The 56,674-nt window shown below is 71.8% G+C and carries 50 protein-coding genes and 1 pseudogene (2 of these 51 running past the window's edge); 31 read left to right on the top strand and 20 right to left on the bottom strand.

Going from position 1 to position 56,674, the window contains the following annotated elements; all coding sequences use genetic code 11:
• From C4T78_RS30370 to C4T78_RS30340, 6 genes and pseudogenes are all read right to left on the bottom strand, one after another.
• Positions 1–1,123, bottom strand: partial view of a serine/threonine-protein kinase gene (locus tag C4T78_RS30370; RefSeq protein ID WP_093352460.1) — the 5' portion only. The gene continues 395 nt to the left of window position 1, outside the view; 1,123 of the gene's 1,518 nt are visible here — the first part of the coding sequence; its start codon is at positions 1,121–1,123; its stop codon lies beyond the left edge, outside the window.
• 201 nt (positions 1,124–1,324) lie between these two features.
• Positions 1,325–2,735 (bottom strand): annotated as a pseudogene (locus C4T78_RS30365) (serine/threonine-protein kinase).
• A 479-nt stretch (positions 2,736–3,214) separates the two neighbouring features.
• Positions 3,215–3,967: a hypothetical protein gene (locus C4T78_RS36610; RefSeq protein WP_093352465.1), complete on the bottom strand. Its 753-nt coding sequence runs from the start codon at positions 3,965–3,967 to the stop codon at positions 3,215–3,217.
• A 122-nt stretch (positions 3,968–4,089) separates the two neighbouring features.
• A complete protein-coding gene (locus C4T78_RS30350; RefSeq protein WP_093352468.1) occupies positions 4,090–4,995 on the bottom strand; it encodes a hypothetical protein in 906 nt (301 codons plus the stop codon).
• 21 nt (positions 4,996–5,016) lie between these two features.
• A complete protein-coding gene (locus tag C4T78_RS30345; protein WP_093352470.1) occupies positions 5,017–5,745 on the bottom strand; it encodes a PIG-L deacetylase family protein in 729 nt (242 codons plus the stop codon).
• Positions 5,746–5,867: 122 nt separating this feature from the next.
• Positions 5,868–6,179, bottom strand: coding sequence for a hypothetical protein (locus C4T78_RS30340; protein WP_093352473.1), 312 nt, complete (start codon positions 6,177–6,179; stop codon positions 5,868–5,870).
• A gap of 218 nt (positions 6,180–6,397) precedes the next feature.
• Between C4T78_RS30340 and C4T78_RS30335 the strand changes: the two genes are divergently transcribed.
• Together C4T78_RS30335 and C4T78_RS30330 are read left to right on the top strand one after the other, a co-directional pair.
• A complete protein-coding gene (locus C4T78_RS30335) occupies positions 6,398–7,189 on the top strand; it encodes a 3-hydroxybutyrate dehydrogenase (protein ID WP_093352475.1) in 792 nt (263 codons plus the stop codon).
• 35 nt (positions 7,190–7,224) lie between these two features.
• Entirely contained in the window at positions 7,225–8,541 is a 1,317-nt protein-coding gene (locus tag C4T78_RS30330; protein ID WP_093352479.1) for an MFS transporter, read from the top strand.
• A gap of 155 nt (positions 8,542–8,696) precedes the next feature.
• On the opposite strand, the gene C4T78_RS30325 is transcribed toward C4T78_RS30330, so the two are convergent.
• Positions 8,697–8,984, bottom strand: coding sequence for a chorismate mutase (locus C4T78_RS30325; RefSeq protein ID WP_093155052.1), 288 nt, complete (start codon positions 8,982–8,984; stop codon positions 8,697–8,699).
• A gap of 386 nt (positions 8,985–9,370) precedes the next feature.
• Positions 9,371–10,048: a DedA family protein gene (locus C4T78_RS30320; RefSeq protein WP_093352480.1), complete on the bottom strand. Its 678-nt coding sequence runs from the start codon at positions 10,046–10,048 to the stop codon at positions 9,371–9,373.
• A 427-nt stretch (positions 10,049–10,475) separates the two neighbouring features.
• On the opposite strand from C4T78_RS30320, the gene C4T78_RS30315 reads away from it, so the two are divergent.
• Positions 10,476–12,947 (top strand): UvrD-helicase domain-containing protein, encoded by a 2,472-nt coding sequence (locus tag C4T78_RS30315; RefSeq protein WP_093352482.1) that lies wholly within the window; start codon positions 10,476–10,478, stop codon positions 12,945–12,947.
• 73 nt (positions 12,948–13,020) lie between these two features.
• Here C4T78_RS30315 and C4T78_RS30310 read toward each other — a convergent pair whose 3' ends face one another.
• Positions 13,021–13,899: a LysR family transcriptional regulator gene (locus tag C4T78_RS30310; RefSeq protein ID WP_093352899.1), complete on the bottom strand. Its 879-nt coding sequence runs from the start codon at positions 13,897–13,899 to the stop codon at positions 13,021–13,023.
• Positions 13,900–14,219: 320 nt separating this feature from the next.
• On the opposite strand from C4T78_RS30310, the gene C4T78_RS30305 reads away from it, so the two are divergent.
• Positions 14,220–15,254: a YncE family protein gene (locus C4T78_RS30305; protein WP_093352485.1), complete on the top strand. Its 1,035-nt coding sequence runs from the start codon at positions 14,220–14,222 to the stop codon at positions 15,252–15,254.
• On the opposite strand, the gene C4T78_RS30300 is transcribed toward C4T78_RS30305, so the two are convergent.
• Complete coding sequence (locus C4T78_RS30300) at positions 15,221–15,568, bottom strand: VOC family protein (protein WP_093352486.1); 348 nt, start codon at positions 15,566–15,568, stop codon at positions 15,221–15,223. The two genes, C4T78_RS30305 and C4T78_RS30300, sit on opposite strands and share 34 nt — an antisense overlap.
• Before the next feature lie 108 nt (positions 15,569–15,676).
• A complete protein-coding gene (locus C4T78_RS37185) occupies positions 15,677–16,225 on the bottom strand; it encodes a TetR/AcrR family transcriptional regulator (RefSeq protein WP_093352489.1) in 549 nt (182 codons plus the stop codon).
• A 109-nt stretch (positions 16,226–16,334) separates the two neighbouring features.
• Here C4T78_RS37185 and C4T78_RS30290 point away from each other — a divergent pair, with 109 nt between their 5' ends.
• On the top strand, positions 16,335–17,219 hold the full coding sequence (locus C4T78_RS30290) for an alpha/beta hydrolase (RefSeq protein WP_235863526.1): 885 nt from the start codon (positions 16,335–16,337) through the stop codon (positions 17,217–17,219).
• Positions 17,220–17,273: 54 nt separating this feature from the next.
• On the opposite strand, the gene C4T78_RS37180 is transcribed toward C4T78_RS30290, so the two are convergent.
• Entirely contained in the window at positions 17,274–18,905 is a 1,632-nt protein-coding gene (locus tag C4T78_RS37180) for a class I SAM-dependent methyltransferase (RefSeq protein ID WP_093352491.1), read from the bottom strand.
• Between the two features lie 247 nt (positions 18,906–19,152).
• Here C4T78_RS37180 and C4T78_RS30280 point away from each other — a divergent pair, with 247 nt between their 5' ends.
• On the top strand, positions 19,153–19,626 hold the full coding sequence (locus tag C4T78_RS30280) for a GbsR/MarR family transcriptional regulator (protein ID WP_093352494.1): 474 nt from the start codon (positions 19,153–19,155) through the stop codon (positions 19,624–19,626).
• A gap of 21 nt (positions 19,627–19,647) precedes the next feature.
• Here C4T78_RS30280 and C4T78_RS30275 read toward each other — a convergent pair whose 3' ends face one another.
• Positions 19,648–20,346, bottom strand: coding sequence for a M23 family metallopeptidase (locus C4T78_RS30275; protein ID WP_093352496.1), 699 nt, complete (start codon positions 20,344–20,346; stop codon positions 19,648–19,650).
• A gap of 664 nt (positions 20,347–21,010) precedes the next feature.
• Here C4T78_RS30275 and C4T78_RS30270 point away from each other — a divergent pair.
• The 10 genes from C4T78_RS30270 to C4T78_RS30225 all read left to right on the top strand — a co-directional run bounded on the left by C4T78_RS30270 (position 21,011) and on the right by C4T78_RS30225 (position 36,499).
• Positions 21,011–22,711: a hypothetical protein gene (locus C4T78_RS30270; protein ID WP_177247595.1), complete on the top strand. Its 1,701-nt coding sequence runs from the start codon at positions 21,011–21,013 to the stop codon at positions 22,709–22,711.
• 292 nt (positions 22,712–23,003) lie between these two features.
• Positions 23,004–24,170, top strand: a complete 1,167-nt coding sequence (sucC, locus tag C4T78_RS30265) for an ADP-forming succinate--CoA ligase subunit beta (RefSeq protein ID WP_093352499.1) — start codon at positions 23,004–23,006, stop codon at positions 24,168–24,170.
• Positions 24,171–24,173: 3 nt separating this feature from the next.
• Positions 24,174–25,058 carry a succinate--CoA ligase subunit alpha gene (gene sucD / locus C4T78_RS30260; protein WP_093155036.1) on the top strand — a complete coding sequence of 295 codons (885 nt, stop codon included), beginning with the start codon at positions 24,174–24,176 and terminating at the stop codon, positions 25,056–25,058.
• 173 nt (positions 25,059–25,231) lie between these two features.
• Entirely contained in the window at positions 25,232–26,110 is an 879-nt protein-coding gene (locus C4T78_RS30255; protein WP_143185855.1) for a DUF5336 domain-containing protein, read from the top strand.
• Positions 26,111–26,289: 179 nt separating this feature from the next.
• Positions 26,290–27,807: a cell division protein PerM gene (locus tag C4T78_RS30250; RefSeq protein ID WP_093352504.1), complete on the top strand. Its 1,518-nt coding sequence runs from the start codon at positions 26,290–26,292 to the stop codon at positions 27,805–27,807.
• A gap of 230 nt (positions 27,808–28,037) precedes the next feature.
• Positions 28,038–28,631, top strand: a complete 594-nt coding sequence (purN, locus tag C4T78_RS30245) for a phosphoribosylglycinamide formyltransferase (protein ID WP_235863527.1) — start codon at positions 28,038–28,040, stop codon at positions 28,629–28,631.
• A complete protein-coding gene (gene purH / locus C4T78_RS30240; RefSeq protein WP_093352506.1) occupies positions 28,628–30,193 on the top strand; it encodes a bifunctional phosphoribosylaminoimidazolecarboxamide formyltransferase/IMP cyclohydrolase in 1,566 nt (521 codons plus the stop codon). The genes purN and purH overlap by 4 nt, the downstream gene beginning before the upstream one ends.
• A gap of 560 nt (positions 30,194–30,753) precedes the next feature.
• Positions 30,754–31,461 (top strand): DnaE2-dependent mutagenesis accessory factor ImuA', encoded by a 708-nt coding sequence (imuA', locus tag C4T78_RS30235; RefSeq protein ID WP_093352509.1) that lies wholly within the window; start codon positions 30,754–30,756, stop codon positions 31,459–31,461.
• A gap of 2 nt (positions 31,462–31,463) precedes the next feature.
• Entirely contained in the window at positions 31,464–33,119 is a 1,656-nt protein-coding gene (locus tag C4T78_RS30230; RefSeq protein ID WP_093352512.1) for a DNA polymerase Y family protein, read from the top strand.
• Between the two features lie 74 nt (positions 33,120–33,193).
• Positions 33,194–36,499, top strand: a complete 3,306-nt coding sequence (locus tag C4T78_RS30225) for an error-prone DNA polymerase (RefSeq protein ID WP_093352514.1) — start codon at positions 33,194–33,196, stop codon at positions 36,497–36,499.
• A 231-nt stretch (positions 36,500–36,730) separates the two neighbouring features.
• Here C4T78_RS30225 and C4T78_RS30220 read toward each other — a convergent pair whose 3' ends face one another.
• A complete protein-coding gene (locus C4T78_RS30220; protein ID WP_093352517.1) occupies positions 36,731–37,687 on the bottom strand; it encodes a helix-turn-helix transcriptional regulator in 957 nt (318 codons plus the stop codon).
• Between the two features lie 61 nt (positions 37,688–37,748).
• Here C4T78_RS30220 and C4T78_RS30215 point away from each other — a divergent pair, with 61 nt between their 5' ends.
• A complete protein-coding gene (locus tag C4T78_RS30215; RefSeq protein WP_093352519.1) occupies positions 37,749–38,888 on the top strand; it encodes an epoxide hydrolase family protein in 1,140 nt (379 codons plus the stop codon).
• On the opposite strand, the gene C4T78_RS30210 is transcribed toward C4T78_RS30215, so the two are convergent.
• The gene (locus C4T78_RS30210; RefSeq protein ID WP_093352522.1) at positions 38,872–39,351 is read right to left on the bottom strand and encodes a MerR family transcriptional regulator; all 480 of its coding nucleotides are present in this window, start codon (positions 39,349–39,351) and stop codon (positions 38,872–38,874) included. The genes C4T78_RS30215 and C4T78_RS30210 overlap by 17 nt on opposite strands.
• Positions 39,352–39,410: 59 nt before the next feature.
• On the opposite strand from C4T78_RS30210, the gene C4T78_RS30205 reads away from it, so the two are divergent.
• On the top strand, positions 39,411–40,346 hold the full coding sequence (locus C4T78_RS30205) for an NAD(P)-dependent oxidoreductase (protein ID WP_093352524.1): 936 nt from the start codon (positions 39,411–39,413) through the stop codon (positions 40,344–40,346).
• Here the strand turns inward: C4T78_RS30205 and C4T78_RS30200 are convergent.
• Positions 40,307–41,584, bottom strand: coding sequence for an ArgE/DapE family deacylase (locus C4T78_RS30200; RefSeq protein ID WP_235863528.1), 1,278 nt, complete (start codon positions 41,582–41,584; stop codon positions 40,307–40,309). The two genes, C4T78_RS30205 and C4T78_RS30200, sit on opposite strands and share 40 nt — an antisense overlap.
• A gap of 57 nt (positions 41,585–41,641) precedes the next feature.
• Between C4T78_RS30200 and C4T78_RS30195 the strand changes: the two genes are divergently transcribed.
• From C4T78_RS30195 to C4T78_RS30185, 3 genes are all read left to right on the top strand, one after another.
• Positions 41,642–42,103 carry a universal stress protein gene (locus C4T78_RS30195; protein WP_235863529.1) on the top strand — a complete coding sequence of 154 codons (462 nt, stop codon included), beginning with the start codon at positions 41,642–41,644 and terminating at the stop codon, positions 42,101–42,103.
• A gap of 78 nt (positions 42,104–42,181) precedes the next feature.
• On the top strand, positions 42,182–42,772 hold the full coding sequence (locus C4T78_RS30190; RefSeq protein WP_093352530.1) for a pentapeptide repeat-containing protein: 591 nt from the start codon (positions 42,182–42,184) through the stop codon (positions 42,770–42,772).
• A gap of 92 nt (positions 42,773–42,864) precedes the next feature.
• Positions 42,865–43,503, top strand: a complete 639-nt coding sequence (locus C4T78_RS30185; protein WP_093352910.1) for a LysE family translocator — start codon at positions 42,865–42,867, stop codon at positions 43,501–43,503.
• A 2-nt stretch (positions 43,504–43,505) separates the two neighbouring features.
• On the opposite strand, the gene C4T78_RS30180 is transcribed toward C4T78_RS30185, so the two are convergent.
• Positions 43,506–44,993: an alpha/beta hydrolase gene (locus C4T78_RS30180; protein WP_093352532.1), complete on the bottom strand. Its 1,488-nt coding sequence runs from the start codon at positions 44,991–44,993 to the stop codon at positions 43,506–43,508.
• A 314-nt stretch (positions 44,994–45,307) separates the two neighbouring features.
• Here C4T78_RS30180 and C4T78_RS30175 point away from each other — a divergent pair, with 314 nt between their 5' ends.
• The 3 genes from C4T78_RS30175 to C4T78_RS30165 are packed head-to-tail and all read left to right on the top strand — an operon-like array spanning position 45,308 to position 47,663.
• Positions 45,308–46,369 carry a sensor histidine kinase gene (locus C4T78_RS30175; protein ID WP_093352534.1) on the top strand — a complete coding sequence of 354 codons (1,062 nt, stop codon included), beginning with the start codon at positions 45,308–45,310 and terminating at the stop codon, positions 46,367–46,369.
• A complete protein-coding gene (locus C4T78_RS30170) occupies positions 46,366–46,968 on the top strand; it encodes a response regulator transcription factor (RefSeq protein WP_093352537.1) in 603 nt (200 codons plus the stop codon). The genes C4T78_RS30175 and C4T78_RS30170 overlap by 4 nt, the downstream gene beginning before the upstream one ends.
• Before the next feature lie 23 nt (positions 46,969–46,991).
• Positions 46,992–47,663 (top strand): GOLPH3/VPS74 family protein, encoded by a 672-nt coding sequence (locus C4T78_RS30165; protein WP_093352913.1) that lies wholly within the window; start codon positions 46,992–46,994, stop codon positions 47,661–47,663.
• 3 nt (positions 47,664–47,666) lie between these two features.
• Here C4T78_RS30165 and C4T78_RS30160 read toward each other — a convergent pair whose 3' ends face one another.
• Both C4T78_RS30160 and C4T78_RS30155 read right to left on the bottom strand, forming a co-directional pair.
• Positions 47,667–48,314: a GNAT family N-acetyltransferase gene (locus C4T78_RS30160; RefSeq protein ID WP_093352540.1), complete on the bottom strand. Its 648-nt coding sequence runs from the start codon at positions 48,312–48,314 to the stop codon at positions 47,667–47,669.
• A 41-nt stretch (positions 48,315–48,355) separates the two neighbouring features.
• Positions 48,356–48,709: a hypothetical protein gene (locus tag C4T78_RS30155; RefSeq protein ID WP_093352542.1), complete on the bottom strand. Its 354-nt coding sequence runs from the start codon at positions 48,707–48,709 to the stop codon at positions 48,356–48,358.
• Positions 48,710–48,854: 145 nt separating this feature from the next.
• On the opposite strand from C4T78_RS30155, the gene C4T78_RS30150 reads away from it, so the two are divergent.
• Positions 48,855–49,430: a GNAT family N-acetyltransferase gene (locus tag C4T78_RS30150; protein ID WP_093352545.1), complete on the top strand. Its 576-nt coding sequence runs from the start codon at positions 48,855–48,857 to the stop codon at positions 49,428–49,430.
• A gap of 187 nt (positions 49,431–49,617) precedes the next feature.
• Complete coding sequence (locus C4T78_RS30145) at positions 49,618–50,025, top strand: STAS domain-containing protein (protein WP_177247596.1); 408 nt, start codon at positions 49,618–49,620, stop codon at positions 50,023–50,025.
• 126 nt (positions 50,026–50,151) lie between these two features.
• Here C4T78_RS30145 and C4T78_RS30140 read toward each other — a convergent pair whose 3' ends face one another.
• Positions 50,152–52,734, bottom strand: coding sequence for a TNT domain-containing protein (locus C4T78_RS30140; RefSeq protein WP_093352551.1), 2,583 nt, complete (start codon positions 52,732–52,734; stop codon positions 50,152–50,154).
• Between the two features lie 299 nt (positions 52,735–53,033).
• On the opposite strand from C4T78_RS30140, the gene C4T78_RS30135 reads away from it, so the two are divergent.
• The 5 genes from C4T78_RS30135 to C4T78_RS30115 all read left to right on the top strand — a co-directional run.
• Positions 53,034–54,272 (top strand): MFS transporter, encoded by a 1,239-nt coding sequence (locus C4T78_RS30135; protein WP_093352915.1) that lies wholly within the window; start codon positions 53,034–53,036, stop codon positions 54,270–54,272.
• Between the two features lie 11 nt (positions 54,273–54,283).
• Positions 54,284–55,255, top strand: a complete 972-nt coding sequence (locus C4T78_RS30130) for a DMT family transporter (RefSeq protein ID WP_235863531.1) — start codon at positions 54,284–54,286, stop codon at positions 55,253–55,255.
• Positions 55,256–55,261: 6 nt separating this feature from the next.
• Positions 55,262–56,113: a bifunctional methylenetetrahydrofolate dehydrogenase/methenyltetrahydrofolate cyclohydrolase gene (locus C4T78_RS30125; protein ID WP_093155003.1), complete on the top strand. Its 852-nt coding sequence runs from the start codon at positions 55,262–55,264 to the stop codon at positions 56,111–56,113.
• Between the two features lie 42 nt (positions 56,114–56,155).
• Complete coding sequence (locus C4T78_RS30120; RefSeq protein ID WP_093155002.1) at positions 56,156–56,437, top strand: DUF3017 domain-containing protein; 282 nt, start codon at positions 56,156–56,158, stop codon at positions 56,435–56,437.
• A gap of 130 nt (positions 56,438–56,567) precedes the next feature.
• Positions 56,568–56,674, top strand: the beginning of a protein-coding gene (locus C4T78_RS30115; protein WP_235863532.1) for a GntR family transcriptional regulator. Its footprint extends 649 nt past the window's final position; only the first 107 of its 756 coding nucleotides appear in the window; the start codon lies at positions 56,568–56,570; its stop codon lies beyond the right edge, outside the window.

Below are 56,674 nucleotides of genomic sequence, written 5' to 3'. Positions count from 1 at the left end.
TCGTCGGCGCGACCTCGCCGGACGGCGCGGGCGGCTGGGTCGGGTTCTGCTGCCCCTGCGTGGAGCCGTCGCCGAAGGCGTTCGCGGCGAGCACGCCCACGAGCACCGCGACGACGATCGCCACCACCCACAACACCGCCTGCTTGTAGCTGCGGCGCGGCGCGGCGGCGGCCGGGACCGCACCGCCGACCATCGTCGGCGGGTTCGCCGGGGTCGGCGGGCCCACGCGGGTACCGGCCGGCTGGGCGTGCGGCGCCGCAGGGCGCTGCCAGGCCGCGCTCGGCGAGGCGGTCGGGATGGGACGGCCGTCGAGCACCGCCTGCAGCAGGTCGCGGGCCTGGGCCATGGTCGGCCGGTCCACCGGGTCCGGCAGCAGCATCTGCATCAGCACCGGCGTCATGGGCCCGGCCTGGCGCGGCGGGTCGAACTGACCGCGCGCCACCCGGTGCAGCAGGCTGATCGCGTTCTCGTCGGTGCCGAACGGCGGGCCGCCCTCGATCGCCGCGTACAGCGTCGAACCCAGCGAGAAGACGTCCGAGGCGGGGGCCGGATCGCGGCCCAGCGCCACCTCCGGCGCCAGGTACGCGGGGGTGCCCGCCAGGATGCCGCTCTTGGTGACCGCGACGTCCCCGATCGCCCGGGAGATGCCGAAGTCGGTGATCTTGGCGATGTCGTTGTCGCCGAGCAGGACGTTGCCCGGCTTCAGGTCGCGGTGCACGATGCCCGCCATGTGCGCGGCGGCCAGCGCGCCCGACACCTGCACGCCGATCCGGGCCACCTGCAGCGGTGGCAGGACGCCCTGCTCGTCGATGACCGACGCCAGGCTTCGCGACGGCAGGTACTCCATGACCAGCACCGGCTGGCCCTCGTCCTCGGCCACGTCGAACACGACGATCGCGTTCTGGTGCTGCAACCGCGCGGCGATGCGGCCCTCGCGCATCGACCGCTGACGGGCTTCTTCGGTCTCTTCGGGGGTGTAGCCGGGCTGCAGCAACAGCTGCTTCACCGCGACTGTGCGGTGCAGACGCTCATCGACGGCCTGCCACACCACTCCCATGGCGCCGCTGCCGATCTTCTGCTGCAAGCGGTACCGGCCTGCGATCAAACGACCTTCGGCGCTCACCGGTTCTCCTGGTACTGGCTCTGCTGCCTGATCTGCCTATTCCGAATTGCGGACTGACCGGACCCCCGTGGCCAGCTTCACCCAACGGGGTGCAACGTTACTGGGCACCAAGCACACCGGTACACACCGGGGCGACCAACGACACCGGCCGGGGCGCCCACCTCGCGGTGCGCGCCCCGGCCGGTGCTGTCGTGAGCCGGACTAGTTCTCCGAACCCGAGTCGGAGTTCGACGACGGTGGCGACGTCGGCTCGTCCTGATCGGAGGACGGCGTCTCCTTGGCGCTCGTCGTCGGCTTGGACGACGTCGTCGGCCGGGAGCTGGTCGTCGGCCTGGACGAGGTGGTCGGCGTTTCCTCCTCCTCCGACGTCCGGGTCTGCCGCGTGGTGGGCGGAGCCTCCTCGCTGACCGTCTCCTCCACCGAAGTCGGCGGCGGCATGAACTCGCTGGTCGGCGTCGGGTTGCCGGTCTGCTCCGGCTGCTGGCCGTTCATCAGCGCGGAGGTCACCAGCACCGCGATCACCGCGACCGCGACCAGCGCGATGCCCGAGATCACCACCGGCCGCTTGCTCTTGCGCGGCTTCTCGTAGATCGCCGCGTCACCGCGCGTGTCCGCGCCCATGTACGAGGTGGCGTCCTCGTACGGCCGCTCCGAGTACGGGTCGTCCTCGTAGTAGGCGACCGCGGTGCCGTCCTGGCCGACGACGCTGGTGGGCTGGTCGGGGCCGGGCTCCGGCGCCAGCGCGGGCGGGATCGGCGCGGCCACGGTCGGGATCGAGCTCGCCGATCCGCCGTCGGCCACCGCCTGCAGCATCTCGCGGACCTGCGCCATGTCCGGCCGGTCCTCGACGCGGTTGGCCATCATCGCCATCAGCGGGTGGGTCATCGGCCCGGCCTGCTGCGGCGGCTCGACCCGGCCGGCCCGCGGCCACCGCGTGCAGCAGCGCGAGGGTGTTCTCGTTCAGGCCGAACGGGGGGTGGCCCTCGATCGCGGCGTACAGCGTCGCCCCGAGCGAGAAGACGTCGGAGGCGGGCGTCGGCTCCTGGCCCATCGCCACGTCCGGCGACAGGTAGGCGGGCGTGCCCGCCAGCATGCCGGTCTTGGTGACCTGCACGTCGCCCTGCGCCCGGGAGATGCCGAAGTCGGTGATCTTCACGTCACCGTTGTCGCCGAGCAGGATGTTGCCCGGCTTGATGTCGCGGTGCACCACTCCGGCCGCGTGCGCGGCGCCCAGTGCGGAGGCGACTTGAGCGCCGATCCGCGCCACCTCGCGAGGCGGCAGCGGCCCGTGCTCGGACATCATCGCCGCGAGGCTCGTGGAGGGCAGGTACTCCATGACCAGGACCGGCTGACCCTCGTCCTCGGCCACGTCGTAGACCGAGATGGCGTTCGGGTGCTGGAGTCGGGCCGCGATCCGGCCTTCCCGCATAGCCCGCTGCCGCGCTTCCTCGGCCTCACCCGGATCCAATCCGGGCTGCAGGAGCAACTGCTTGACCGCGACCGTGCGGTGCAGGCGTTCGTCCACACACTCCCACACCACGCCCATCGCGCCACTGCCGATGCGTCGCTGCACTCGGTAGCGTCCGGCGACCAGGCGACCTTCGTCGCTCACCGACGTCTCCCCGTACTGCTATCGATGCCCAGCGGGATCAGCGAGCATCCGGGATGATGATCCCGGGCAACGCGGCCCCCACCGGACATCAGCGGATTTGGCGGACCGGCACCGGTCCTCCGACATGTACACGTTCTCAGCGCGGACCGGGTTGGCCGGATGGGCCGGTGACCGAACCGCGCTACGGGAGCCTAGCCGACGCCGAATCGGCGTAGGTCCGAACTGGAAAAGATCTGCGCAACCTTTCCCGACGTTACTCCGGGGCATTGCGGCGGTCGCCCGATCGGGTCGCTTCTCACAGCCGTTTGCGCAGGTGATGTTGGTCTTGGCGAGTCCGGAAGACCACCCGATGCGGGGGTTGAACCGGTTGTTCTGGACAACGATATCCGCGTTGCCCGGTTCGCCCCGGTCCGAACTGCGGGATTCCGGTGGCTCCGGTCGTTGCCGCATTGTTGTCTCCAGCGGTCCCGCTCGGTCACTCAGCGTGACACCGTGTGCCGGGCGCCGAGCAGCTCGGCGCCGGTGATCTTCGGGTCGGAGTCCGACTCGACGGTCAACCGCTGCTGCAGCCGCACCCGGTCGCCTGCCGGGTACCGCACCTCGACCTCGGCCAGCACCGCCCCGCCCGGTTCGATCCGGATCTTGCTCTCGTCCACCACCACCGATTCGGCCGCCCGCCACGCCCGCACAACCGAGGTCTGCTGCCCGGCGACGAGCTCCGGAGAGACCATCGACAGCGCGCCGGTCGCATCGCCGACCAGGCGGCGGTAGAACTCCGCGACCACGTTGCGCGAGGACTTCGCGCTGCCCGCCGCCGGGTTGGCGACCATCGGCCGCGGGGGCTCCGACCGCTCGACGGTGATGTCGCCCGTCGCGGTGCCCGCGAAGCCGCCGTTGCCCGCGAACGGCCAGCGCGCATCCCGCACCAGGTCCGGCCGGAGCGCGAGCGCGCCGGTGATCGGTGCGGCGGCGGCCGGGCGGGGCGCGTCGGCGGGGTGCGCGACGAGCGTCGCGGTGGCGGCGGTCGCGCCGAGCAGCAGCAGCACGCCCAGCGTTCCGAAGGCGATCCGGCGGGCCGGGGGCGAGGCGTCCGCAGCGTCGTCGTCCTGCAGGAGCTGGTCGGCGAGCCGCTCGTGCTTGAGCGAGATGGGGGTGCGGCGCATCAGCTCGGCGACGCTGATCGAGTCCGGGCCCCGCTGATCGCGCCGGCGACCGGACGAAGGAGTCTCCACGCCGTGAACACGTACCCCGGCGCACCCCCGCGCCGGAAGAGGTTCGGCCGAGTTCACCGGAAGGGGCTGCTCGCTGTCCCCGAACGGAGCAATGCCGAGCACCATCCGTGATCGAATTTCGGTCAGCCGAGCCGCTCGTCCGAGTTGATCAACGGCTGCTCGCCCCGCGCGTAGCGCAGCTCGCGCCGCTCGCTCCGCACCGAGCCGTCCGGATCTGTCACCCGCAGCGTGTGCACGGTGGTGGTCGGGGTGACGTAGACGTCGACGACCTCGATCGAATCGGCGCCGGAGTACCTGGCGGCGAAGGCCTCGTAGCCCTCCTCCGCCAGTTGCCCGGTGGTCAGCGCGTACGCGGCGCGCAGGTCGCCGCGCCCGATCGCGGCGTAGTAGTCGTCGCTGCGCCGCTTCATGCCGTCGGTGTCGGTGAACGACAGCAGCTGCGGCATCTCGGTGGTCCGGGGACGTGTTGTCGTCGGCGTCGGACGGGCGGAGCCGGACGGCCTCGGAGTCGTGGCCGTTCCGGGTGCCGGCGGCGGGCCGACCGCATCGGATGGGGGCTCCGGAAGCACGGAGCCGGTGGGGCGCACCGCCTGCGGCCGCGTCGGATCACCGGTGAGGAAGTAGCGATCCCGCTCGTCGTCCGGCAGCAGCGGCGGGTACTCCCCGCCGCGCGGCATCGGGCCGGTCGGCAGGTCCAAGCCGTCGATCCGCGTCGTGCCGGACAGCATCGAGGTGACCAGCACGAGCCCGCCCAGCGCCGCCGCCGACGAGGCGATCGCGAACCACGCCGCCTTCCGCCAGCTGCGCGGCGGCGTCACCGAGGCGGGCACCATGCCCAGGTCGAACTTGTGCAGGCCGCCGACTGGTGCGGTGTCCACCAGCGGGTCGGTCGCGGCTGCCGCGCGCGGCACGGCCGGCGTCCGGTCGATCGCCGATCCGGTCCGGCGGTGCCTGCCGCGCGCCGGGGTCTGCGGGGCCGGCGGCCAGTCGAGCTGACCGCTCCAGCCGAGGGTTCTGCCGCTGTGCATCGGAGACCTCGACTTCCTGCGTCACGCCGTGTCGACTACGTGGAAGGCCTCGGCCAACCGGCCGGGCATGCCGTGCTGCTCGGCGGTGCGCGCAAGGTGTTGCCTGATCATGTCCGCCAGGTCGGGGAGGTGCGCGGTCTGCGAGCGGTGCGCGGCCAGCGCGGCCAGCTTGGCGTCGAAGTGGTCGGTGATGTCGACCGCGCGGTTGACCCGGTCCGCTGGGGACTCGGACAGCCACAGCTGCTCGACGGTCCACGGCTCGAAGCCGGCTTCGAGCAGCTCGGGGAAGGCGAAGGCGTTGCGGGCGTCCGGGTAGACGGCGGCCAGCGCCGCCTCGCCGACCGCGCGGTGGTCCGGGTGCGACACCGCCAGGTGCGTCCAGTTGATCTCCGGGGAGTGCGTGATCACCCGGTTCGGGCGGAACTCGCGGATCACCTTCGCGATGTCCCGGCGCAGGCCGAGGTTCGCGACGACCTGGCCGTCCTGGTAACCGAGGAAGCGCACGTCGTCGACGCCGACGGCGGCCGCGGCGGCCCGCTGCTCGTCCTGCCGCATGCGGGGCACGTCCTCGCGCGGGGTGTCGTCGAAACCGCCCGCGTCACCCGAGGTGCAGATGCAGTAGCCGACTTCCACGCCGGCCGCGGTCCAGGAGGCCACGGTGCCCGCGGCGCCGAAGTCGACGTCGTCGGGGTGCGCGGTGACCACGAGGGCGCGTTGGAACCCCGCAGCCGAGCCCGACGGAGTGGTCATGGTCACAGCCTACGGCGCAGCCGGGCGAACTCCGGAGCGGGGTCGTCCGTGTGCGGCGAGTGATCGATGCGGGCCGTTCGGAGGCTCGATCTGCCCCGAACGGCCCAGTTTCGCGCCGTCTGTCAGTACTGACCGTTGCGGAACCGGCTCTGCGTGGTTTGCAGCGCCTTGATCGAGCCGAGCCCGCCGCCCGCGCCCAGGATCATCGCGAAGATGTCCGCGCCGAAGCCACCGCCCGCGGCGATCAGGAACGCCAGCAGCGTCACGCCCAGGCCGGCTCCGGCGATGGGGAACCGCTTCTTGGCGAAGTCGGCGGCGGGCTGGCCACCGGCCCGCTTCTTCGCCGCAGACGTCAGCATCGCGAGATAGCCCGCGTGCCCGGCGGCGGCGAGCACTGCGGCGAGTGTCACGAGGAACGCCACTAGAGCAACCATGGGCACAGTCTGCCTTGTCTCGCTGCTGCCCGGTATGGGTGATATCCCTGAATCTCCTGCTCCGGGTCCGCGCGCGGCCCGGTCGAGGTGCGCTCGGAGCGTGCGAAGGCGGGGCCTGAAGTGCTGGCTTCCGCTCCGGGCAACGCGTCGGCAGCCCCGGAATTGCTTGCCCTCAGCCCCTGGATTGAGACCCGAGTCACGCCTAGGTTCTGAAGGCTATGAGTGATCGCTCGACCGGAACGGATCGAACCGACACTGCGCCCGCCACGGGTCTGGCGGGCAAACGGGCCTTGGTCACCGGGGCGGCCAGCGGGATCGGCGCGGCGGTGGCCCGGCGGCTGGCCGACGCCGGGGCGGAGGTCGTCGCCGTCGACCGGGCCGCGGCCAAGGTCGAGGCGCTCGCGGCCGAGATCGGGGCCGAGGCCCTGGTGGTCGACCTTGACGACGCGGAGGCCGCCGCGGACCTCGGCGACCGCGCCGACATCGTGGTCAACAACGCGGGCATGCAGCACGTGGCGCCGGTCCACGAGTTCCCGGCGGAGATCTTCAGCAGCATGCTGCGGGTGATGGTGGAGTCGCCGTTCCGGATCGTGCGCGCCGCGCTGCCGGGCATGTACAGCCGCGGCTGGGGGCGCATCATCAACATCTCCTCCGTGCACGGCAAGCGCGCCTCGCCGTACAAGAGCGCCTACGTCACCGCCAAGCACGCGATCGAGGGGCTGTCCAAGTCGATCGCGCTGGAGGGCGCGGCGTACGGCGTGACGTCGAACTGCCTGTGCCCCGGATTCGTCCGCACTCCGCTGGTGGAGCGCCAGGTCGCCGAGCAGGCCCGGTTGCACCGGGTGCCCGAAGCTCAGGTGGTGGAGGACGTCCTGCTGTCGCGAACCCCGGTGAAGCGCCTGGTGGAACCCGACGAGGTCGCCGCGCTGGCGATCTGGCTGTGCGGCCCCGGCACCGCGTCCATCAGCGGTGCCTCGTTCTCGATCGACGGCGGCTGGACCGCGAACTGACCACTGGATCCCGGTTCGGCAGAGAGGACGTCGCGATGACCACCAAGTCAGCTCCGGGGAGATCGTCCACCGCGCGGGTGGTGGTGGCGAGCCTGGTCGGCACCACCGTCGAGTGGTACGACTTCTTCCTCTACGGCTCGGCCGCCGCGCTGGTGTTCAACAAGCTGTTCTTCCCGGCGCACGACCCGCTGGTCGGCACCATGCTGGCGTTCATCACCTACGCGGTCGGGTTCATCGCGCGGCCGCTGGGCGGGCTGGTGTTCGGCCACTACGGGGACCGGCTCGGCCGCAAGAAGCTGCTCGTGCTGAGCCTGATCATGATGGGCGGCGCGACGTTCCTGATCGGCCTGCTGCCCACGTACCAGGCGGCGGGCGTGGTGGCCCCGCTGCTGCTGACCGTGCTGCGGCTGGTGCAGGGCTTCGCCATCGGCGGTGAGTGGGGCGGTGCGGTGCTCATCGTCTCCGAGCACGGTTCGGCGCGGCACCGCGGCTTCTGGGCCTCGTGGCCGCAGGCGGGCGTGCCGCTGGGCAACCTGCTGGGCACCGCGGTGCTGGCGGTCCTGGCCGCGGTGCAGACCGAGGAGGCCTTCCTGGCCTGGGGCTGGCGGGTCGCCTTCCTGCTGTCCGGGGTGCTGGTGCTGATCGGCCTGTGGGTGCGGCTGGCGGTCGCGGAGTCGCCGGTGTTCCTGGAAGCGGCCAGCAAGGCCGCGGAGCGCGGCGAGGCGGACAAGCCGCCGATCCTGGAGGTGCTCCGCCGGTACCGCAGCGAGGTCCTCACGGCGATGGGCGCGCGGTTCGCCGAGAACGTCGTCTACTACGTCCTGACCTCGTTCGTGCTCACCTACGTCGCGGTGTTCCTGGAGCTGCCGCGCGGTCTGGCGCTGAACGCGTCGCTGATCGCCGCGGTGGTGCACTTCATCAGCATTCCGCTGTGGGGCGCGCTGTCGGACCGGATCGGGCGGCGGCCGGTGTACCTGGTGGGCGCGATCGGCACCGGTGTCTGGGCGTTCGCGTTCTTCACGATGCTGGACACCAGGTCGTTCTTCATGATCACCTTCGCCACCACGATCGGCCTGGTGCTGCACGGCGCGATGTACGGCCCGCAGGCCGCGTACTTCGCGGAGCTCTTCGGCACCCGCGTGCGGTACTCGGGGGCGTCGATCGGCTACCAGCTGGCGTCGATCGTGGCCGGATCGCTGGCCCCGATCATCGCGACCGCGCTGCTGGCCGGCTTCGGCTCCGCCGTGCCGATCTCGATCTACGTGGCGCTGTGCTCGCTGGTCACCATCATCGCGGTCGTGCGCTCGCCGGAGACCCACAAGCGCGATCTGTCGGCCGACCACGGCGTCTGACGGCCGGGTGGGCGGCCGGTCCGGCCGCCACCCGTCGATCACGCCGTTGCCTGGGGGTCCGCCCGGGATGCGGCTCTGGAGCGAGCGGAGCGTTCGCGGGTGAGCGGTCCGCTCGCTGCAGAACAGCCGTGCGGTGTGAGGCTGAACCCGGGGGTTCAGTGGCCCAGGCGGCCGCGGCCCAGGCGGAGCAGGATCATCGCGAGCTCGCGGCCTTCCGGGCCGAGTTCGCGGTAGCGGGCGAGCACGTCCATCTCGCGGTTGTAGACGATGCGCGGACCGCCTGCGGCCATGCGGGCCTGGCCGATCTGGCGGGAGACCTCGGCGCGGCGCTTGATCAGGCGCAGGATCTCGGCGTCCAGGTGGTCGATCTCCCCGCGGAAGTCGTCGATGGTCGCCGCGGTCTGCTCGGCCTGCGGCTGGTCACCGTCCACTGTGGCGTTCATCGGGCGTTGTCCTCCAGCTCCGGCCCCAAGTCCCGGCCCGGGAACGCGAAACGCCCCGGGTCCTAGGGACTCCGAGGCGTTCGTAGTGGTTTTCGAGCTCACGCAACTACGGGCGCCGGAGTCCCGGGCCCGTAGAAAAACTCGTAAGTCTGCGCTCGCACGGCTCCAGTGTGCCACAACCTGCCTGCGCACAGCGATGAGGTGGGCCACTCATCCCACTGGGTGAACAAATCAATGCATCGATCACTTGTTCGAGTTATTCGGGTGGAGTCGGTGCTGAGCTGCCGGGATCTTGGGGTTCATGGAGATCGACGCACCGCCGCGGGTCGCTCGCGGCCCGCTGTCCGCACCGCCCCGCACGACGAGTTCGGAGGACCCCGTGAAGATCAGATCGCATTCCGCCCGGCGCAGCTCTCGACCGGTTCCGGCGCCGTCCGCCGCGCGCCGTTGCGGCGAACGCTGCGGAACACCAGGACGCCGGTGGCGAGGGCGGCCACCGTGGTCAGCGCGATCACCGTCCAGCCGTAGCCGACCGCGCGGGCCGCTTCGCCCAACAGCACCGCGACGGTCGTCTGCACGCCTGCCCACAGCATCGCCGCGACCGCCACCAGTCCGAGGAACCGGCGGTACGGCATCCGCAAGGTGCCCACCACCGCCGGGACGACCGCGTGCACCACGGCCACGAAGCGCATCGTGATCAGCGCGCGCCCGCCGGACTCCTGGACGACCTGCTCGGCCGTCCGCCACCGGTGCTCGCCGATCTTGCGCCCCGCCCAGGTGCTGCGGAGGCCGGGGCCGAGCAGGCGGCCCAGCCAGTAGCCGCCGCTCGATCCGAGCAGGTTGCCCAGCACGGCAGCGGCGAACAGGGCGGGCGCCCAGCCGGTGCCGAGGACGGCGACGGTCAGCAGCAGGGTGGCCTCGCCGGGGACCAGCACACCGATGAAGAGGGAGGTTTCCAGCACGAGCAGAACGAGGGCGGCCAGCACGCAGAACCACGGGTTGAGCGTCGCGGCCCATGCGATGAACTCCCGGATCGCGGCGTCGATCTGGTTGATCAGGCTCATGCACGGCTCATTCCGCAGTGGGTCGGGTGTGGGGGTCGGAACCACCGTCCCGTCCGGTGCCGCGCTGCGGATCGGGGGATTCCCCGAGCCACTCCCGGAGTTGTGCTCCGGCGACGTCGATGTCGGTGGTCGGGCTCACGGGTCCGGCCCGCGTCCGGCGCTGGGCCGGACGGGCGCACGCGGCAGCATGCTCTGCGGTGGGTCGAGAGCTCATTGTTGATCTTTATGTCCGTTGTGCGCAAGTCAGCTGTCGATCGATGGGCTTGGCCGGGGTGGTGGCGGCCGGGCCGGTGGGTCGGCCGCCGCGGGCCGCGTCGTCGCGGAGGTGCGCACGGTGGAGTCGTACCGGGCGGGATCCGGGCCGCGGGAGTGCGCGGTGCCACGGGATTCGGGCTTTGTCCGGGGCGGCCGGTAACGTGGATGAGCGATGAGCACCCCACTCGACCTCCAGTGGAACAACGATCCGTTGTCGCCCGCCGAACCTGGCCACGCCGGACGGCGCGGGACGGACCCGGAAGCCCTGCTCGCCGGTCTGAACCCGCAGCAGCGCGACGCGGTGGTGCACACCGGCTCGCCGCTGCTGATCGTGGCCGGTGCCGGGTCGGGCAAGACCAGGGTGCTGACCAACCGGATCGCCTACCTGCTCGCCGGCGGGGCGCACCCGGGCCAGATCATGGCGATCACCTTCACCAACAAGGCCGCGGCCGAGATGAAGGAGCGCGTCGCCGAGCTGGTCGGTCGCCGGGCCAACGTGATGTGGGTGTCGACGTTCCACTCGATGTGCGTGCGGGTGCTGCGCCGCGAGGCCAAGGTCCTGGGGCTGTCGTCGAACTTCTCGATCTACGACGCCGACGACTCCCGGCGGCTGATCACCATGATCGCCCGGGAGCAGGACCTCGACTCCAAGCGCTACCCGGCGCGCACCCTCGCGGTGCACATCTCGAACCTGAAGAACGAGCTGCTGTCCCCGGAGGCCGCCGCTGAGCAGGCGGGCAACGACGTGGAGCGCAAGGTCGCCCAGGTCTACGCCGCCTACCAGCGCCGGCTCGTGGAGTCCAACTCGATGGACTTCGACGATCTGATCATGCGCACGGTGGAGCTGCTGCAGAACCACCCGGACGTCGCCGAGCACTACCGGCGCCGGTTCCGGCACGTGCTGGTGGACGAGTACCAGGACACCAACCACGCGCAGTACGTGCTGGTCCGGGAGCTGGTGGGCACCGAGGCGACCGAGGACGGCGTCGAACCGGCCGAGCTGTGCGTGGTGGGTGACGCCGACCAGTCGATCTACGCCTTTCGCGGGGCGACGATCCGCAACATCGAGGAGTTCGAGCGGGACTACCCGGAGGCCCGGACGATCCTGCTGGAGCAGAACTACCGCTCCACGCAGACCATCCTGTCCGCGGCCAACGCGGTGATCCGGCGCAACCCGAACCGCCGCGACAAGCGGCTGTGGAGCAACGCGGGCGACGGCGAGCAGATCGTCGGCTACGTCGGGGACAACGAGCACGACGAAGCGGCCTTCGTGGCGGGCGAGATCGACCGGCTGGTCGACTCGGGCGACGCGACGTTCAACGACATCGCGGTGTTCTACCGGACCAACAACCAGTCACGAGTGTTCGAGGAGGTGTTCATCCGGCTCGGCCTGCCCTACCGCGTCGTCGGCGGGGTGCGCTTCTACGAGCGCCGCGAGGTCCGGGACGCACTGGCCTACCTGCGGGTGCTGGACAACCCGGACGACACGGTGAGCCTGCGCCGCATCCTCAACGTGCCCAAGCGGGGCATCGGTGACCGGGCGGAGGCCGTGGTCGCGGTGCACGCGGAGCAGGAGCGGATCTCGTTCGCCCGGGCCCTGCGCGATGCGGCGGACGGCCGGGTCGCGCTGCTGAACACCCGGGCGCGCAACGCGATCTCGGGTTTCGTGGCGCTGCTCGACGAGCTGCAGCAGGTGGCGGCGGAGTCCGACGTCGCGGAGACCCTGGAGCAGGTGCTGGAGCGCACCGGCTACCGCGCGGAGCTGGAGGCCAGCGACGACCCGCAGGACGCCACGCGGGTGGAGAACCTGACCGAGCTCGTCACGGTGGCGCGCGAGTTCATCGAAGCGCGCGCCGGAGCGCCCGCGGCCGGAGCGGAGGGCGAGACCGATCCGTCGGCGGAGGCGGTGGTCACCGCTGCGGTCCCGGCCGCCGAGGACGACGAGGAGGCCGCGCTGGGGCTGCCCGCGGACGACTCGCTGTCGGCGTTCCTGGAGCGGGTCTCGCTGGTGGCCGACGCGGATTCGCTGCCGGAGTCGGGCGACGGGGTGGTCACCCTGATGACCCTGCACACCGCGAAGGGGCTGGAGTTCCCGGTGGTGTTCTGCACCGGCTGGGAGGACGGGATCTTCCCGCACATGCGGGCGCTGGGCGAACCGGCCGAGCTGGCCGAGGAGCGGCGCCTGGCCTACGTGGGCATCACCCGCGCGCGGCAGCGGCTGTACCTGTCCCGCGCGCTGATGCGGTCGGCGTGGGGGCAGCCGATGACGAATCCGGCGTCCCGGTTCCTCACCGAGATCCCGGAGGAGCTGCTGCACTGGCGCCGGATCGAACCGGAGCGCGCCGCGCCGCAGGTGCGCAGCACCTGGGGCAGCCGCGGCGGTGGGTTCGACCGCACCGGCTCGGACTCGGCCCAGGCCGGGCTGTCCGCGCGGGGCATGCGCAGCACCGGCATGAAGGGCTGGAAGGACACCGTCTCCATCAAGCTGGCGGCCGGTGACCGGGTCACCCACGACAAGTACGGCCTGGGCACGGTGCTCTCCACCGAGGGCGAGGGGTCGCGGGCGACCGCGACCATCGACTTCGGCACCGCCGGAACGGTGCGCCTCATGCTGATCGGCAGCGTCCCGCTGACCAAGATCTGACCGTCCGGCGGTCGTCGGACGAGCCCCGACCTTCGTCCGAAGTGGACTCGTTGCTGCCCGGGCGCTGCCCGGTTCAGCTCAGTTCCGCTGCGGCTCTGCGGATCAGGCCCAGCAGCCAGCGGTGGGCGGCGTCGACGTCGTTGCGCGGGTGCCAGGCCATGCCGATGCTCACCGGCGGCAGGTCGAGCGGCACTTCGAAGGTGCGCAGCCCCGCGTGCCGGGCGGCGGATTCCGTGGTCAGGCAGACGAGATCGGTGTTGCGGGCCAGCACCAGTGCGGCGGTGTGGCTCGGGAGCACGACCGGGACCCGGCGCTGCAACCCGAGTTCGGCGAGCCGGTCGTCGACCGGCCCGCTGGCCCGGCCCCGCCGCGACACGCTGATGTGCGTCGCAGCGGCGAACTGCTTCGGGCTGACCTCACCACGGGCCAGCGGGTGCTCCGGCCGGACAGCGCCCACCAGGCGCGTGGTCGTCAGCGGCGCGGTGCGGGTCTCGGGATCCAGGTGGTCGAGCACGCCGATCTCGACGTCCACCGACCCGTCGCGCAGCGCCGAGGTGCCTTCGACCGCCTCCGGGACGAACCTCAGCGCCATTCCGGGAGCCGTGCCGGCGGCCAGTCCCAGCAGCGCGGGAGTCAGCGCGCCGGTGAGCAGATCGCTGCTCTGGAGGGTGAAAGTGCGCGTCAGGGTCGCCGGATCGAACTGGTCGCCGCGAGTGAGCAGCGCGCGGGAACGCTCGACGACGGCGTGCACCTCCTCGCGGAGCTCGACGGCGCGCGGCGTCAACACCATGCGCTGACCGGCGCGCACCAGGAGCGGATCGCGCAGGATTCGGCGGATCCTGCCGAGGGTCCGGCTCATCGCCGCGGGCGAGGTCCGCAGGTGCTCCGCCGCGCGCGTCACGCTCTGCTCCTGGAGCAGGGCGTCCAACGCCACCAGCAAGTTCAGATCCATCGTGGACATTCCGCGAACTCCGTTGCGAGACACAGCTCACGCCCGGCGCGATCGCCTGGGCCACCGGCATTATTGCGCGCAGGACAAGGATTCCGTGCCGATTCCGCCATGGCGGCGGTGGCGTTCGGCGTCGAAGGTGGAACGCGAGCCCGCTGATGCGGGCGCCGCGGCAGCAGGCCGGAGAACCGGTTCCCGCCCGGCTGCCGACGTCAGTCGCGACACGCGCTCGGAAGGTGTCGCCCACCCGCGCAGGGTGCACCGGCGTTCACCGATGAACGCGCCACCGCACCGCCGCGCCGAACGAGATTGGAAAGAGCCGCATGAGCTCAGGAGATGTGCTGGCAGTGGTCGCGCAGAGCGGCCCGTCGGTCGCCTTCTTCGACGCCACGACCCACCGGCACCTCGACACGGTCGAGCTGCCCGCGGAACCGCACGAGCTGTGCTTCGACCCGGAGCACCGGGTGCTGTACTGCACGATCGCCTACCGATCGGGCTACTACCACGAGAACAGCGGCCGGGCCGCCGAGCTCGTCGTCATGAATCCGGACGAGCGCGCGATCGTCGACGCCATCGACATATCGCCGGAGCACGGCCCGCACAGCCTGGCCCTCGACGGCGCCAACCGGCGGCTCTACGTCAGCGTCGAGGAAGGCCCGGCCGGGCCTGGCGGCGTGGTCGTGCTCGACACGCGCACCCGCACGCAGATCGGGCGCATCGACACCGCAGCGCCGGGCCCGCACTGGTTCGCCATCACCCCGGACGGCCGTCGCGGATACGCCAGCAACAAGGAAGCTCCGTTCGTCTCCGCCGTCGACCTGGAGACGGGCGAGCTGCTGCACCGCGTGCCGGTACCGGGGAGCGAGGGGATCGCGGTGTCCCCGGACGGGAGCAGGGTCTGCGTCGCGACTCCGTACGCCGCGTTCGGCGGCCATCGCAGCGCGCAGACCGCCGTCCTGGTGATCGACGCGGGGAGCGGTGAGCTGCTCCGCACCATCCCGACCGAGGGCCAGGTGATGCCGGTGCACATCACCAGCACCGGCGTGCTGCTGGCCGGTGAGCTGCGGATGTCCGCGGGCGGCTCGGCCCTGGGCAGGCAGCGGCCGGGCAGGCTGCTGATCTTCGCGCCGGGCAGTTGCGAGCCGCTGGGCGAGGTCGAGGTGGGCGAATTCCCGCTCACCATCACCTCCTCTCCCGACGGCAGCCGCGCCTACGTCTCCGCGGTGGTGTCGTCCGCGGTGACCGTGGTCGACCTGGAAACCCACGAGGTCCTGGCCGAGCTGCCCGTCGACCGCCGCGGCGAACCGGGCGCGCACGGTCTCGCCTACGTGCCCGGCCGCGGGTGCTTGGGCTCGTAGAGCCCGATCTCCGCGCCGCTGGGCAGCCGGAACGCGGTGAGCAGCCCCCAGCCCTCGTTGCTGACCGTGCGGGTGATCTCGACGCCCTGGTCCTGCAGCTCGCCGATGGTCGCCGAGAGGTCGTCGCACATCAGGTAGAGCTCGCAGGTGGGCGTCGCGTCGGTGGGGTGGGTGGCCAGTTCGGCGGGTGGCAGCCCGAGGATCAGCCACCCGCCGCCGGCGTCCACGGATTCGAACCCGAGCACGTCCCGGAGGAACGTCCGGTCCCGCTCGGCGTCCCGGCTGAACAGCAGCAGGTGCGCACCGTTGATCATCGCCCCGACCTCCTCGGCCAAACCGTGCCACGGTCGGCACAAGACCGCTGACCGGGAGCACGCTCCTGCGGTGCTCGCCGGTGCGACAGCGACGAGTGCCGCAGCTGGTCAATCGGCGGGAAGCGCGCTCCACAACGCGATCAGGGCATCGGCGCGCTCGGTCGGCGTGCGGTCATCGCCAGGCGCCAGCACGACGCGGTGGAGCTGGGCATCGATGCCGTGCACCAGCAGCGCAGCGGTCAACTCGTGGTCGGGCCCGCCGACGGAGCATCGCCGGAGCTGGTGTGCGATCACGGGAACCAGTCGGAGGAAGAGGCTTTGGCGCTGTGCGACTCCCTCGGCTGTGCGCGGCGTGTGCTCGTAGAGCAGGTGGTGCATGCCGGAGTGCTTCTCGTGCGCATCGATCGCACCGGTCACCAGAGCGCGCACCACGTCGCTCCACCGCGGTGACAGCTGTGCGATGTCGTGCGACAACGCGAGCAGATCGGCTTCGACTTGCTGCAGGTGCTGTTCGCTGAGCGCGTGCAGGATGGCGCGTTTGTTCGGGAAGTACTGGTACACCGAGCCGATGGAGACACCGGCGCGTTCCGCGATGCGGTTGGTGGTCGCGCTGAGCCCTTCGCGCTGGAAAACCTGAGCAGCCGCTTCCAGGATCACCGCGTACGTCTCCCGGGATCGCAGCTGGCGGGGCTTCTTGCGGGGGATGTCGATGGTCGTCCCGAATGCGAGTTGTGGCGGATTGTCGGAAATTCGCAGACTAGCACTCGTGAAAGGTGACTACCTGGAGTTCTTCCCGCCGGCTCTGCGTCCGGAACCGTTGCCGCGCACCGAGTCGAGCTGGTGGCGGTGGCGGGACATGAAGATCCACGTCCAGCGCGTGGGCGAGCCGACGGCCGCGCGCCGCGCGATCTTGCTGCACGGCGCAGGTGGGCACGCGGACGCGATGTGGCCGTTCGCCGCGCTGCTCGCCGTTCGCGGCTTCCAGGTGGCAGTCCCGGACCTGCCGGGCTACGGACGCACCCGGGTGCCGAAGCGGCATCGCATCCGCTACCCGGACTGGCAGGACGTGGCCGCCGACTTCCTGCGCTCCGAGGCGACTTCGAGCGCACCGCTGCTGATGGGAGCGAGCGTGGGCGGCATGCTCGCCTACGACGTCGCGACGAGGACGGGTTCGGCCGAGACGGTGCTGGCGACGTGCTTGCTCGATCCGCGCTCGGCGGCGGCGCGGGAACGCATCGCGCGGACGCCTGCGCTCGGTCGCCTCGCCGGGCCGTTGCTGAAGCTCGCCCGGCCGGCGGATTCGCTGCCGGTGCCGGTCCGCTGGTTCGCGAACATGCGGGGGATGAGCAGCTGCCGCGAACTCGTCGATGTCGTGATCGCGGATGAGATGGGCGGTGGCAACAGCATGCCGCTGGGCTTTCTCCGCAGCTACCTGCGATCGGCGCCTGCGGTGGAGCCGGAGCGGGCGCACGCCGTCAAGGTGGTGCTGGCCCATCCCGCCGCTGACACCTGGACCCCGGTGGAGCTGAGCCGGTCGTTCTTCGACCGCCTCGCCGGGCCGAAGGAACTGGTCATGCTGCCGGAGGCCGGGCACTACCCGATCGAAGCTCCGGGCGTCGAGCGGCTCGTGGACGTGGCGGTGTCCTGCTGAACCTCGGCGCAGGAGCAACGGATCGCGAAGCTCCAGCGCCGAGGTGGTGCCGCTTCAGAAGCGGTAGCGCAGCATCCGGCCCATGCGGCGGACGGCGGTGATCTGCCCGGACGCGCGGATGGCGGCTCGCATCGGCATGGGATAGCGGTCGACCTCCGGCGCGTCGGTGAACGCCCACTCGTCCACCAGCCGCAGTCCGGGAACGCTGTCCTCCAGCGCCCTCGGGTCGTCGATCCCCCAGTGCAGCCGGGCTCCGGCGTGCACCACGGCGGGGTTGAACCGGTTGGACAGCCGGACGCCGAAGGTGCTGAAGGCGTCGAAGATCAGCTCACCGCTCGGGAAGTGCCGGGTGATTCGGCGCAGCAGGTCCAGGCCGTCCTGCTCGGTCAGGTACATCACGAGGCCTTCGGCGACGACCAGCACCGGCTGGTCGCCGCGGATCCCGTCGAGCAGCTCGGGCGAGGTCACCGAGGAACCGATGGAGCGGCGGCGCGCGGACGCCGGGAAGAACCGGTCGCGGAGCTCGATCACGTCCGGCTGGTCGACGTCGTACCACTCGACGTCCTCCCGCGGGGCGATCCGCTCGTACCGGCTGTCCAGACCGCAGCCGAGGTGCAGCACGGTCGTGCCGGGCCGCAGCGCCTCCTCGGTCCACCGGTCGATGATGCGCGCGCGCATCGCCACCGAGGCGGTGTTGCGGGAACTCATCTTGAACTTCGAGAAGTCGAAGTCGATGCGCTGCACCGCTTCGTCCGCCCACCGGTCGCCGAGCATCGGCTGCTCGGACCGGTTGTCCAGCGCCCGCAGGTAGACGGTGGCGAGCATGGTCGCCTGGGCTCCGGTGAGCTCGACCTGCTCGCGGGGCCGGTGCTCGAAGCTGAAGCGCAGCAGCCGCATGGAGTCGCGCAGCGGCGGGACGGCGGTCATCGCCTTCGCGATGATCCGCTCCGAGGCGGGCATCCTCGACGCATCCGGCAGGCCCACCACCGGTCGCTGGCACCGGAGCCGGAGACCGGGCACCCGCAGTTCGAGCGCGTGCACGTCGCCGACGGCCCAGTGGAACTCGGCGCCGGTGCTCTGCAGGAAGCGCGAAGCGCTGGAGGCCTTGACGGTCCAGGGCAGCACGGCGTCGAACATCATCTCGCCGACCTCGAAGCGCTCGACGAACCGCCGCAGCATGGCGACCCCGTCGGCCTCGGTCAGGTACATGGTGAGTCCCTCGGCGATGACCAGCGTCGGCCGGCCGGTGGGGATCTCGTCGAGCCACTCCGGGTCGGTCGCCGAGCTCGCGATGGTGCGGTAGTTCGCCGGGGTCTCCGGGTACAGCCGGTTCCGCAGCTCGATCACGTCGGGCAGGTCGACGTCGTACCAGAGCGCGCTGTCGGGCAGCGCGAGCCGGAAGGCCCGGCTGTCCAGGCCGCAGGCCAGGTGCAGCACCACGGCGTCGGGGTGTTCGGCGAGGTAGTCGGTGGCCCAGGCGTCGAGCTCCTTGGCGCGCAGGATGATCGCCATCCGGTTGCCGGAGCCGAGGTTGAGGCTGGAGAAGTCGAAGTCGATGCGGTCCAGCAGCCGATCCGCGGCCTCGTCGCCGAGCACCGGATCGGGTCTGCGGTTGTCGAGCGCCCGCGCGTGGAGCGGACCGAGGAGAGTTCGTTGCGCACCGGTCAACCGGATCTGTTCGGACACGAACCCGAAGCTACACTCGTTTCACAAACTTGTGAAATTAAAATAGCGTATAAATTGTCCCCGTGATCGAGGAAGCAGGCGAGGATTGGAGCGACACCTCCTGTGTGTCAACCCCAGCGCTGCTCAACCGCACATCAGGGGACCGTGATGCAACTCAGCCACAAGAAACCGCACAACGTGAGATCGATCCCGGACGCAACCACCACTGAAAATCGCGGAGGGGCGGGACAGAGAGGCAGGACAGAGCATGGCCGAGCAGCGTGATCCGTACGCCGTCCGGCAGTTCGTCGAGCGGTTCGCGCTGGACCTGGCCGGTGCGGGCGTGCCGCGCATGGCAGCGCGGGTGTTCGCGAGCCTGCTGGTCGCCGACGACGGGCGCCGCACGGCAGCGGAGCTGGCGGAGGTCCTGGAGGTGAGCCCGGCCGCGGTCTCGGGCGCGGTCCGGTACCTGACGCAGGTGAACCTGGTGGCGCGGGAACCCGTCCCGGGGCAGCGGCGCGATCAGTACCGCGTGCTCGACGACCTCTGGTACGCCAGCATCACGAACCGGGAAGCGCGGCTGGCCGACTGGGACCGGACGCTGGCCGAGGGCCAAGCGGCGCTGGGGGAGAGCTCGGCGGCAGCGCAACGGCTGGGCGAGACCCGCGAGTTCTTCGAGTTCCTCCGCGAGGAGATCCCGGCGCTCATGCAGAAGTGGCACCGGCAGCGCCGGTCGTCGTGACCGGCGGCCGGCGCCACCTGGTCACGCCGGGGAGATGCCGCGGGCCTGCATCCAGGGCAGCGGGTTGATCTTCTTGCCGCTGGAGTTCCACACCTCGAAGTGCAGGTGCGGTCCGGTGGAGAAGCCGCGGTTGCCCATGGTGGCGATCTGGTCGCCGGCCTTGACCTTCTCGCCCTCGTTGATCGTGATGGTGTTGACGTGGCCGTAGACGGTGATCGTCCCGTCCTCGTGCTGCACCCGGACCCAGAGGCCGAAGCCGCTCGCCGGGCCCGCTTCGATCACGGTTCCGTCCGCGACGGAATAGATCGGGGTGCCCTTGGAGTTGGCGATGTCGATGCCGTAGTGCGTGGTGCCCCAGCGCCCGCCGAATCCGGAGGTGAAGATGCCGCTGGTGGGGAGGACGAACTTGGGCGCCCGGGCCGCTTCCTCGGCGGCGCGGCGGGCCGCCTCGCGCTCCTGGGTGAACCGTTCGCTCTTGTTGAGCTTCTCGACCTCGGCGCTGACGTCGGTGGCCTGGGCGATCGGGATCATCGCCGGCGCGGGGGCGCTGCCGCCGACTCCGTCGTAGGTGGCCTGCTCGGCCATCGCCGTGTTGAAGGAGGCCGAGGCGTCCGCGGGGTTGAAGTCGTCGCGCTGGTCCGGGGCTGCGTGCCCCTCACCTGCGGCGAGCGATTGCCCGGCGGCTGCGAAAGCACCGGCGGCAACCGCGGCCACGACCACGCGGCCGCGCCAGACGGATGCAGTTGAGGGACCCCGGTTCTTGCCCGGACTACTGGAGGGTTCGTCGGGGGACGCCTCCGGGTGTTCCGGACGTGCTTCGCCGCCGGGGGAGCGGTGCTGAGCCAATGCCTGCCCTTCCGTCTCGGGGAGTCGGATCACGCGTCCCGGGTCGGGGTTCCGGGCGCCGGTCGGGGAACCGGTCGGAGGTTGTCCTTCGTGATCAGACCGTGACAACGGACCGGGGGACAGTAACCAAGCTGATCCCCTAGGGGCAAATCCCCGTGCGTGACGTGTTGGGCACGGTGCGTGTTCGAAAGCGGCTCTCCGGGCGCGGGTGTCAGACCCGTGCGGATACTGGGAGTGGTCGTCGCGCAGTGGAGCTGCCTGCGGGTTCGTGATCGGCGAGTGGCGGTCCGATCGGCCCACGGCTTGACCCCGGGTGCCTCGATTCAGTGACCCCGCAGTGGTCGACAGTGACATAAGTCACAGCTCAAGAGCGGCTTGATGGGGATCGTCAATGCTCCGTTCGGGCGGTCGGCATCGGGGATGTCCCTGAGAACCCACCCCGGTCGCCCGTCACGAAGGCCGTCCGCGCTCCGGGAAGCGCTCGGATTCCGCTGAGTCGGTGCGCTCGCGCCGCCCCCGGGTTGCTAGCGTCAGCGCGGTGACTGCGCGGCCCGACCTCTCGTCCGGCGGTTCTTCGGCTCCGGCCACGAATCCGCAGCCAGTGCCCACACAACTGCGCGCCGCGATGGCGGTGTCCGCGGCCGGGGCGGTGCTCATCGGCCTCGGGCCGCTGATCGGCCTCGTCGCCCCCAGCGCATCAGCCGCCTTCTTGTCCTGGCCGCTGCTGCTGGTCCTCGCACTCCTCCCGGCCGGGCTCGCCGCCGCGTTCATCCGCCGCGGACGACCGGTCACCGCGGCGGCGGTGCTGGTCGGGCCCGCTGCTCTGGCGCCCGGACGGCTCGCGCTCGACGCGCAAGTCGTCGCCGATCCCGCGCTGGCCGCGCGCCCGGAGCTGCTCAAGCTGGCGAGCCTCGACGTCTTCTCCCCGTCGATCGGCGCGTGGTTGCTGCTCGTCGGACACGCGGCGGCGATCGTGGCCGGGTTCCTGGCGGTGCGCAGCGTCGGGCCCGGCGGCGAGGACTCCGACGGGCATCGCCAGCGCCTGCTCACGCTCGTCTTCTGCGTCAGCGTGCCCGCTGTGGTCGGCGTGATGATGGCGCCGTTCTCCTCCGAGGACCCCTACCTGCTGCCCAGGCACGCCCTCGACGCTCCGGTGGTGGTGCTGGTCGGCAGCGTGCTGATCGCCGTCGGGGTGCCCGCTGCCGCCGGCTACCTGGCCGGATCCGTCGACCAGGACTTCACGCGCGGCGGGCTGCTCGGCCTGGCCGCGGCCCTGACCGGCGTCGTCGTCCCGCCGCTGATCGCCGCGGCGGTGCTCGCGGAGGTCAGCTTCTCCTGGGGTCCGCTGCTGGGGCTGATCGCGGCGTTCGCGCTGGTGGCGCTGGCGATGCCGAACGGGCGCGCCCGCTCCGGCGAGACGGGCGAGGATCTGCGCCTGCCTGCGCTGAACAGGTTGATCACCACCTCCGCGGTGCTGGCCCTGGTCGCCGGTGCGCTGACCGTGCTGGCCGCGCTCGCGCCGCAGGTGGAGATGCCGTTCGGCCTGCGCGATCCGTCCCCGTACCCGGCGCGGATGCTGTGGCCTGCCGGGATCGTGCTGCTCCTGGTCGGTGTCGGCCTGCTGGTGCCTCGCCTCTCGCTCCGGGTGCGCCCGCTGCTGCCGGTGGTCTGGGTCCTCGTTCCGCTCGCGTCGACGAGCGTGCTGGACGCGGTGTTCACCGCGGTGCAGGCCGCCGGGGCCGAAGCCGAGATCGGTGCGTGGTCGGCGGGGGTGGCGGTGCTGTTCGCCGCTGCCGCCGCGATCGTCGCCGCGGTGGCCGGTGCGGTCGAGCGCGACGAGGTGGACCTCACCGAGATCGCGATGCGGCGCCCGGTGCTGATCCCGGCGCTGATCTCGCTGGTCCTGGGAGCCGCCGCGTTCAGCTTCCCGGTGGTGATCGCGCCCGACTACGCGGCACCCGGTGTGTTCGCCGAGTTCGGCACGACGTCGTGGGGCTTGCTGATCGCGCTCGCCGCTGTGGTCGCCGCCGCCGTCCTGGCGCCGATGTGCCGCCCGCCGCGAGCCGCCGCGCTGCTCTGCGGGGCCGCGTTGGTCGTCGCCGTCCGAGTGCTGGAGTACCCGCTGACCGCGGAGCGCCTGCCGGGTTCGGAGCCCGGCACCGGGCTGTGGTTCGGCATCGCCGGGGTGCTGGCGCTGCTCGTGTCCGCCGCGGCGGCCATCCGGACCAAGGCGTCCTGAGCGAACGGCCGCAGCGGGCCGCGTCCGCGGGCGGCCGGATCACCCGAATCGACGCCTTGCCCGGCCGGGACGCCTGGCCCAGAATCGGACCGACACCGTCACGGTGCGCTGTTCCGTTCGTCACCACGGACGCCCACGTTCGACCTGCCGAGCAGGCGAATCACCGCGCCGGACGGCCCGACCAGGCGTGATGCCCACCTCGGGTGAGGCAGTTCACCGGACGCGCCGCCCCATGCTTCGTCGCAGGTCGATATCGTCACCGAGTCCGACACCGACGTCGCAGGAGAGTCGAGTGGACCTGTACGAGTACCAGGCGAAGGAACTCTTCGCCTCCCACGGCGTGCCGACGCTGCCCGGCACCGTGGTGACAGAACCCCAAGGGGCCAAGGCAGCCGCTGCAGAACTGGGCGGGCCCGTCGTAATCAAGGCTCAGGTGAAGACCGGGGGTCGCGGTAAGGCCGGTGGCGTGAAGCTGGCCGAGACCCCGGAGGAGGCCGAGACCAAGGCCGAGGCGATCCTCGGACTGGACATCAAGGGCCACGTCACCCGCAAGGTGCTGGTCACCACCGCCTCCGACATCGCCGACGAGTACTACTTCTCGTTCCTCCTCGACCGCGCCAACCGCAACTTCCTCGCGATGGCCTCCGTCGAGGGCGGCATGGAGATCGAAGAGGTCGCGGTCTCCAAGCCGGAGGCGCTGGCCAAGGTCGCGATCGACCCGATCCAGGGCGTGGACAAGGCGAAGGCGGAGGAGATCGTCGCCGCCGCCAAGTTCCCGGCCGAGGTCGCCGACCAGGTCGCTGACGTCATCGTTCAGCTCTGGGACACCTTCGTCGCCGAGGACGCCACCCTCGTCGAGGTCAACCCGCTGGTCAAGGACCCGCAGGGCAAGATCATCGCGCTGGACGGCAAGGTCACGCTGGACGAGAACGCCGCGTTCCGCCAGGCCAAGCAGGCCGAGCTGGTCGACAAGGACGCCGAGAACCCGCTCGAGGCCAAGGCCAAGGAGAAGGGCCTCAACTACGTCAAGCTGGACGGCGAGGTCGGCATCATCGGCAACGGTGCCGGGCTGGTCATGTCCACGCTGGACGTCGTCGCCTACGCCGGGGAGAAGCACAACGGCGTCAAGCCGGCGAACTTCCTGGACATCGGCGGCGGTGCCTCCGCCGAGGTGATGGCGGCCGGTCTGGACGTCATCCTCGGCGACCCCGAGGTGAAGTCGGTGTTCGTCAACGTCTTCGGTGGCATCACCGCCTGCGACGCGGTCGCCAACGGCATCGTGCAGGCGCTGAAGATCCTGGGCGACGAGGCCACCAAGCCGCTGGTCGTCCGCCTCGACGGCAACAACGTCGAAGAGGGTCGCCGCATCCTGGCCGAGGCCAACCACCCGGTCGTCACCGTGGTGGACACCATGGACGGCGCGGCCGACAAGGCCGCCGAGCTGGCTGCGGGGGCATGAGGCGTGGCTATCTTCCTCAACGAGAACAGCAAGGTCATCGTTCAGGGCATCACCGGCTCTGAAGGCACCAAGCACACCGCTCGGATGCTGCGCTCCGGCACCAACATCGTCGGCGGCGTCAACGCCCGCAAGGCCGGGCAGACCGTCGAGATCGAGGGCAAGCAGCTCACCGTCTTCGGCTCCGTCAAGGAGGCGATGAAGGAGACCGGCGCCGACGTGTCGGTCGTCTTCGTGCCGCCGAAGTTCGCCAAGGACGCGGTGCTGGAGGCCATCGACGCCGAGATCGGCCTGGCCGTGGTCATCACCGAGGGCATCCCGGTGCACGACTCCGCCTACTTCTGGGCGCACGCCAACGCCACCGGCAACAAGACCCGGATCATCGGGCCGAACTGCCCCGGCATCATCTCGCCCGGCAAGTCCAACGCGGGCATCATCCCGGCCGACATCACCGGCCCGGGCAAGATCGGTCTGGTGTCCAAGTCGGGCACCCTGACCTACCAGATGATGCACGAGCTGCGCGACATCGGTTTCTCCAGCTGCGTCGGCATCGGTGGTGACCCGATCATCGGCACCACCCACATCGACGCGCTCCAGGCGTTCCAGGACGACCCGGAGACCGAGGCCATCGTCATGATCGGTGAGATCGGTGGCGACGCCGAGGAGCGGGCGGCCGACTACATCAAGGCCAACATCACCAAGCCGGTGGTGGGCTACGTGGCCGGTTTCACCGCCCCGGAGGGCAAGACCATGGGCCACGCAGGCGCCATCGTCTCCGGTTCGTCGGGCACCGCCGCGGCGAAGAAGGAGGCCCTGGAGGCCGCAGGCGTCAAGGTCGGCAAGACGCCGAGCGAGACCGCCAAGCTGATGCGCGAGATCATCAAGGGCTGAGCCCGATCTCGAACGGTCATCTCGGGGCCGGACACCTGCGGGTGTCCGGCCCCGACGACTGTCCCGACCCGGGCGAGTGCGGCTCTTGCCGGTACACCGGGGTCGGTTGATCGGATAACGTCGGTTTCGACCGCCTCGTCCCCCCGAATGTCCATTGAGGAGTGTCTCCAGGCATGTCCGCCCCATATCCCCCGTCGCGGAAGCCCAGCTCGGCCGGGCCCGCACTCGGTTTGAAGGAGATCCTGGCACTGGTGGCGGCCGGGGCCGGTCTGGTCGGTTACCTGATCGGCTTCTTCAGCGAGATCGCCGGTGTCCTCCTCGGCAGCCTCGCCGGCTTCTCCTTCATCGCGGCCGCTGCGCTGGCCGGACTGCGGTTCGTCCCGAAGACGCCGAACGCGATGTTCGCCGCCGCGCCGCTGTCCGCTTACGCGACCCTCGCGCTGCTCCAGGACCTCGTCGGCGGCAGTTCCGGCGGCATCGTCGTGGTGCTCCTGCTGCTGGCCATCGCGCAGCTCGGCGGTGTGCTCGGCATCCTGCTGATCGACGGCGGCCTCATCAACGCCCCGGAGAGCCTCGGCTCCGGCAAGGCCTCGCCCGGCCCGGGCGGGCAGCCCGGCCCGTTCCAGCCCGGCCCGCAGGGCGGACCCGGCAAGCCCGGCGGACCCGGCGGGTGGAGCCCCGCCGCGCCGCCCGCGCAGCCCGGGCAGTTCGCGCCGGCCAGCGGCGGCTGGAGCCCGGCCACCGGTGGCCAGCCGCAGCAGCCGGGCGGGTGGAACCCGTCCTCGAGCGGTGCCCCGACCTCGAACCAGTCCGGCCCCGTCGGCCAGCCCGGTCCGGGTGGCCCTGGTGGGCAGAACGGACCTGCCGGTCAGGGAGGCTTCGCCGGGCAGGGCGGTCCTGCGGGACAGGCCCCTGCCGGGCAGGGCGGCTCCTCGAACCAGTCGCCGACCGGGCAGGACGGCTCGTCCGGCCAAGGTGGCCAGTCCGCGCAGAGCGGCCCGCAGGGCACCCAGCAGATGCCGCACCCCGGGCTCAACCCGCCGGGATTCTGATCGCTGCAGCACCGTTGACGCACGGGCGGCCCCGAAGCCGCCCGTGCGTTCGCTTTTCACCGGGCATCCGGCGGAGCGACCCGAAATGATCCTAAGTAGACGTTCGAGGTCGCCCGATGGGTGGAGTCAGCGGCGTGGTCTGACCCGTTCGGCGGAATTCTGGTGCGACATTCGACGGCATGTCCGTGCTGGAGTCGATCCCCCACGCCATCGCCGACGGCCACCGCGAGCGCAAGCTCGGCATCCGCTGGTGGCTGCTCATCGGCGCGACCTGCGCGGTCCTGATCTGCGGCTACCTGGTGTCGGCCGGGCTGATCGCGCTGATAACGGCCACGGCCACCAGCGCCGAGTTCAACCCGGTGGTGGTGCTGCTGGCCGCCCTCCCCGGGTGGCTCGCCCTGCACCAGTCCGCGCTGACGATCACGGGCGCGCCGCTGAGCGTGCTCCCGCTGCTCCCGACCGCGATCGTGATGGTGCTGATCGCGGCAGCCTCGGCCTGGGTGGCCAGGCGCTCCAGGCTGCGGCGGCCCGACCAGGCCTGGCCGCTCATCGCCACCATGGGACTGGTTCACGCCTTCACCGGCGCGTGCCTCGCCCTGGTGCTGGCAGGGTCGTTCAGCGCCGTCCCGGTCGATGCCTTCCTTAGCTGCGGCCTGACCGCCACCGCGGCCTCGGCGGCAGGTGTGGCCAACCGCTGCGGCCTGATCTACCTGGTCTGGGAACGGGTCGAGGCCGAGGTGTGGTCAGGTCTGCGCATCGGTCTCCTCGCGCTGGCCGCCGCGTTCACCGCTGGTGGCGTGGTGCTGCTGATCGGGATCTGCGCGTCGGCGCCGGACATGGTCGCCGCGATGGCGCGATTCGACGGTGCCGGTGACGCGTTCGGAACCTCCCTCCTGTCTCTCCTCTACCTGCCGAACGGTGTGCTGGCGGGCTGGGCCTACGCCGCCGGTACCGGTCTGTCCCTGGGCGAGCTGACGGTCCAGCCCCTGCACGGCACGCCCGGCCCCGGGCCGCTGCCCGACCTGCCGCTGCTCGCGGTCCTGCCGTCGCAGCCGGGGGTCGGCTTGTCGGCCGTGGCCTTGGCCCTTCCGCTCGCGGTCGGCGTGCTCGTCGGCCTCGCGTGCCGTCGAGTCCCGGGCGGTGCGCCTCGTCGACTGCTGGCGGTCGGCGTGGCGGCCTGCATCGCGGCGCTCGGCGTGCTGGTGCTCGCGTACGTGGCCGGTGGTGAGCTGGGCGGTGGTCCGTTCAGCCCGGTGACGCTGCGGCCGCTCGCGCTGGCCGCCGCGACGATGTGCTGGGTCGCCCTGCCCGCAGCCGCCGTCACCTGGTTCGCGGGTCCGGTCGTCTTCGACGAAGCAACGACCGCGTCGGCGGACGAGGTCGACAGCGCCGACGACACCGTCGCCGCGCCGGACACCGAGGAGCCGGAAGCCGACTCCGCCGCGCCGGACGCGGACGACACCGAGCCCCAGGCCGAAGTGGACGACGCCGATCAGTCCACTTCGGATGCGGAGGACGAGCCCGATGCGCTCGACCCGGAGAGCTCCGGCCCGCAGATCCCGCACGCGCGTGAGCCGATCACCCCGAGCTCGACCAGGCCCGCGCGGTCGGAGATCGATCCCAGCGAGTTCGACGGCGCCGTCGACGAGCCCTGGCCCGCGCAAACCGGGGACGGCCACGAGAGCAGGAACGACTAGCACCGGTTCCCCGCGGTGGCGGATCCGGACGGTTCGGGCAGATGGCGCCGCACCGGTGAGTGCTGCGCCACTCGCCCGGGACCTGGCCGCGTCCGCCCCGCCATCAGCGCTTACGCTCTGGGAGAGATCGTGCCCAGGCATGTCAGGAGCGAACGCTGAACCCGAGTACGACCGACCAGTCGAACACCGCCGCGTCGCCCACCCGGTTCACCACCGCCGATCCGGCGCGCGTGGTCGTGCTGGTGTCCGGCTCCGGAACTCTGCTGCAGGCCCTGCTCGACGCGACCGGCTCGCCCGACTACCCGGTGCAGGTGGTCGCGGTCGGCGCGGATCGCGACGGCATCGAAGGACTCGCCCGCGCCGAGCGCGCCGGGGTGCCGACCTTCGTCCGCCGCGTCAAGGACCACCCGAGCCGGGACGACTGGGATCGCGCGCTGACCGAGGCCTGCGCCGAGCACGAGCCGGACCTGGTGGTCTCCGCCGGGTTCATGAAGCTCGTCGGTGCGCACTTCCTGTCGCGCTTCGACGGCCGGTACCTCAACAGCCACCCGGCTCTGCTGCCCTCGTTCCCCGGCATGCACGGGGTGCGCGACGCGCTGGAGTACGGGGTGCGGGTCACCGGTTGCACGTTGTTCGTGGTCGACGCCGGCGTGGACACCGGACCGATCCTCGCGCAGGAGGCGGTCGAGGTGCGCCCCGACGACGACGAGGCGAGCTTGCACGAGCGGATCAAGGCCGTCGAGCGGCGGTTGCTGGTCGACACCCTGGAACAGCTGGCGTTGCACGGTTGGACCGTGCAGGGACGGAAGGTGAGTATCCCGTGACCGCGAACTCGCAGGAGCGGCGTGCTGTTCGCCGCGCGCTGATCGGCGTGTCGGACAAGTCGGGGCTGCTGGAGCTGGCCACCGGGCTGCACGCCGCCGGGGTGGAGATCGTGTCCACCGGCGGCACCGCCCGCACCATCGCGGACGCGGGCGTTCCGGTGACCCCGGTCGAGGAGCTCACCGGTTTCCCGGAGGCGCTCGACGGCCGGGTCAAGACCCTGCACCCGCGGGTGCACGCGGGCCTGCTCGCCGACCTGCGCCGCCCGGAGCACGCCGACCAGCTCCGCGAGCTGGACATCGCCCCGTTCGACCTGCTGGTGGTCAACCTGTACCCGTTCGTGCAGACGGTGGCCTCGGGCGCCGCGCCGGACGAGGTGATCGAGCAGATCGACATCGGCGGCCCGGCGATGGTGCGCGCCTCCGCGAAGAACCACGCGAACGTCGCGGTCGTCGTCGACCCCAGCCGCTACGAGTGGCTGCTGGAGCAGGTCCGGGAAGGCGGCTTCACGCTGGCCGACCGGGTCGAGCTGGCGGCCGCCGCGTTCCGGCACACCGCCTCCTACGACGTCGCGGTGGCGTCCTGGATGAGCAAGGTGCCGACCGGCGACGACTCGGTGTTCCCCGGCTGGATCGGGGAGACCTGGGAGCGCCGCTCCGCGCTGCGCTACGGCGAGAACCCGCACCAGCCCGCCGCGCTGTACGTCTCCGGCGGTGAGGCCACCGGCCTGGCGGCCGCGGCCCAGCTGCACGGCAAGGAGATGTCCTACAACAACTACGTCGACGCCGACGCGGCCTGGCGGGCGGCGCACGACCACAGCCGGCCGTGCGTGGCCATCATCAAGCACGCCAACCCGTGCGGCATCGCGGTCGCCGACGACATCGCCGCCGCGCACCGCAAGGCGCACGAGTGCGACCCGGTCAGCGCCTACGGCGGCGTGATCGCGACGAACCGCGAGGTCTCGGTGGCGATGGCCGAGCAGGTCTCGGAGATCTTCACCGAGGTCATCGTGGCGCCGGGCTACGCCGATGGCGCGGTTGACGTGCTGAGCAAGAAGAAGAACATCCGGATCCTGACCGCGCAGCCGCCCAAGAGCGGCCGGATCGAGATGCGGGCGATCTCCGGCGGCATGCTGGTGCAGGGCTCCGACGCGATCGACGCCGAGGGCGACGACCCGGCCAACTGGACGCTGGCGGCCGGTCCCGCGGCGGACGACGCCACGCTGGCGGACCTGGAGTTCGCCTGGCGCGCCTGCCGCGCGGTGAAGTCGAACGCGATCCTGCTGGCCGACGGCGGTGCCACCGTCGGCGTGGGCATGGGGCAGGTGAACCGGGTCGACTCGGCTCGCCTGGCTGTCTCCCGGGCAGGTGACCGGGCCAAGGGCGCGGTGGTCGCGTCCGACGCGTTCTTCCCGTTCGCCGACGGCCCGCAGGTGCTGCTCGACGCCGGCGTGCGCGCCATCGTGCAGCCGGGCGGTTCGGTCCGGGACGCCGACACCATCGCGGTGGCGGAGGCGGCCGGTGTGCCGCTCTACTTCACCGGGACGCGCCACTTCGCGCACTGACCCAGGAGCACTCCGAGCGGTGCGGGCGGCCACGGCCGTCCGCACCGCTCGCTTTTCGCGGTCGGTGCGGGCGAGGTGCCGGTGGGACTGGTCCGGTCGTGACGTGCGCATGGGAAGACTCCTCGGTTGTCTGGGGAATTCGTTCGCCGCGCGGCCGTCCCGGCGGGGAGCGCGCGGAGCACCGGGCGGTCGGACCCGGTGTCGCAGCGGTCGGCGGGAGCCGGATCCGGGCGTTCGCTGGGGCGGCCCGGGAGCGCGGTCTCGGGTCAAGTTGTAGCGGCTTTTTCCGGTCGCCTCAGCCGAATTTCGGGCGATCGAACAAATGTTCACCCAATCCGGCTACAGGCCTTGACGCAGGCCGCGGGCCAGGGTTTACTTGTCCTTGTTCGAACTGAGGTTCGAGATGGATCGGTAGGTGTCGGGGCCGACCGATCTGTTGGATCCGGCGCTGCGTTCGGGTGCAGGCGCAGTGTCGGTTCCACCGCTGTCTTCCCCACAGCGGCTTGGTGGGTGCCCGCGCCGGGGTCGGGCACCCACGCGCACGATGTGGGGAGGCAGCGATGTCCGCGATGGCGTCTTCGACGGCGCCGGGCGTGTCCGCGGCTCACGGGGTGTTCGTGGGCGCGCCGGTGGTCGGAGAGGGTGGTGTTCCTGGTGCGGGCCGGGTGCTGCCCACGCGGGCAGAACTCGCCGCCGTGCTGCCATGGCCGGGATTGCGCCGTGGCAGCACGGTGGCGGTGCACGGATCTGTTTCGCTGCTCTTCGCGCTGCTCGCCGAGGCGACCGCCAGCGGCTCTTGGGCCGCCGTGGTGGGGCTGGCCGGCATCAGCCTGGTCGCCGCTGCCGAAACCGGTGTGGAACTCGCCAGGCTCGCGGTGGTCCCGCGGCCGGGCGGCGACCCGGTCGGTGTGGTCGCCGCGCTGCTCGACGGCGTGGACCTGGTCGTCGTCGGCGGTGCTCGGCGGATCGCGGATTCCGATGCCCGGCGACTGTCGGCGCGGGCGCGCAACCGCGGTTCGGTGCTGCTGCCGTTCGGCCCGTGGGCGGGTGCGGAGGTGCAGCTTCGTTGTGCCGATGCCGACTGGCGCGGGATCGGCCAGGGCCACGGGTACCTGCGGGAACGCGCGGTCACGGTGCACGCGGGCGGGCGCGGTGCGGCGTCCCGGCCGTGTTCGTGCCGGCTCCTGCTCCCGGGGCGCGGCGGAGCTGTCGGGGTTCCCGCGGACGAGACCGCGCGGCCCCGGCTGCGATCCGTGGCGGGTGAGTAGCGATGCCGCCTCGTCGACTCGTCGTGTGGTGCCCGGACTGGCCGGTGGTCGCAGCGGCCCGCGCGGCCGAGCTCGGTCCGCTGGTGCCCGCCGCGGTGTTCGCCGCCAACCGGGTGGTCGCCTGCTCGGCGACGGCCCGCGACAGCGGGGTCCGGCGCGGGATGCGCCGCCGCGAAGCGCAGGGCCGCTGCCCGGAGCTGGTGGTCCGCGAGCACGATCCGGACCGGGATGCGCGGATGTTCGAGCCGGTGGTGGCCGCGATCGAGGACATGATGCCGGGAGTGGAGATCGTCCGACCGGGCCTGGTGGCGGTTCCGGCGCGTGGTCCGGCGCGCTACTTCGGTTCGGAGGCGGGCGCCGCCGAGCGGGTGATCGACAAGATCGGCGCGCACGTCGGGGTCGAGTGCCAGGTGGGCATCGCGGACGGGCTGTTCGCCGCGGTCCTGGCCGCTCGGCGCGGCCAGCTGGTCGCGTCCGGGTTGAGCCAGGAGTTCCTCGCGCCGCTGGCCGTCGAGGAGATCGATCAGCTCGCCGACCGGCTCAGCGGCCGGCAGGTCGCGGAGCAGGTGGAGCTGGTGGACCTGTTGCGGCGCTTGGGGATTCGCACGCTGGGCGACTTCGCCGCGCTGGCCCCGTCGGACGTCGCGACGAGGTTCGGCCGGTTCGCGCTGATGATGCACCGCGCGGCCGGCGGGCAGGAGGAGCGGCCGGTGCTCCGGCGGCAACCCCCGCCGGACCTGGTGATCTCCGAGCGGCTCGATCCGCCGGTGGACCGGGTGGACCGAGCCGCCTTCGCGGCCAAGGTGCTGGCCGATCGGCTGCACGTCAGGCTCGGCGAGCTCGGGCTGGCGTGCACGCGACTGGGGATCTCGGCGAGCACCGAGCACGGGGAGGAGCTGCACCGGGTGTGGCGGTGCGCCGAGCCGCTGACGCCGTCGTCCACTGCGGACCGGGTGCGCTGGCAGCTCGACGGCTGGCTGAACGGCCGCAGCGGGGCCCAGCGCCCGACGGCCGGGGTGAGCGTGCTGAGCCTGCACCCGGAGGAAGTCGTCGGAGCGGGCGGGTTGCAGCTCGACCTGCTCAGCGCCGCGACCGGTGAGGCGGATGCCCGCGCGGGCCGCGCGTTCGCCCGGGTGCAGGGCATGCTCGGGCCGGACGCGGTGCTGACCGGAGTGCTCGACGGCGGTCGGGACCTGCGCGATCAGGTGCGGTTCGTGCCGTGGGGCGATGAGCGCCGACCGGCGTCGGAGCCGGATCGCCCGTGGCCGGGCCGGATTCCGGCGCCGTCTCCCTCCGTGGTCCCGGATTCGCCGTGGCCCGCGGTGGTGCTCGATGCCGAGGGCCGGCCGGTGGGGATCACCGACCGGGATCGGCTGACCGCCGCGCCGCACCGCGTCGAGGTGTCGGGCGGCCGGTCCCGCGCGGTGTCGGGCTGGGCGGGGCCGTGGCCGGTGACCGAGCGCTGGTGGGCGGAGCTGCTGGCCGTCGCCGGGCAGACGGCTCCGGCGACGCAGGTGCCGCCGCGGTCGTCGGTGCGGATCCAGGTGGTGCTCGAAGCGGATTCCGGCGCAGGCGGACCGGATCCCGATCCCGGCGAGGTGGCCCTGCTGCTGGTGCACGAGCGGGGTCGCTGGTGGGTGCAGGGCGCCTATCGATGAGCACGAACACTCGTTCGAGTGGTTTGCCCGTTTCTCGGTGGCGTCGTGATTTCGAACTGGAGTTCACTGTTGTCATGAGTTGGTTCAACCCTCCCCAGACCTGGTCGGAACTGGAGACCGCGCTGTCCGGTCGCTCCGGTTCCGCCACCGGGCGAGGGGACCGCGACGAGCGGGGTCCCGGCGACGGGAACGACGGTCCGGTGCGGACTCGGCAGCACACCGAGCACCGGTCAGACGTCGTTCCCGCGATGCCGCAGGTCCCGTACGCGGAGCTGCACGCGCACTCCAACTTCAGCTTCCTGGACGGGGCGAGCCACCCGGAGGAGCTGGTGGCGGAGGCGGCGCGGCTGGGGCTGGAGGCGATCGCGCTCACCGATCACGACGGCTTGTACGGGGTGGTGCGCTTCGCCGAAGCCGCCGCAGAGCACGGGATGCGCACGGTGTTCGGCGCCGAGCTCAGCCTGGGGCTCACCGCGCCGCAGAACGGGGTGCCCGATCCGGAGGGGCGGCACCTGGTGGTGCTGGCGCGGGATCTCACCGGTTACGCGAGCCTGTGCCGGGAGATCAGCAAGGCGCAGTTGGCCGGGAAGGAGAAGGGGCGTCCGGTCTACGAGCTGACGGAGCTCGCCGCCGCGGCCGGAGGGCACTGGCAGGTGCTCACCGGTTGCCGGAAGGGTGCGGTGCCCGCTGCGCTCGCGGCGGACGGCTTCGACGCCGCTGCGGCGGAGTTGGACGGGCTGGTCGCGCTGTTCGGCGCGGATCACGTCGCGGTGGAGCTGACCGACCACGGGTTGCCCGCGGATTCCGCGCGCAACGATGCGCTGACCGAGCTGGCCGCCCGCGCCGGGGTGGCCACGGTGGCCAGCACCGGGGCGCACCTGGCCCGGCCCGAGCAGGCCCGGCTGGCCGGGGTGGTCGCCGCGATCCGGGCCCGCCGCAGCCTGGACGAGGTGGACGGCTGGCTGCCCGCTTGGGCGGGCAACTACCTGCGCTCCGGGGCCGAGATGGCGGAGCTGTTCGCGCGCTACCCGGGAGCCGTGCAGCGAGCCGCCGAGCTCGGCAAGGAGTGCGCCTTCGACCTGCAGCTGGTGGCTCCGCAGCTGCCGCCGTTCCGCGTGCCCAAGGGGCGCACCGAGGCGAGCTGGCTGCGCGAGCTGACCTACCAGGGCGCGCTGGAGCGGTACGGCCTGCCGCAGCAGAATCCCGTGGCCTACCAGCAGATCGAGCACGAGCTGGCGGTGATCGAGGAACTGCGCTTCCCCGGCTACTTCCTGATCGTGCAGGACATCGTGGAGTTCTGCCGGAGCCAGGGAATCCTGTGCCAGGGCAGGGGATCGGCGGCGAACTCGGCGGTGTGCTTCGCGCTGCGGATCACCAACGCGGACCCGGTGCGCTACCAGCTGCTCTTCGAGCGCTTCCTGGCTCCGGAGCGGGACGGTCCGCCGGACATCGACCTGGACATCGAGTCGGACCGCCGCGAAGAGGTGATCCAGTACGTCTACCGCACGTACGGCCGGATGCACGCCGCCCAGGTGGCGAACGTGATCAGCTACCGGCCGCGCTCCGCGGTGCGCGACGTCGCCCGCGCGCTCGGCTATTCGCCGGGGCAGCAGGACGCCTGGAGCAAGGAGATCGAGCACTGGGGCCCGCTGCCGGAGGATTCCGAGATCCCCGGACCGGTGCGGCAGCTGGCCGGTGAGCTGCTGGGTTTCCCGCGGCACCTGGGCATCCACTCCGGCGGGATGGTGATCTGCCACCAGCCGGTCAGCGAGGTGTGCCCGGTGGAGTGGGCGCGGATGCCCGGCCGCACCGTCCTGCAGTGGGACAAGGACGACTGCGCGGAGGCGGGCCTGGTCAAGTTCGACCTGCTCGGGCTGGGCATGCTCTCGGCGCTGCGGTACGCCACCGAGATGGTGCGCGAGCACCACGGGCGCGAGGTCGACCTCGGTCGGCTGGACCTGGCCGACGACGCGGTCTACGAGATGCTGCGCCGGGCCGACGCGGTCGGGGTGTTCCAGGTGGAGAGCCGCGCGCAGCTGGCCACGCTGCCGAGACTGAAGCCGCGGGAGTTCTACGACCTGGTGGTCGAGGTGGCGTTGATCCGGCCGGGGCCGATCCAGGGCGGTTCGGTGCACCCCTACATCCGGCGTCGCAACGGGGCGGAGGAGTGGGACTTCGAGCACCCGCTGATGGCCGGTGCGCTGGCCAAGACCTACGGGGTCCCGCTGTTCCAGGAGCAGTTGATGCAGCTGGCGGTGGACGTCGCGGGGTTCACCCCGGCGGAGGCCGATCAGCTGCGGCGGGCGATGGGGGCCAAGCGGTCGGAGGAGCGGATGGCCCGGCTCAAGGACCGGCTCTTCGAGGGCATGGCGGCCAACGGCATCTCCGGGACGCTGGCCGACCGGATCTACCAGCGGATGCTGGCCTTCGCCAACTACGGCTTCCCGGAGAGCCACGCGCTGAGCTTCGCGCTGCTGGTGTTCGCCAGCGCGTGGTTCAAGCACTACTACCCGGCGGCCTTCTGCGCCGCCCTGCTCAAGGCGCAGCCGATGGGCTTCTACTCGCCGCAGTCGCTGGTCGCGGATGCCCGGCGGCACGGCGTGCGGGTGCGCGGGCCGGATGTCAACGCGAGTCGGGCGCAGGCCGATCTGGAACCCGATGCCGCCAGTGAGGGGCGGCAGGCGGTGCGGCTCGGGCTGGCTTCGGTGCGCGGGCTCGGTGAAGGGGCGGCGGAGAAGCTGGTTGCCGAGCGGGCGGCGAACGGCCCGTACACCGGCATGGCCGAGGTGGCCCGGCGGGTGGAGCTGACCGCGGTGCAGATGGAGGCGTTGGCGACGGCCGGCGCGTTCGGCTGCTTCGGGCTGTCCCGCCGCGAGGCGTTGTGGAACGCGGCTGCGGCGGCCGGTGATCGATCGAACCGGCTGCCGGGGACCACGGCCGCGGCGCCTGCGCCTGCCCTGCCCGGCATGGAAGGGATCGACGTGGCTGCGGCGGACGTCTGGGCCACCGGAGTTTCCCCGGACAGCTTCCCGCTGCAGTTCGTGCGGTCCAAGTTGGACTCGATCGGTGCCCTCCCGGCAGCGCGTCTGTCCGAAGTGGAGCACGGGTCGAGGGTGCTGGTCGGTGGTGCGGTGACGCACCGGCAGCGACCGGCCACCGCGGGCGGGATCACGTTCCTGAACCTGGAGGACGAGACCGGCATGGTCAACGTCATGTGCTCTCCGGGTTTGTGGGCGCGGTACCGCAAGGTCGGGCGCTCCAGCGCGGCATTGCTGGTGCGCGGAATCGTGGAGCGAGCGGAAGGGGTGATCAATCTGAGAGCTGACCGGCTGCAGAAGTTGGAAGTCCGCATCCCCTCAACCTCTCGCGACTTCCACTGAGGTTCTCCGGCCTCGGTTTGCGCTGGTGGTCGCTCAACGCGGCTGAGCCTCCAGCAGGGCTGAGACCTCATCAGCAGCCACTCGACTCGGCGTCGACCGGCCCGACCGGCAGCGGACGAACACCACTCCCTCCCAGGGTGTTGCCTCCGGCCATCGCTCGGGCGCGGTCCAGGGACGCCGGGGCCCGAGCGCGGCGAACCCCACCGACGCCGCGCTCGGGCCCACCCGGGTTCAGCGTCGACGGGTGCTGGCGTTGGTGAGCCTGTTGCCCAGTTTCCGCAGGTGTTCGGCGAGTTCTGGAGGTGATTCGACTTCGAAGTCGACATCGAGCACGCCCATCGCGAATGCGACGAGGTCGTAGGAGTCCGAGGCGAGTTCCAAGCGGCAGGTGCTCTCGTCCAACGGGGTCACGATGCCGTCGATCCGGCCTTCGACGTCCTCGGCGGGCGCGTGCACGAGCAGTTGTGAACGCAGCGGCCACATCTCGAATCCCACCGTTCTGCGCAGGTAAGCCAAGACATCGCCGTCCGGCGGTTCCCGGTGCGCGAAGCGCGATCCGTTGGGGGTGCGCAGCGTCATCCGGTCCACCCGGAAGGTGCGCCAGTCCGCTCGGTCGACGTCCCAGCCGACGAGGTACCACTTCGGCCCCCAGCAGACGAGGCGGTGTGGCTCGACGTTGCGCCGCGACTCGGCTCCGTGGTGGTCGAGGTAGTCGAAGCGCAGCGTTTCAGCGGCCCGGACGGCGGCCGAGATCGCGGTGAGCACCGTTGCCCGCACGCCCGATTCGGTGCCGCGGGACATCGTCACCACCGCGTTCTTCAGCGTGCTCACCCGGTGGCGAAGCCTGGACGGCAGGACCTGTTCGAGCTTGTTCAGCGCGCGCACCGAGGCTTCCTCGGCTCCGGTGACGCGCCCGGCTGCCGCGGTGTGCAGACCGACCGCGACCGCGACCGCTTCGTCGTCGTCGAGCAGCAGCGGCGGCAGCGAGGCGCCGGCGCCGAGCCGGTACCCGCCGTGCGGGCCGATGGTGGCGTCCACCGGGTAACCCAGCTCGCGCAGCTGATCGATGTCGCGGCGCACGGTCCGGGTGGTGACTTCGAGTCGTTCGGCGAGTTCGGTGCCGGACCACTCACGGCCCATCTGCAGCAGCGAGAGCAGCCGGAGGAAGCGGGCGGGTGTGGCGAGCATGCGCCCACCTTGGCAGAGGAGTAGGACCGAAGCTGTCCTACTCCGCCGCCAGCCTGCACGCATGTACGCACTAGCACCGTTTCGGATCGATGTCGCCCAGGAAGCCCTGGACGATCTGCGGGAGCGGCTGGCCCGCACTCGCTGGCCCGGCGAGCTCCCCGGCGTCGGCTGGTCGTACGGCGTGCACCAGGAGTACCTGGCCGATCTGGTCGAGCACTGGCGCACGGACTACGACTGGCGCTCGCACGAGGCCCGCCTCAATTCGTTCCCGCAGTTCACGACGGTCATCGGTGATCAGCGGGTGCACTTCCTGCACGTCCGCTCCCCGGAACCGGGTGCGACGCCGCTGATCATCACGCACGGTTGGCCGAGCACGGTCCACGACTTCGTCGACGTCATCGGGCCGCTGACCGACCCGCGCGCGCACGGTGGGGATCCGGCGGACGCCTTCCACGTGGTCGCGCCCTCGCTGCCGGGATTCGGCTTCTCCGGGCCGACCGCGCGGACGGGGTGGGGAGTGCACCGGATCGCGCGTGCCTGGGCGGAGCTGATGCGGCGTCTCGGGTACGAGCGCTACGGAGCGCAGGGCGGCGATTTCGGCAGCCTCGTGTCGCCGGAGCTCGGCCGGATCGCACCGGAGAACGTCCTCGGCGTGCACGTGAACGCGTTGGCGGATGCTGCGGTGGCGAGCGATCCCGGCGATCTGGCGCTGTTGACGGAGGAGGATCGCGCGAAGGCCGAGCGGAATCGGAAGCTCTGGTACGGGCATTCCGGCTATGCGGTGCAGATGTCCACCCGGCCGCAGACGCTGGCCTACGCGCTCAACGATTCTCCGGCCGGTCAGCTGGCGTGGAACCTGGAGTGGTTCGTCGACTGGGATCCCGAGCGCACCGAGCAGACCCCGATCGACCGGGACGCGATCCTGACCAACGTGACGATCTTCTGGTTGACCGGGACGGCGGGTTCGGCGGCCCGGCTCTACCTGGAGTCCGCCGACGCGTGGGGTAGGCGTGCCGCGCGCACCACGATCCCGACCGGCGTGGCGAACTTCGCCGGAGATGGGGCGGTCCGAGGCCTGGCGGAGCTCTCCCACGAGATCACCCGGTGGACCAGCTACTCCGGGGGAGGGCACTTCGCCTCGCTACAGGCCCCGGATCTGCTTGTCGACGACATCCGGGCGTTCTTCAGGACCCTGCGCTAGCCGAGAACCCGGAGCTGCGGGCGGAACGGGAACTTCGTCGAGCCGCACCGATGTCGGCGGATTGCTGCACGGCGCCGATCGCGGCGCAGGCTTCCGGATCGGCGATGCCGGTCGACTCGGTGGCGGCGATGATGTCGTCCAGCGCGTCGCGGGCGGCCAGCAGGTCGGCCACCGCTGCGTCGAGACGCTCGCGCTCCCGGTTGAGGTCGGGCAGCATCCCGGAACAGGCCGGGGCCAGGGAAACCCCGTCATCGGTCATGCACGGCAGCAGCTCGGCGATGGTGGCGGTGCCGAGGCCCGCCGCGAGCAGCATGCGGATGCCCCGCACCGTGGCGACGTCCGCCTCCGAGTACTCGCGGTATCCGCTCGGCAGCCGCGGGGGCGCGAGCAGACCCTGCTCCTCGTAGTAGCGCAGGAGGCGCTGGCTTACTCCGGTTCGCCGGGAGAACTCACCCATGCGCATGTGATGGCCACCACTCCACGTTGACTCTCACATCGATGTGACACCGCAGCCTAATCCGCATGACGAATCAGCGAGGAGCAGTTCCGCAGCAAGCACCGGTCACCGTCGTCGGACTCGGCCCGATGGGCCTGGCGCTCGCCGAAGCGCTGCTGGAGCGCGGCCACCCGACGACGGTCTGGAACCGCACTCCGGCGAAGGCCGACGGTGTCGTCGCCGGGGGTGCCCGCCGTGCGGCGAGCATCGCGGAGGCGGTGTCGGCGAGCGAGATCTCGATCATCTGCCTGAAGGACTACGAGACCATGTACGGGGTTCTCGGCCCGGCAGCGGAGGCGCTGCGGGGCCGGACCTTGATCAACCTGAACTCCGGCACCCCGGGCGAGGCCGCTGCGGCAGCCGACTGGGCCGCCGAACTCGGCGCGGCGTACCTCGACGGCGCGATCATGGTGCCGCCACCGCTCGTCGGAGATCCCGAGTCCGTCTTCCTCTACAGCGGATCGGAGGACGTCTTCGACGAGCACCGGGAGACGCTGGCGAGCATGGGAGCACCGCGGTTCCTCGGGGCCGATCCGGGCCTCGCGGTGCTGCACAACGCCGCCCTGCTCGGCTTGATGTACGCGACCGTGAACGGCTTCCTGCACGCCACCGCCCTGGTCGGCTCGGCAGGTGTCTCCGCGGTCGAGTTCGCCGACCTCGCCGTCAACTGGTTCCTGCCCGCCGTGGTGGTGAACCCGGCCCTCGTCGAGCAGGCGGCCGATCTGGAGGCGAGCGACTACCCCGGTGAGCTCGGCACCATGGAGATGAACCGGAACGCCTTGGAACACATCGCGCGGACCTGCGTGGAGCAGGGCGTTCACGCTGATCAGGCGCGGCACATGGCGGCGATCGCGGAGCAGGCGATCGCCGCCGGCCACGGGGGCGAGAACTACCTCGCCGTGTACGAGGTGTTCAAGGGCGATCAGGCGATGCCGCAGCGGCGGATCGCCAGCAGGGCGTAGGTGCGGGCCGCCTGCTCCAGCTCGGCGACCGCGACGTGCTCGTCGTGGGCGTGCGCGTAGCGGATGTCGCCGGGGCCGTACTGGAGCGTCGGGATCCCAGCGGCCGAGTAGAGCCGCAGATCGGTGCCGTAGGGCGCACCGAGCGCCACCGGCCGGGGTGCGCCCGCCGCGACGACGGCGTCCTGGGTCTCGGGGAGCAGCCGGTGTCCTTCGGGCAGTCGTCCGCTGGCGAAGATCCCGCCGGGCCAGCTGACCTGGACCGGGTGCTCCGCCAGCCAGGGGTCGGCGGCGCAGGCCTCGGCGATGGCGGCGGTGAACTCGGCCTTGGCGTCCTCGATCGACTCGCCGATCCGGACGCCGTAGCGGCCTTCGGCGATCGCCAGGTCCGGCACCGTGCTGGCCCAGTCGCCGACCCGTGCCATGCCGATGGACAGCGGGTACGGCACTTCCAGGTGCGCGACCAGCGGGTCGGGGCCGGCGTTGCGGCGGGATTCCAGCGCGCGCAGCGCGGGCAGCAGGTGGGCGAGCTTGTCGAGCGCGCTCACACCCCGGTACCTGGTGGAGCCGTGCGTGCTCTGGCCGGCGATTTCGAGCCGGAACGTGAGCGATCCGCCGTTGGCGGCCACGATCGTGCCCGAGCTCGGCTCGGCCAGCACGCACGCCGCTCCGCGGTGCCCGCGCCGCAGCGTGGCGAACGCGCCGAGCCCGCCGTCCTCCTCGCCGACGACGGTGTGCACGGCCACCGGCCGGGCGAGCTCGATCCCGGCCGTGCGCAGCGCCTGCAGCGCACCGAAGATCGCGGCCAGCCCGCCCTTCATGTCGCAGGTGCCGCGACCGGCCGCGATGCCGTCCTGGACGCGCAGGGCGTAGGGGTCGCGGTCCGGCCAGCGGTCGAGGTCGCCGGGCGGGACGACGTCGGTGTGCCCGCAGAACACCAGCGCGGGCTCCGGGCCGTCCCCGCGCACTCCCACGCAGCCGTAGGCGGTGTCGCGGTCGGCCTCCTGGCCGGGGAAACCGTCCTGCTCGGCGAGCTCGCGGACGTCGATGCGCCAGTGGTCCACGCGGTGCCCGAGCCCGGCCAGCCGGTCGGCGCACCACTGCTGGGCGTCGTGCTCGCCGGTGGTGCCACCGACGCTGGGGATCTTGACGAGCTCGCGCAGGTCGTCCAGGACGCCGTCGGCGTCCACCGCGTCGAGGGCGCGACGTTCGAGGTCGGAGAGGGTGTGGCCGCTGTTCACGTGTCGAGTGTGTCGCATCCGTCCAACTGCCCGGGCCGCGACCACTACCATCTCCGCGTGGCCGAAGGCGACAACACCGAGCGGGAATTCGAGATCGGCAAGGACGGGCTGGGCGGCATCGTCGTGGGCATGGACGGCAGCCCGGCGAGCTTCCACGCCGCGGCGTGGGCTGCCGGCCTGGCGCGGCGCGAGCGCGCGCGGCTGGTGCTGGTCTACGTCGAGGCGGTGGGCGGGGTCGCCTACTGGTCGCCGATGGGCGTCGCGGTCGCCAGCGAGGCGGCCGAGAGCCTGGTGGAGGAGTTGAAGAAGGAGGTCGTGTCGCACCTGAAGTGGGTGGACATCGACTGGGACTTCGTGCACCACCGCGGCGATCCGGCCGTGGGCCTGGAGCAGGTCGCCGAGCAGTACCGGGCGGATCTGATCGTGGTGGGTCGCTCGCGGCGCCGCGGCGGACTGCTCGGCACGGTGCCCGCGACACTGGTGGTCGAGGCGGTCCGGCCGGTGGTCGTGGTGCCGTGACGAACCGCGGCTGACCTGCGGCTCCGGGGTGATGGCACCCCAGAACACCTGTGGCGCCCGAAGTGGCACGCTGGGCTGATGACGAGCGCGGTGGGCGAGGACTTCCAGGACGCAGTGCTGACGGACCAGGAGTGGGAGGGGCGCTCGTTCGAGCGCTGCGACTTCACCGATGCGGACCTGACCGGCTTGAGCACCCGCAACTGCGTGTTCACCGAGTGCGTGTTCACCGGAGCGGACCTCAACGCCTCGCAGCACGTCGCCACCGCGTTCCGGTCCTGCAAGTTCGAGCGCACCGTGCTCGGTAAGTCCACTTTGGACGGATGTAGCCTGCTGGGGTCGAGTTTCGTGGACTGCCGTCTGCGCGCGTTGCGGCTGCGCGAGACGGACCTGACGCTGGTGGGCATGGGCGGCGCGGACTTGCGGGGGCTGGACCTGCGCGGCATCCGCTTCCGCGAGGCAAACCTGACCGATTGCGATCTGCGCCGCTGCGACCTCCGCGAAGCGGACTTCACCGGTGCCCGCCTGCTCGGCGCCCGGCTGGCCGAGGCCGACCTCCGGGATGCCCGCCTCGACGCGGACGCCATGGTGCAGGCCAACCTCCGCGGCGCCCGCGTCGACACGATGCTCGCCCTCGCCTTCGCCGCGGCGCACGGCCTCCGCGTCGACTGAACGGCGATCTCGCGCGGTTGCGCCGAGCCGCGCGGCCGCTCCACCGGAAAACCGATTCAGCCGGGAGCGATCCCCGTGCTTCCATGAGTTCCATGGTGGCCACCGATCGACTGCTCGCGTTCGCCGCGATGTCCTTCCTGCTGATCGTGATTCCCGGCCCGAGCGTGCTGTTCGTCGTCGGCCGAGCCCTGGCGCAGGGCCGCCGCGCCGCGCTCACCACGGTCCTGGGGAACACCCTCGGTGCCTACGTGCTCGTCGTCGCCGTCGCGTTCGGAGTCGGGGCGATCGTCGAGCGATCGGCCCTGGTGTTCACGGCGCTGAAGCTGGTGGGCGCCGCATACCTGGTGCACCTGGGCATCAAGGCGATCCGGCAGCGCAAGTCGTTGCACGCGGAGCTCGCCGGGGGCGGGCCCGGGCGCGGCGGGCTGCGCACGCTGTGGGAGGGCTTCGCGGTCGGGGTGGCCAATCCCAAGACGATGGTGTTCTTCGCCGCCGTGCTACCGCAGTTCGTCGATCGGGAGCAGGGCGGTGTCGCAGTGCAGATGCTGCTGCTCGGCTTGCTCTTCAACGTCATCGCGGTGATCTGCGATGCGGTGTGGGGACTCGCCGCCGCCACCGCGCGGGACTGGTTCGCCCGCTCACCGCAGCGGCTCGCCACCGTCGGTGGGGCCGGTGGCCTCGCGATGATCGGGCTCGGCGTCTCCATCGCGGTGACGGGCCGCAAGGACTAGCGTCAGCAGGCGAGGTCGCGCTGCGGGCGCTCGCCGTCGACCAGGAAACCCGTCGCGACGTCGTGGACGCATTGGTCGGCCAGGAACAGGTAGGCCAGGTGGCCGCCCTGGTCGGCGGTCACCATCCGGGCCCGGTCGCCGAAGGCCTCCCGCAGGTCGCGGGCGCCGGTCAGCGGAGTCGCGGGATCGCGGAGGTTCTGCAGGACCAGCACGTTCGACGGGCCCTCGTCGGTGATCTCGACCTGCGGTTCGAGCGGCTCGGACGGCCAGAACGCGCACGGCGTGATGTTGGCCCCGGCGGCGCCGAACATCGGGTGCCGGAGCCGGTCGAGCTCGACGTTGCGCTGGTAGGTCCGGACGTCCTCCGGCCACGCGGAGTCGTTGCAGATCACGTGCAGCTGGCTGGCGAGGTAGTTGTCCGCCGGGATGCTCGGGTCGACGGGCCCCGGGTCGCCGGGGTCGGGCAGTGGCACCGGGTTGCCGGTGTCGAGCGCCTGCCAGGTCTCGGCCAGCCGGGGCAGCTCCCGGTCGAAGTAGAGCGCGGCGAAGGTGGCGAAGCGGAACGCCGGTCCGGTGTAGCCGTCCGGGCTCGGCGTCGCGTCCAGCCGCGCGGCGAGCTCGAAGTACTTCGCCCGCACTCGCTCCGGTGTCTCGCCGAGGCCGTACTCGGGGTGTGCGGCGGCGAACGCCGCGAAGTCCGGGAACCGGTCCTCGAAGCCCTGCCCGAACGACCTCGCGAACTCGTGGTCCCAGCCGTTCGGGCCGGTCGCGCTGTCGAACAGGAACCGGTCGCTGCGCTCCGGGAACATCGCGGTGTAGACCGAGCCGAGGTAGGTGCCGTAGGAGATGCCGAAGTAGGACACCGCCGACTCGCCCAGCGCCTCGCGGACCCGGTCCATGTCGCGGGCGGTGTTGGCGGTGGTGATGTGCGGCAGCAGCGGCGCCGTCGCCGATGCCCCGCACTTCTCGGCGACGGCCCGCACCCGCTCGGCCTCCTCCTCGACGCCGGCCGCGTCGGGCGCGTGCACCGGGATGTTGGTCGGGTGTTCCAGGAGGGTGAGGTCGCAGGTCACCGGTGTGCTGTGGCCGACGCCGCGGGGGTCCATCCCGATCACGTCGTAGCTGTCCAGCACCTCCTGCGGCAGCCCCAGATCGCGCAGGACGGCCGGGAAGCTCAAGCCGGTGCCGCCCGGCCCGCCGCTGTTGGTCAGCAGCACGCCGCGGCGCTTTTCCGGGTTCGCGCTGGCCAGGCGCGAGATCGCGACGGATATCGTCCGGCCGCCGGGGTCGCGGTAGTCCAGCGGGACGTCGAGCGCGGCGCACTCGAGGCCGGGTTCGGTGACGTCCACCGGGCACGGGCCCCAGTTCAGCTGTTCGGGTGGGGTCGCGGATGCGGCGGTCGGGGTCAGGCTCGCCACGACTGCGGCGACGAGGACGGTCAACACGGGTTCGCGCACCAGTGCTCCTCTGAGTTGCTCCACAATGGACATAGCTGGGAGCGCTGTTGCGGCAGCGGTTTCCCAGCGGCGGTGAGTTCGGACGTCGATGACTCCGATCTCAGCGCGCCGCGGCCTCCGCGCCCAGTGCCGCCGGGTCAGGAGCCCGGCATGACATTCCTGTCCGGAAGGCATGACGCTGCGTCACTGGTGCTCGCCGCGCGACCGGCGCAATAGTGTTGGACCAACCCGCCGCGCGACTCCGGAGATCCGCTCATGAACGCCAGACCGCTGCCCGGTACCGGCTGATGCGGCAGAACGCACGCCGAGCGCGGACGCGGGGGCAGCTCCGCAGGACCAACCTCACGATGTTCTTCCCGCTCCTCGCCGTCGTCGGCGCGGTGACGGTGGCCTTCGACGCCCGGAACTGGTGGGAGGCCGCTGTCCTGGCCGCCGGTGTGGTGGCGACGCTGGTGGCGTTCGTCCGGTGGGCGGCCGACGACCTCCTGCCCGTCGCGGCCGTCACGTTGGCCGTCACGGCCGCCGTCTGGGCGTTCGGGGCGCTGGCGGCGGAGGGGCGGATGGCGTTCTTCGGCATCTCCTTCGTGGGCGCGCTCGTCGCCCCCAAGCTGCCGCGCTGGCGGGGCTGGGCGGCCGTGGCACTGGTGGGTTACGTCGCCGCGGTGGGCGCGGCGCGGACGCTCGTCTCGCAGCAGGAGGTTCCGGAGAACCTGATCCGGTACGTGCTGATCCCCACCGGGGTCACCGTGGTGGTGATCGGATTCATGTTCCCCAACAAGCGTTTCTACGACATCGTCGCCGAACTGGAGGAGGCGCGGGAGCGGGAGGCCGAACTGGCCGTGATCCGCGAACGCGTCCGGTTCGCCGGCGATCTGCACGACATCCAGGGCCACACGCTCCACGTGGTCAAGCTCAAGACCGCGCTGGCGCGGAAGCTGGTGGACAGCGACGCCGAGCGCGCCAAGCAGGAGCTGCGCGAGATACACGACCTGGTCAGCGACACCATCACCCAGACCAAGGAGCTCGCCTACGCGCAGCGCCGCCTGAACCTCTCCGCCGAGCTGGAGAACGCGCGGAACCTCTTCGAAGCGGCCGGGATCGACGTGCGCGTCGACCGCGAGGCCGATGTGGACCAGCGCGTGGGCGAACTGCTCGGCCAGGTGCTCCGCGAGACGACCACCAACATCCTGCGCCACGCCCAGGCGACGCAGGTGCGGATAGCGCTGTCGGCGTCGAGCATCAGCATCGTCAACGACGGCGCCAAGCACGCTCCGGTGCCCGAACTCCGGGGCTTGGCCGCGCTCGCCCAACGCGTCGCCGCGAACGGTGGTGAACTGTCGGTCGACCAGCACGACGGCGAGTTCCGCACGGCCGCGGTGCTCCCGGACGGAGCGGAGGCAGCCCGATGACGACCGTGGTGCTCGCCGACGACGAAGCCCTCCTGCGCAAGGCGATGGCCGCGCTGCTCCCGCTCGAAGGCGACATCACCGTGCTCGCCGAAGCGGAGAACGGCGCGGAGGCCGTCGAAGAAACCCTCCGGCACCGGCCCGACGTGCTCGTCATCGATCTGGAGATGCCCGGTGTGGACGGGCTGGACGCCGTCGCGGAGATCCGCCGCACCCGGCCGGAGCAGGTGATCCTCATGCTGACCCGGCACGCCAAGCCCGGCGTGCTCCGCAAGGCGCTCAAGCTCGGCGTCCAGGGCTTCGTCAGCAAGGCCGCCGAACCGGCGCACATCACCTCGGTGATCGGCGTCCTGCACGAGGGCAAGCGGTGGATCGACCCGGACGTCTCCGCGCTCGCGCTCGTCGACGACTGCCCGCTCACCGACCGGGAGCTGGACGTGCTGCGCGTGACCGGCGAGGGCTACTCCGTGGCCGACATCGCCGCCCAGCTCCACCTCGCGCAGGGCACGGTGCGCAACTACCTGTCCAACGCGATGCAGAAGACCCAGACCCGGACCAGGCACGAAGCAGCCCGCTACGCGCGCGAGCACGACTGGCTGTGAGAGAGGAAAGCGCAGTGAACGAGATGCTGCTCGTCGAAGACCTGATGATGCTGCTGCTCGACGACGAGACGGGAGTTCCCGCAGCGGCGGGCACCCTGCACTACAGCCTCGGCGGCGCCGTGCTCGTGGAGCTGGCGCTGCGCGGCAGCGTCGACTCCGACGGCAGCACGGCGCTCAACGGCCCGAAGATCAGCGCGGTCGAAGGTGCTCAGCCGGAGGACCCGTTGCTGCGCTCCGCCTACGACAAGATCGCCGAGAAGCCGCGCCGGGTGCAGACGCTGCTGCTCGAAATCGGCGGCGGACTCCGCGAACCGGTGCTCGACCGGCTCCTGGAGCGCGGCGTCATCCGCGTCGAGAAGAAGAAGGTGCTGGGCGTGTTCCCGACTACCAGGATGCCCGCCGAGGACACCGGCCACGAAGCGGAACTGCGCCGCAAGCTCCGCGCCGCGCTGGAAGACGGCGAAACGCCCGACAGCCGCACCGGCGCGCTGATCGCCCTGCTGTCCTCCAGCGGTGCCCTCCCCGCGCTGCGCCCGCCGCTCGCGTGGTCCGGCGAGGTCGCCGCGCGGGCGAAGGAGTTCGAGGAGGGCAACTGGGGCGCCGAAGCCGTGAACGCGGCGGTGCTCCGCACGGCCGCCGCGATCGCCGCCGCCACCGCCGTCGTCACCGTCACCACCATCACGACCACATCGTGAGCCTCAGCGGTCGATCCCCAGGAACGGGAGGCAGCGCGCGAGCCCGTCGACTTCGACCGGCACGGTGCGATGCCGCTCCCACTCCGCGCGGGTGAGCCGGAACCGCTGCTGGACGGCCAGGGCACCTCGGATGGCGTTGCGCTGGAAGCCGTCGGGCCGGTAGCCGAGCTTGCGGGAGACCGCCTGCGAGGCCGTGTTGTCCTCGAACGCCGCGGAGACCGCTTCTTCCGCGCCCAGGCAGGCGAAGGCCAGGTGCAGCACACCCGCGCGCATCTCGGTGCCGAGACCGCGGCCCTGGTAGCGCTGTCCGAGCCAGGAACCGGTGCTCACCTCGCGGGTGGTGCCGAAATCGCGGCCGCTGATGCCCTGCTGCCCGACGACGACTCCGCCGTGGAACGCGGTGAGGTTGAGCGACCAGTCCTGCGGCGCCCAGCTGCCCAGCTCCCGCCAGTGGTGCTGGATCACGTTCAGCGCGACCTGCTCGGGCGGGGGGTCGGTCCACGGCGTGGAGAACGGCATGACGGCGGGATCGTGGACCCCTTCGGCGGCCAGCGCGGCCAGTTCCCCGAGTTCCTCGGCCGACGGCAGGCGCAGTTCGAGCCGCGGCGTTGTCAGCTTGAGCCCGACGAGCGGGAAGTGATCGACCAGCACCCGCTCATTCTGGCGGTGGAGCACCGGGTTTCGCCCGCGCCTCAGCGGAACTCGTGGACCACCTGGATCTCGCCGACGATGTGGGCGTTGAACTCGTCCAGCTCCTCGGCCGGAACCCAGAGCTCCAGGATCGTCCGGCCGCCCGCCTGCCGCACCGGGTACCGGCGCAGGAACTCCGAGTCGACCTCGAACCGGGTGACGAAGCCGCTGCCGTCGTGCACGACGTTCCAGTCCCTGGCGATCTTGACGGCGTAGTCCTCGTTGAGCACCGGGTAGAAGATCGGCTGTTCGGGGAGCCGCGGCGGCCAAGCGCGCCAGCCCAGCTCCCGCACCAGCTCCAGCTCGACAGGACCGGTGGGACGCCACAGCGTCGTCGTGGACCGGTGGCTGCTCATGGGACTGCTTCCTGAACGTGGCAACCGCCGCTGCAGTCGCCGGAACCGGCAACGCTACCGGACACCGCAGCCCGCACCCACTGGTTTTCGCCGCTCACGAAGCGTGACGGACTGCAGCGGGCGGGAGCGCGGCTATCCTGGCGGTATGGCTCAGCGGCTGGTCACCGACCGGTTGATCCTGCGGACCTGGAGCATCGAGGACGCGCAGGCCGCGCTCGACGTGTACGGCAATGCCGAGGTCGCGCGGTGGCTGAGCCCGATCATGGAGCCCGTTCCGGATCTCGTGGCCATGCGCCTGCTGCTGCGGCAGTGGATCGCCGAGGACGCCAGGGCGCTTCCGCCGTTGGGGCGGTGGTGCATCCAGCGACGTGAGGACGACCGAGTGCTCGGTGGCGCGTCGCTGTTGCTGCTGCCTCCGGGCAACCAGGACCTCGAAGTCGGCTGGCACTTGCACCCGGACCTCTGGGCCGGTAGCTGCGCGAGCGAGGCGATGTTCGCGTTGGCCCGATGGGCGTTCGACCACGAGGTCGACGAGCTGTTCGCCGTCGTCCGGCCGGACAACGCGAGGGCCGCGGAGACGGTGCGCGACAACGGCATGGAGTGGGCCGGGCAGACGGACAAGTACTTCGGGCAGTCCGTGGAGCTCTACCGGCTCCGACCGGCGGACCTCGACCGCTCCGCGCCTCGCGCGGACCTGCCGCCGAACAGCACGACGCAGTGACGGCCGGGCACCGGCGATGGTTCCCCTCCCCGCTCCCCGGAGCGTAGGGTTGCGGGTAGCTGGTCGAGCCGGTTGCTCCCGCAGTCGACAAGGTCGTTCCTCGTCGCTCGCCGATACGGCGCAGGGCCACTCCTTCAGCCCTAGCAAGCCGAACGATCATCCCGCTCGGCTGGGATTGGACGTCTTCATGACCCTCCGAACGCTGCCCGCCCGCAGACGAGCAGGACCCCGCGTCGAGCTCCACCGGGAGACCGCCGAGTTCGACCCCGCCCTGCACCTCCTCCTCACCTATCCGAGCCGCGACGTGGCCGTCGTGACCGCGATCGGCGACATCGACACCGCCACGGCACCGCGGGTCTCCGCCCTCCTGTGGCCTCGTTTGCTGACCAAGCTGTCGGCCGTCGTGCTGGACCTCAGCGGCGTGGCCTTCCTCGGAGTGGCGGGGCTGGAACTGATCACCGCGGCGCGCACCTATGCGCCGTACCGGGACGTGGAGTTCACCGTGGTCGGCGGCCCCATCGCCGTCGAGCGCGCGCTGCGCGCAGGCGAGCTGGCCGGCGACGGGGCGCCGGGCGCCCGCCACGTCGTCGCCTGATCCGTTTCGCGTTGCTGCGCAAGGGAATTCCGCAACGCGCGAATCGGCGGCCGAGCGGTGGCCGGAAAGGCGCGAGGGGCACCCGCGATGGTTCGCGGGTGCCCCTCGCGCTTCAAAGCGATCCGGTCACTCCATGGGCGGGCGCTCGGTGGCCGGCATCTCCGCCAGGGTGCCGTCCGCGAGCAGGTCGCTGATCGGCGCCGGGAGCACGAAGGCCGTGCCACCGCCGGGCTGCTCGAACCACGGGACCGCCGTGCCGCGCAGCGCTTGGACCGGGCGCTGGATGCGGTAGGCGAAGTACGAGCGGTTCGACCACTGCGGCGGCAGCGAGCGGTGCGTGTACGGCGTGCGCATCGCGTAGAGCACGTTGCCGTTCGGCTCGCCGAAGCGGTCCAGCTCGGTGCCCGGCTGGAGCATGATCACTCGCCGGTCGCGGTACAGCGTCAGCGGCGGTTCACCGTTGAGCGGCTGGATCTGCTGACCACCGGGCTGCTGACCGCCCGGCTGCTGGCCACCGGCCTGCGGCGGGCGCGGCGGTCCGGGCGGCGGGCCCTGCCGGTGCGGACCGGCCATGCCGGGACCACCGGGGCCGGGACGGCGCTCCGCACCGCCCACCGGGCCGGGCGCACCCTGCTGCTGCTGCTGCTGAGCCGGGGCACCGCTCTCGCGGCGCGGCTGGCGCTTCGGCAGCGGCGGAACGCCGCCGGGGCCGCTGACCGGCGGCTGCTGCACGGGCTGGCCGACCGGCGGGGACGGCGGGGCCGTGGGCGGCGCCGGGCGGTCGAGCTGCGGCGGCTGCTGGAGGCGGGTCGCCTCCTCCTGCGGCTGGGCCGCGGGAGGCACCGGGTCGTGCTGGACCGGCGGTTCGGGCGGAGCGCTCGGTCCCGCCGGGTCCTGGTTCGCGGTGAACAGCGGGTTCGCCGCCGGCTCCGGAGCGCGCTCCGGCTCGGGCGCGGGGCGCTGGGGCGAGTCGGAGCCCGGCGTGCGCTGCGGCAGGCCGGATTCCGGTGCCCGCTGCGGGAGTTCCGCTTCGGGCGTGCGCTGGGGCAGGTCCGGTTCCGGTGCTCGCTGGGGCAGCTCCGCTTCGGGCGTGCGCTGCGGGAGGGCCGGTTCCGGCGTGCGCTGCGGGAGCTCGGCCTCGGGCGTGCGCTGGGGCAGCCCGGATTCCGGTGCTCGCTGGGGCAGCTCGGCCTCGGGCGTGCGCTGCGGGAGGGCCGGTTCCGGCGTGCGCTGCGGCAGATCGGCTTCCGGTGCCCGCTGCGGGAGGTCGGCCTCGGGCGCCCGCTGGGGGAGCTCGGGCTCGTCGTCGTGCGACAGGGCCGCGCTCGGCTCGGCGGCCGGGCGGCGCTCCAGGAGGAGGCTGCCGAGCAGGTACGCCGCAGCGTCGTCGACGCGGGCGAACCGGACGTCCTCGCCGCGACCGGGGCCGGTGGTGACGACCCAGTCCGGGCCGTCCTGCACCAGGCACCGGGCGCTCTCGCTGTGGCTGCCGATCCGGTAGTCGTCGCCGTCCACCCGGAACTCGGTGAGCCGGTCGTGCAGCGCGGCCAGCACTTCACCGGTGTCGGGCAGCTCGTCCTCGTCCGCCAGCACGTGCCGCGAACCGCCGGCCGGCTCGGCCTCGGCGGCCTCCGGCTCGGCGAAGTCCTGCGGCTCGTCGGCGAAGTCGCGGGACTCGTCGGCGTAGCCCGGCTCGTCGTGCGGTTCCGCGGCGAAGTCCTGCGAGTCCGCGATCGGGCTGCGCGGCTCCTCGGCGTGGTCCTGCGGTTCGTCGGCGAAGTCCGGCGCGTCGTCGGAGTCGGTCGGCTGGTCGAGCAGCTCGCTGACCGCCGCGTCGCGGGTGGCGTCGTCGACCTCGACCAGCTGGAAACCGCGGCGGCGGATGTGCGCCACGAACTCGGGCTCCGGCGGCACCCCGTACTGGGCCAGGTAGAAGGCGATCGCCCCCGGCCACAGCCAGGCGCCGTCGGTGTGCCAGGTGCTCGGCACGACGGTGGGCCGCTCCGGGTCGAGCTGGTCTTCCTCGTCCTCGCGGGCGGCGAGCACGACCGGCGCGTTCTCCAGGTACTGGCGGAGCTGGGCGATCTCCTCGGCCGGGACCGGCTCGCGGTCCGCGACGACCGGGCGGCCCTGCTCGTCGAAGTCGTCGAAGGAGCTGGCCACCTGGAAGCCGGTCGGCTCCTCGCCGGTGACCGCGGGCGGTTCGGCGACCGGTGCTTCGGCGACCGGCGGCTCGACCGGCGCGTCGTCGACCGGGGCGCCGGGGGCCGGCGCGTTGCCGTCGATCCGCTCCCGCATCCAGTCCGGGATGTTCTCCTCGGCGCGCGGGTAGCGGCGCAGCTCGTCGACGTAGGCCGCGCGCGGCAGCGGGCGCTGCCAGCCGGGCTCGGTGTCGAAGTTGATGTCGATGCGGTAGCTGGACGGGCGCTCGACCACGTACAGCGCGCTGAGCCAGGTACCGACGTCCGGCCGGTACATGCCCTCGCGCAGGCTCTCGAAGATCTCCCGCAGCTCGGCCGGTGGTTCCAGCGAGCGGGCACTGCCGTCCTGCGCCGTCACCTCACCCAGCAGGTCGTGGTACTCACCGGTGGCGCGGTACTCCACCGTGATCTCCTGCCAGTCCTCCGGAGCGCCCTGTAACAGCAGAACCCCGATCTTGCGGGCGATCTGCTCCTGCTCTTCCGGACTGATCGCTGTCGGACGCGACATGGGTGACATCCTCCCCCTCTCGACGAGGCAACCCGACTCCACCCCGGCCCAAGACGCTACTCGACGCGGGCCCGGCCATGTGCGCTGTGTGGGACTTCCGATCCGTTGATCCAGCACACGTGCGCGCGTTCAAGATCCATGTCACCGCGTGCGGTGATCTCGTCACGAGAGCCTGCCGGTTTCTCGTCCGGATGAACATCACACCACCAGGTGGATTGGGTCAACGGTGGATCGGCGGCGGTCAGCGGTCGGCGAAAACGAGTAGCGGTACACCCGTGCCAGAAGAAAGAGTGTGGTGCGTGCTGCAGCCCTACCGACTCCTCGCGGCGGTCCCGCACGCGCCGAGCTTGATGTTCTTCAGCCTGCTGGGCCGCTTGCACATGCCGGCCCTCGGCATGGTGCTGGCCTTCCTGGTGGTCGACTGGACCGGTTCATACGCGATCGGCGGCGTGATCGGCGCGACGATCACGATCGGGCAGGCGATCGCCGGGCCGCTGCGCGGGCGGGCGGCCGACCGCAGCTCGCCGCCGCGGCTGCTGGTGGTGACCGGCATCGGTTCCGGGCTGGGAATGATCGCGATCATCGTCGTGACCGGCTGGGTCGATCCGGCGCACTGGTGGCTGGTGCTGCCGGTCGCGCTGGCCACCGGGCTCTCGCACCCGCCGATCACGCAGATCGGGCGGGCGATCTGGCCGCGCCTGGCGGACGGCCCGGCGCGCGAGGCCGCCTTCGCGGTCGAGGCGACCTTGCAGGAGCTGCTGTTCGTGGTGGCGCCGATGCTCGCCGCGTTCGCGGTGGCGGTGTGGGGCCCGGCCGCGGCGATGTGCGCCTGCGCCGCGTGGGCGACGGCCGGTTCCGTCCTGTTCGCCGTCGTGCTGTGGCGCGCGGGCCTGAACGAGGGGCTCGGCGAGCGCGCGGCGGGGGAGCGCACGTCCGCGCCGTTGTTCCGGATTCCGGGATTCGTCTCGCTGCTCGGCTTCTTCGGGCTGCTGGTCGGCGGGCTGATCTCGGTCGACCTGGTGCTGGTTGCCTGGGCGCGCGAGCGCGGCGAACCGGAGCTGGCCGGGGTGCTGGCGATGGTGTGGGCGGTCGGTTCGCTGATCGGCGGGCTGGTGCTCGGCGGTTCGGGGAGGCGGCCCCGGCTCTGGCTCCGCGCGTCGTTGACCGCGCTCGGCCTGGTGGCGCTGGTGCCGGCGCTGCCGCCGATCACCGAGCCGGGCTCGCCGCTGCTGATCGGCGCGATCCTGATGATCGGCGGTACGGCGGTGGCCCCGACGCTGGCGGCCAGCAACGGCCGGCTGGCCGACATCGCGCCACCGGACCGGCGCAACGAGGCGTTCGGCTGGCTGGCCAGCGCGACCACCTTCGGCGGGGCGGTCGCCGCGCCGCTGTCCGGGGTGATGCTCGACCTGGCCGGTCCGGCCGCGGCGGCCGCGGCGGCCGGTGGCCTGGCGCTGGCGGCGGCCGGGCTTGTCGTATCTCACAACCTCCGGGCATCGCGGTCCGAGCGGGCTGCGGAGCAGACTGCTGCCACGTGACCCTTTCGCCGGTGAAACCTTCTGAACCGCAAGTCGGACAGCGCGCGCTCGGCATGGTCGGCGCCGCCGCGGTCGGACTGCTGCTCGCGGTCCAGGCCCGGATCAACGGCGCGCTCGGTGCCCGGATGGACGACGGGATCGCAGCCGGGCTGATCTCCTTCGCGTGCGGGTTCACCGTGCTGTTCGCGGCCGCGCTGCTGATCCCGCGGGCCCGTCGCGGCTTCCGGAACCTGGCCGCGGCGCTGCGCGAACCGGGCGGGTTGCGGCCGTGGCAGTGCCTCGGCGGGGTGTGCGGCGGATACCTGGTGTTCACCCAGGGGATGGCCGCGACCGCGCTGGGCGTGGCGATGTTCACCGTCGCGGTGGTGGCCGGGCAGGTGAGCAGCGGGCTGGTGGTCGACCGCCTCGGGCTCGGGCCCGCCGGGCCGCAGCGCGTGACGCCGGCGCGGCTCGTCGGCGCGGTGCTCGCCGTGGTGGCGGTGCTGATCTCGGTGTCCGCGCAGCTCGGCGGTGCGCAGGCGAGCTGGCTGGTGCTGCTGCCGGCGCTGGCCGGCGTCGGGTTGGGCTGGCAGGCGGCGGTCAACGGCCGGATGAAGCAGGCGGCCGACTCGGCGGTGTTCGCCTCGATGGTCAACTTCGGCGTCGGGATGACCGCCCTCGCGCTGGCCTTCGCGGTCGAGGTGCTGGTGCGCGGCCTGCCCGAGCTCCCGGCCGAGGGCTGGCTCTACACCGGCGGTTTCCTCGGCATCTTCGTGATCGGCGGGTCGGTCGCGCTGGTCCGCTACACCGGGGTGCTGCTGCTCGGCCTGGGCATGATCGCCGGGCAGCTGGTCGGCGCGCTGCTGCTGGACGTGTTCGCGCCCGCGACCCGGGACGGGATCGCGACGTCCACCGTGGTGGGCGTGCTGCTCACCCTGGTGGCTGTAGGCGTGGCGGCAATGCCGGACCGGGCGGGACGGGGCGCACGTCATCTGCCACGATGAACAGCCGTGAGCGCGACGATTCTGGATGGCAAGGCCACCAAGGAAGCTATCTTCGACGAGCTGCGGCCCCGGGTTGCCCGGCTCGCCGAGCAGGGCAGCGCCCCGGGACTGGCCACGGTGCTGGTCGGTGACGACCCCGGTTCGCATTCCTACGTGCGCGCCAAGCACAACGACTGCGCCAAGGTCGGCATCAAGTCGATCCGCAAGGACCTGCCCGCCGACGTCAGCCAGGCCGAGGTCGAAGCGGTGCTCGACGAGCTCAACGCCGACCCGGCCTGCACCGGCTACATCGTGCAGCTGCCGCTGCCCAAGCACCTCGACGCCGGTCCGCTGCTGGAGCGCATCGCGCCGGAGAAGGACGCCGACGGCCTGCACCCGATCAGCCTCGGCCGCCTGGTGCTGGGTGAGGAGGCGCCGCTGCCGTGCACGCCGCGCGGCATCATCGAGCTGCTGCGCCGCTACGACGTGCCGCTCAACGGCGCGCAGGTCGCGGTCGTCGGCCGCGGCATCACCGTCGGCCGCCCGATCGGCCTGCTGCTGACCCGCCGCAGCGAGAACGCCACCGTGACGCTGTGCCACACCGGGACCAAGGACCTCGCCGCCGAGGTGAGCCGCGCCGACGTGGTGATCGCGGCGGCGGGCAAGCCGAACCTGATCACCGCGGACATGGTCAAGCCGGGCGCGGCGGTGCTCGACGTCGGCGTGACCCGCACCGAGGCCGGGCTGTCCGGTGACGTGCACCCGGACGTCGCGGAGGTCGCCGGGTTCATCTCGCCGAACCCGGGCGGGGTCGGTCCGATGACCCGCGCGATGCTGCTGACCAACGTCGTCGAGGCCGCCGAGCGCAACCTCGGCTGAACTCCGCTCGTGAGCGCGGCTCAGGAGCAGGGCAGGAGGAACGTGAACGAGCAGTCCGGCGGAAAATCGCGCCTGTCGACGCACGTGCCGTTCGGTTTGGTGCTGCTCATCGCGGCGATCGGCTTCCTGCTGGTGGCGATGCAGCACTGGCGCCGCGGCACGGTGCTGCTCGCCGTGGCGCTGCTGGTCGCGGCGGGCATGCGCGCGGTGATCCCGCAGGAGCGCACGGGCCTGCTGACGATCCGGAGCCGGGTGGTGGACGTTCTGCTCTACAGCGGCTTCGCCGTGGTGATCCTCGCCGTGGCGCTGACCATCAAGCGGTAGTCGACCTGCGCGGGGACCGCGGTTCAGCCGGAACCGCGGTCCTCCCGCCGGGTACCGCGGTTTTCGTTGGAATCGGCTCGATTTCACGCTGTGGGAGGCGGTTTTCGGGCGCGCAGTAGGGTTGGCTGTCGTGCGCATCGATCATCGGGCGGATCAGCCGGTTCGCGCCGGGATTCCCGAACACGGCCGGATTCCGCGCTACTACGCGGTGAAGATCGAGCTGCTCGGCCTGGTCGA

The organism is Saccharopolyspora kobensis (genome assembly GCF_900108315.1).
Lineage (GTDB): Bacteria > Actinomycetota > Actinomycetes > Mycobacteriales > Pseudonocardiaceae > Saccharopolyspora > Saccharopolyspora kobensis.
Note: the sequence above shows the minus strand (reverse complement) of the source record. Positions and strands in the feature narration are given on the sequence as shown.

What these genes read in the sequence shown, in the direction of transcription:
- C4T78_RS30350 (WP_093352468.1), bottom strand. Translation starts at nt 4,995, where the DNA reads ATGCACAGCGGCAGAACCCTCGGCTGGAGCGGTCAGCTCGACTGGCCG.
- C4T78_RS30345 (WP_093352470.1), bottom strand. Translation starts at nt 5,745, where the DNA reads ATGACCACTCCGTCGGGCTCGGCTGCGGGGTTCCAACGCGCCCTCGTG.
- C4T78_RS30340 (WP_093352473.1), bottom strand. Translation starts at nt 6,179, where the DNA reads ATGGTTGCTCTAGTGGCGTTCCTCGTGACACTCGCCGCAGTGCTCGCC.
- C4T78_RS30335 (WP_093352475.1), top strand. Translation starts at nt 6,398, where the DNA reads ATGAGTGATCGCTCGACCGGAACGGATCGAACCGACACTGCGCCCGCC.
- C4T78_RS30330 (WP_093352479.1), top strand. Translation starts at nt 7,225, where the DNA reads ATGACCACCAAGTCAGCTCCGGGGAGATCGTCCACCGCGCGGGTGGTG.
- C4T78_RS30325 (WP_093155052.1), bottom strand. Translation starts at nt 8,984, where the DNA reads ATGAACGCCACAGTGGACGGTGACCAGCCGCAGGCCGAGCAGACCGCG.
- C4T78_RS30320 (WP_093352480.1), bottom strand. Translation starts at nt 10,048, where the DNA reads ATGAGCCTGATCAACCAGATCGACGCCGCGATCCGGGAGTTCATCGCA.
- C4T78_RS30315 (WP_093352482.1), top strand. Translation starts at nt 10,476, where the DNA reads ATGAGCACCCCACTCGACCTCCAGTGGAACAACGATCCGTTGTCGCCC.
- C4T78_RS30310 (WP_093352899.1), bottom strand. Translation starts at nt 13,899, where the DNA reads ATGGATCTGAACTTGCTGGTGGCGTTGGACGCCCTGCTCCAGGAGCAG.
- C4T78_RS30305 (WP_093352485.1), top strand. Translation starts at nt 14,220, where the DNA reads ATGAGCTCAGGAGATGTGCTGGCAGTGGTCGCGCAGAGCGGCCCGTCG.
- C4T78_RS30300 (WP_093352486.1), bottom strand. Translation starts at nt 15,568, where the DNA reads ATGATCAACGGTGCGCACCTGCTGCTGTTCAGCCGGGACGCCGAGCGG.
- C4T78_RS30280 (WP_093352494.1), top strand. Translation starts at nt 19,153, where the DNA reads ATGGCCGAGCAGCGTGATCCGTACGCCGTCCGGCAGTTCGTCGAGCGG.
- C4T78_RS30255 (WP_143185855.1), top strand. Translation starts at nt 25,232, where the DNA reads ATGTCCGCCCCATATCCCCCGTCGCGGAAGCCCAGCTCGGCCGGGCCC.
- C4T78_RS30250 (WP_093352504.1), top strand. Translation starts at nt 26,290, where the DNA reads ATGTCCGTGCTGGAGTCGATCCCCCACGCCATCGCCGACGGCCACCGC.
- imuA' (WP_093352509.1), top strand. Translation starts at nt 30,754, where the DNA reads ATGTCCGCGATGGCGTCTTCGACGGCGCCGGGCGTGTCCGCGGCTCAC.
- C4T78_RS30230 (WP_093352512.1), top strand. Translation starts at nt 31,464, where the DNA reads ATGCCGCCTCGTCGACTCGTCGTGTGGTGCCCGGACTGGCCGGTGGTC.
- C4T78_RS30225 (WP_093352514.1), top strand. Translation starts at nt 33,194, where the DNA reads ATGAGTTGGTTCAACCCTCCCCAGACCTGGTCGGAACTGGAGACCGCG.
- C4T78_RS30220 (WP_093352517.1), bottom strand. Translation starts at nt 37,687, where the DNA reads ATGCTCGCCACACCCGCCCGCTTCCTCCGGCTGCTCTCGCTGCTGCAG.
- C4T78_RS30215 (WP_093352519.1), top strand. Translation starts at nt 37,749, where the DNA reads ATGTACGCACTAGCACCGTTTCGGATCGATGTCGCCCAGGAAGCCCTG.
- C4T78_RS30210 (WP_093352522.1), bottom strand. Translation starts at nt 39,351, where the DNA reads ATGCGCATGGGTGAGTTCTCCCGGCGAACCGGAGTAAGCCAGCGCCTC.
- C4T78_RS30205 (WP_093352524.1), top strand. Translation starts at nt 39,411, where the DNA reads ATGACGAATCAGCGAGGAGCAGTTCCGCAGCAAGCACCGGTCACCGTC.
- C4T78_RS30190 (WP_093352530.1), top strand. Translation starts at nt 42,182, where the DNA reads ATGACGAGCGCGGTGGGCGAGGACTTCCAGGACGCAGTGCTGACGGAC.
- C4T78_RS30185 (WP_093352910.1), top strand. Translation starts at nt 42,865, where the DNA reads ATGGTGGCCACCGATCGACTGCTCGCGTTCGCCGCGATGTCCTTCCTG.
- C4T78_RS30180 (WP_093352532.1), bottom strand. Translation starts at nt 44,993, where the DNA reads ATGTCCATTGTGGAGCAACTCAGAGGAGCACTGGTGCGCGAACCCGTG.
- C4T78_RS30175 (WP_093352534.1), top strand. Translation starts at nt 45,308, where the DNA reads ATGTTCTTCCCGCTCCTCGCCGTCGTCGGCGCGGTGACGGTGGCCTTC.
- C4T78_RS30170 (WP_093352537.1), top strand. Translation starts at nt 46,366, where the DNA reads ATGACGACCGTGGTGCTCGCCGACGACGAAGCCCTCCTGCGCAAGGCG.
- C4T78_RS30165 (WP_093352913.1), top strand. Translation starts at nt 46,992, where the DNA reads ATGCTGCTCGTCGAAGACCTGATGATGCTGCTGCTCGACGACGAGACG.
- C4T78_RS30155 (WP_093352542.1), bottom strand. Translation starts at nt 48,709, where the DNA reads ATGAGCAGCCACCGGTCCACGACGACGCTGTGGCGTCCCACCGGTCCT.
- C4T78_RS30150 (WP_093352545.1), top strand. Translation starts at nt 48,855, where the DNA reads ATGGCTCAGCGGCTGGTCACCGACCGGTTGATCCTGCGGACCTGGAGC.
- C4T78_RS30145 (WP_177247596.1), top strand. Translation starts at nt 49,618, where the DNA reads ATGACCCTCCGAACGCTGCCCGCCCGCAGACGAGCAGGACCCCGCGTC.
- C4T78_RS30140 (WP_093352551.1), bottom strand. Translation starts at nt 52,734, where the DNA reads ATGTCGCGTCCGACAGCGATCAGTCCGGAAGAGCAGGAGCAGATCGCC.